Genomic DNA, 57,671 nt, shown 5'->3' with positions numbered 1-57,671 from the left:
CATTCGGGTCGGCGCCGATGCCGACCTGGTGCTGTGGGACCCGCACGGCACCAGGACCCTATCCGCCCAGACCCACCACCAACGGGTGGATTTCAACATCTTCGAAGGCCGCACCGTGCGGGGCGTGCCCAGCCACACCATCAGCCAGGGCAAGCTGCTCTGGGCCGACGGCGACCTGCGCGCCGAACCCGGCGGCGGTCGTTATGTGGAGCGCCCGGCCTACCCGTCGGTATACGAGGTTTTGGGCAAACGCGCAGAGCAGCGTCGCCCGACCCCGGTACAGCGCCAGGGCTAGCGGGGCTGCACGGCAGCGCGAAATCCGCCGCCAGCCAGCGACGTGCATACCTAGAAAAAAGAGAGGCTATCCACTGTGATCGATGCCCTGAATCATCTGCCGCGCCCGCGTGCCGGCAGCGCCCAGTTGGCCCAACAGTTCAGCGACCTGGCCCCGCCGCTCACCGCGCGCCAGGCCGCAGTCGAAAGCGCCCGCTGCCTGTATTGCTACGACGCCCCGTGCATCAACGCCTGCCCGAGCGAAATCGACATTCCATCGTTCATCCATCGCATCAGTGACGAGAACCTGCAAGGCGCCGCCGAGCGCATTCTGGCGGCCAATATCCTCGGCGGCAGCTGCGCCCGGGTGTGTCCCACGGAAATCCTCTGCCAACAGGCCTGCGTGCGCAACAACGCCCAGGAATGCGCGCCGGTGTTGATCGGGCAATTGCAGCGCTATGCGCTGGACAACGCCCAGTTCGACCAGCATCCCTTCCAGCGCTCACCCGCCACCGGCAAGCGCGTTGCCGTGGTCGGCGCAGGCCCGGCCGGGCTGTCGTGTGCCCATCGCCTGGCCATGCACGGACACGATGTGGTGGTGTTCGAGGCCGCCGAGAAACCCGGCGGACTCAACGAATACGGCATCGCCCGCTACAAGCTGGTCGATGACTATGCCCAGCGCGAGGTAGCGTTTCTGCTGGGTATTGGCGGTATCGAGATCCGTCACGGCCAGCGCCTGAGCAGCAATCTGAGCTTGAGTGAGTTGCGCGATCAGTTCGATGCGGTTTTTCTGGGGCTGGGCCTCGCTGCCGTGCGTCAGCTCGGCCTGGCCGACGAGCAGGCGCCCGGCCTGCTCGCCGCCACCGCTTATATCCGCGAACTGCGTCAGGCGGACGATCTGGCGCAGCTGCCGCTGGCCGACCGCTGCCTGGTGATCGGCGCCGGTAATACTGCCATCGACATGGCTGTGCAGATGAGTCGACTGGGCGCCCGCGACGTCAACCTGGTGTACCGCCGCGGCCATGCTGACATGGGCGCGACCGGGCATGAGCAGGATATCGCCAAGGCCAATCAGGTGCGCCTGCACACCTGGGCCCGGCCGGATCAGGTATTGCTCGACGGCAACGGCAAGGTGCGCGGCATGCGGTTCATGCGTACCACACTGGTCGAGGGTCGTCTGCGCGACACGGGCGACACCTTCGAGCTGGCCGCCGATGCCATCTTCACCGCCATCGGCCAGTGCTTCGACGAAGCGAGCCTGTACGACCCGCTGGCCGCGCAGCTGGCACGTGACGGCGAGCGCATCCGCGTCGATGCGCACATGCGCACCAGCCTGCCCGGCGTATATGCCGGCGGTGACTGCACCGCACTGGGCCAGGACCTGACGGTGCAGGCCGTGCAACATGGCAAGGTAGCGGCGCACGCCATCCATGCCCAACTCATGCTCAACGTGGAGGCAGCGTAATGGCCGACCTATCGATCGAATTCGCCGGCATCAAGGCGCCCAACCCCTTCTGGCTGGCCTCGGCCCCTCCTACCGACAAAGCCTACAACGTGGTGCGCGCCTTCGAAGCGGGTTGGGGCGGCGTGGTGTGGAAGACCCTCGGCGAGGACCCGGCCGCGGTCAACGTGTCATCGCGTTATTCTGCGCACTTCGGCCCCAACCGCCAGGTCCAGGGCATCAACAACATCGAGCTGATCACCGACCGCTCGCTGGAGCTCAACCTGCGGGAAATCACCCAGGTCAAGCGCGACTGGCCAGACCGCGCCCTGATCGTGTCGCTGATGGTGCCGTGCGAAGAGGCCTCCTGGAAATTCATCTTGCCCCTGGTGGAAGCTACCGGCGCCGATGGCATCGAGCTCAATTTCGGCTGCCCCCACGGCATGCCCGAGCGGGGCATGGGCGCGGCGGTGGGCCAGGTGCCTGAATATGTCGAGATGGTCACGCGCTGGTGCAAGCAGTACAGCGCGTTGCCGGTGATCGTCAAGCTCACCCCGAACATCACCGACATCCGCCAGTCGGCGCGCGCCGCGCATCGCGGCGGCGCCGATGCAGTGTCGCTGATCAACACCATCAACTCGATCACCAGCGTCGATCTGGAGCGGATGGTCGCCCACCCCATCGTCGGTGAGCAGAGCACCCACGGTGGCTACTGCGGCTCGGCGGTCAAGCCGATCGCCCTGAACATGGTTGCCGAGATTGCCCGCGACCCACAGACCCGAGGCTTGCCGATCTGCGGCATTGGCGGCATCGGCAACTGGCGCGATGCCGCCGAATTCATTGCGCTGGGCAGTGGCGCCGTGCAGGTCTGCACCGCGGCCATGCTGCATGGTTTTCGCATCGTCGAAGACATGAAAGACGGCCTGGCGCGCTGGATGGACCAGCACGGTCATCGTGACCTGCAGGCGTTTCGCGGCCAGGCGGTGGGACACACCACCGACTGGAAGTACCTGGACATCAACTACAAGTCGGTGGCGCAGATCGACCAGCAGGCCTGCATTGGCTGCGGACGCTGTCATATTGCCTGTGAGGACACCTCGCACCAGGCCATCGCCAGCACGTTGAAAGCCGATGGCACGCATCTGTACCGCGTGATCGAAGAGGAGTGCGTGGGCTGCAACCTGTGCCAGATCACCTGTCCGGTGGAAGCTTGCATCGAGATGGTCGCGCAGGATACCGGCAAGCCATACCTGAACTGGACGCAAGATCCCCGCAACCCCTACCGCGAAGCCAGCTGAAAAGCCGTGGGGCCACGCCGTGGCCCCTGCTGTCTTTCACGGTTCGAGTCCGATGCCACGCAGGATCACAGCGGTGACGGTTTGCACCGCCCGCTCGAACGCCCGCTCCGAGAGCGGCTCGCCCTCGTTCAACAACGTCACCTGGTAGCCGAAATCCGCATAGTGCTGGGTGGACGCCCAGATCATGTACAGCAGCGCCGAGGGCTCCACCGGCAGGATCCGCCCCTCGGCCACCCAACGGCGAATCTTCTCTTCCTTGAGCTTGGCCCACGGCACCAGGCTGTCGCTCAGGTTCACCCCCAGCACCGGCGCGCCATGCAACATTTCCTCGGCCCAGATCTTCGAGCCCAAGGGACGCGAGCGCGAGTGGCCCATCTTGGCGCGAATGTAACTGGTCAGCACCACCCGCGGGTCATCGAAGTTCTCGAAACACAGGGCGTCCTGCTTCCACTCCTCGAGCAGGTCTTGCAGCACGGCGCGAAACAGCTCGTCCTTGGTGCTGAAGTAATAGTGCAGGTTCGAGCGCGGCAGCTGCGCCTGCTCGGCGATATCGCCCATCGAGGTGGCGGCGTAGCCGTTCTCGGCGAACACTTTTTCAGCAGCGCGCAGGATCTTCTCGGTGTTGCGTCGGCGAATCTCGATTTTGTGAACACGACCGCTCATGCAGGCTCCCGCCGCCAATCCATCGCGCAAGTCTACCCCAAGGGCCGTCGGCCGCTTAGCCACAGCTGGCTCGATCCCGCGCCGGGCACTGCGCCCGGTGCAGATTCAACGCGGTGTTGATGATGCCGATGTGGCTGAATGCCTGAGGGAAGTTACCAAGCATGCGCTGGTCGGCAGGGTCGTACTGCTCGGCCAGCAAGCCGACATCGTTGCACAGACCAGCGAGTCGCTCGTACAGCGCCTGGGCCTGGGCCTGGCGACCGAGCAGCACATACACGTCGGCCAGCCAGAAGGTGCAGACCAGGAAGGTGCCCTCCCCAGCCGTCAGGCCGTCGCTGCAGCTGTCGCTGTCATAGCGCAGCAACAGGCCGTCTTTGAGCAGGCGCTGTTCGATCTGCTCCACGGTGCGCAAGACCCGCGGGTCGTCTGCCGGCAGAAAGCCGGTCAGGGCAATGTGCAAGAGGCTTGCGTCCATTTCGCTGGAGCCGTAGGCCTGGACGAAGAACTGGCCGCTCGGGTCCAGGCCGTGCTCACACACTTGCTCGCGAATCTGCTGGGCCACTTGCCGGTAGTGCTGGGCACGCTCCCGGTCCTGCTCGTTGCCATCGGCCAGCTCGGCTGCGCGGTCGAAGGCGACCCAGGCCATGACCTTGGAGTGGACGAAGTGCTGCCGTGCGCCGCGCACCTCCCAGATCCCTTCATCCGGTTCGCGCCAGATGCTTTCCAGGTACGGCAGGATCAACCGCGCGATCGCCGCGCTACGTGGGTGACGTGGCAGCCCGCCGCGGATCGCCTGGGCCATGGCGTCGGCCAGCTCGCCGTAGATATCCAGTTGGGTTTGCTGCGAAGCGGCGTTGCCCACGCGCACCGGCTGAGAATGTTCATAGCCGGCCAGCCAGGGCAAGGTGTACTCCTGCAGATCACGTTCACCGGCAAGCCCGTACATGATCTGCATCTGCTCCGGGTTACCGGCCACCGAGCGCAACAACCATTCGCGCCAGGCCTGGGCCTCGTCGAAATAACCCAGGTTCATGAAGGCCAGCAAGGTCATGGTGGCATCGCGCAGCCAGCAGAAGCGGTAATCCCAGTTGCGCTCATGGCCGAGGCTTTCCGGCAGCGACGTGGTGACCGCCGCGACGATGCCCCCGGTAGGCGCGTAGGTCATGGCCTTGAGGGTCAGCAACGAGCGCCGAACCTGCGGCGTGTAAGGGCCAACATCTGGGCAGCGGTCGGCAAACCCCTGCCAGTGCAAAAGAGTGTGCTGCAAGGCTTGATCGACGTCGCAGTCCGGCTGCACCGGCAGGTGCGAGGGCTGGTGACGCAGGCTGAAGACATGACGCTCGCCCGCCTGCACCCGCAAGCGCGCGGCGGTGTGGTGATCACGGGCGTGGGTAGCGACGCTGCTGCGCAGGATCAACCGATCGGGCCCGGCAACGGCGCTGAGGGTCAGTGGGTCGAGTTTTTCCACCCAGGGCACGCTGCGCCCATAGTCGAAGCGCATCACCAGGTCCATCTCGAAACGGGTTTCGCCGGTCAGGCCTTCGACGATGCGTACCACCGAATTGACCTCGTCCAGTGGCATGAAATCCAGCACCCGGGCGCGGCCGCTGGCTGTGACCCAGGTGGTTTCCAGTACCAGGGTATCGCCCAGGTACTGGCGGCTGACCTGCTCGACCGGGTCGCTGGGGGCCAGGCGCCAGCGGCCGTTCTCTTCGTTACCGAGCAGCGCGGCGAACACGGCTGGGGCGTCGAAGCGCGGCAGGCACAACCAGTCCAGCGAACCGTCACGGCTGACCAGGGCGGCGCTTCGGCAGTTGCCGAGCAGGGCGTAGTCTTCGATAAGGGCGGGCATTGCGACTCCTCTGGTGGGTTTGCCTGCACCGCTCGGCGAGCAAGCGGACCTGCGCGCCGAACGGCCGGTGCAGACAGCGAACAGCAGTTATCCCAGTGTGTGCCACTCGCGCTTGTCACGCGTCAGCAGTTCGTTGCCAGCCTCCGGGCCGTCCTCGCCGGCCGCGTATTCATGCACCTCGCCACCTTGCGCCCAGGCATCGAGAAATGGTTGCACCGCGCGCCAGCCGTTCTCGATGTTGTCGGCGCGCTGGAACAGGGTCTGGTCACCGGTCAGGCAGTCGTAGATCAGCGTCTCGTAGCCGGTGGCCGGGGTCATCTTGAAGAAATCCTTGTAGGCAAAGCCCAGCTCGACGTTCTCCATCACCAGCTCCGGACCTGGCCGCTTGGCCTGCAAGTCGAACCACATGCCCTCGTTGGGCTGAATCTGGATCTTCAGGTAGTTGGGTTTGGGCCGCTCCAGTTCCGACTCGCGAAACTGCGCGTAGGGGGCCGGTTTGAAGCAGATGGCGATCTCGGTGTCACGCACGCTCATGCGCTTGCCGGTGCGCAGGTAGAACGGCACACCGGCCCAGCGCCAGTTGTCGATCATCACCTTGAGCGCCACGTAGGTTTCAGTCTGGCTGTCCGGCGCGACGTTGCTCTCCTGGCGATAGCCGGCGAGGCGCTTGCGCCCCTGCTTGCCCGCCGCATACTGACCACGCGCCGAGTTCTTCAGGGCCATCTTGGTCGACCAAGGCCGAATGGCCCCGATCACCTTGGCCTTCTCGCCGCGCACGGCATCGGCGCCGAAGGCAGCGGGCGGTTCCATGGCAACCATGGCCAGCAGCTGGAACAGGTGGTTGGGGACCATGTCGCGCAAGGCACCGGTGCTGTCGTAGAACGCGCCGCGGGTTTCCACGCCCACGGTTTCGGCAGCGGTGATCTGCACGTGGTCGATGTAGTGGTTATTCCAGAACGATTCGAACAGGCCATTGGAGAACCGGCTGACGAGGATGTTCTGCACCGTTTCCTTACCCAGGTAGTGGTCGATGCGGTAGATCTGCCGCTCGTCCATCACCTTCAGCAGGCAGGCGTTGAGGGCCTGGGCACTGGCCAGGTCGGTGCCGAAGGGTTTTTCCACCACGACCCGGCGAAAGCCGCCGGCCGACTCGTCGAGCAGCCCGGCCTCACCCAGGCGCTTAGCCACCTCGGTGAAGAACCGTGGTGACGTCGCCAGGTAAAAAATGGCGTTGCCGTGGCTGGTCTTGTCGATGCGCCTGGCCAGCGCGGCGTAGGTAGCCGGATCGAGGAAATCCCCGGTCTGGTAATCCAGGCGTTTGGCCAGACGGTCCCAGATGGCTTCGTCCAGCGACGCCGGCGCACCCTCGCCGCCCTTGTCGCGACTCTCCAAGAAGTCGTGCAGGCGCCCGGCGAAGGCTTCGGCAGTGGCCTCGTTGTGGTCGACGCCGACGATGCGCAAGTTGGGGTCGAGCAGGCCGTCACGGCTGAGGTTGTAGAGCGCAGGCATCAGCAAGCGCTTGACCAGGTCACCGTTGGCGCCAAACAGAAACAGCGTGCACGGTGGGGCAGCGGGAATGGTCTGTTTGCTCATCAGTCTTTTTTCTCGACATGGCCGCCGAAGCCCAGGCGCATGGCCGAGAGGATCTTGTCGCCGTAGGTCCCGTGCTGCTGCCGCGAGCGGAAACGGGCGAACAGCGCGCTGGACAACACCGGCACCGGCACCGCCTGCTCCACCGCCGCGTCGATGGTCCAGCGACCTTCGCCACTGTCGGACACCGAGCCACTGAACTGCGCCAACTGCGGATCAGCGACCAGGGCATCGGCGGTCAGGTCGAGCAACCAGGAGGTCACCACGCTGCCGCGGCGCCAGACCTCGGCGATCTCGGCCACGTTAAGGTCGAAGCGCTGCTCGGGCGGCAGTTCTGCGCCGCCTTTGCTGCGCAGCAGGTCGAAGCCTTCGGCGTAGGCTTGCATCAGGCCGTACTCGATGCCGTTGTGCACCATCTTCACATAGTGCCCGGCACCCGGTGGGCCGGCATGGATGTAGCCGTGTTCGGCACGCTGGTGCTCGCCGCTGCGGCCGTGGGTGCGCGGGATGTCGCCGACGCCAGGCGCCAAGGCAGCGAACAGCGGCTCGAGGCGCTCGAACACGTCCTTTTCACCGCCGATCATCATGCAGTAACCGCGGTCCAGGCCCCATACGCCGCCAGATGTGCCGACATCCAGGTAATGCAGGCCGCGCTTGGCCAGCTCGGCCGCACGGCGCATGTCGTCCTTATAGAAGGTGTTGCCACCGTCGATGATGGCATCGCCCGGCTCCAGCAGATCAGCCAACTGGGCGATGGTCTGCTCGGTTGGCTCGCCCGCCGGCAGCATGACCCACACCGCGCGCGGCGCCTTGAGTTTCTGCACCAGAGCCCCCAGGTCGTGGGCACCTTGCGCGCCCTCGCCTTCCAGGCCCACCACCGCCTCACGGTTGCGGTCGTGTACCACGGTGCGATGGCCGGCACGCATCAGCCGCCTTGCGATATTGCCGCCCATGCGGCCCAGCCCGACGATTCCCAGTTGCATGAGCCCATGCTCCTTTTGAAAATTAATGACGTTACGTTCAGCGTTTCAGGTTAGTCCAGCGTACCGCTCGAGGGTTCAGCGACGAACGGCGTGACCACGGTAAACAAAAAAGTTCCCTTCGGCTTCGAAAGAATTCAGAATGCGCGCCGCGTGAAGCGTCTATGCTTTAACTGTCACCAGCCAAAACCGCGAGGTGTGCTCATGGGTACCTTGATGCCTGCGACTCCAACCCAGACCCTCTATGTCTCCGTGCGCCGCGACGAACTGCGCAAACTCAAAGACGAACGTGACCAACTGCGCTTGCAGGTGGCACAGCTACACACATTGCTGGAACAGGCACGAATCGACGGCAAGTCCGTCAGCATCTGATTTGACTCCCTCGGCGGGGGCGTTCTGCCCCCCCTACGCTGCTGCCATTATCGGCACATTTCCCACGCCAATGGATGAATGATTTCCCGTTCTGCGGGTTATTGGCGATAACGTTTCCCGGGTGCTCCCGACACGCTTCACGGCCAGCACGCCCACTTCGGGCTGCCACACCTTGGAGCGCCAAAATGACCCGCCTTCCACTGTACCTGGCCCTGCTGCTCAGCGGCCTGAACCAGTCCGCCATTGCCTCGACAGAGAGTTGCCAGCGCCTGAATGACGAAGAGGTATTGGCGTTGTTCGCCGAATGGAATGCACGCATCCAGGCCGCGGACCCTGCCCAGGTGGCCGCGCTCTATCAGCAGGACGCCCTGCTTTTGCCTACCGTATCGAGCCAGAGCCGCGACAACCGCCTGGGCCACATCGATTACTTCGACAGCTTTCTGCGCAAACGGCCGTCAGGCGCGCTGACCGACACGTACATCTACAGCGGCTGCGAGCAAGCCACGCTGGCCGGGTCGTACGTCTTCACGTTTGCCGCCACCGGCGAGCGGGTACCGGCCCGATTCACCTTCAATTACCGCTATGCCGATGGGCAATGGCTGATCGCTCATCACCACTCCTCGTTGCTGCCTGCGGACTGAAAAACCCCCGATCCATCATGACGCACTCAGCGCACCACATCGGTGCGGCCAGGTGCGTCATGGTAACGCTCAGGTCACCAATTCCCGCCGCTGAACGGCCCCTGCAACAAGACGTCACAAACGCCAACGTTTGCGTCTAGCACGCCTCATAACGAAAGTGACCAATGGGTCACCTTTTTATCTCTTGCTCTCCTACACTCAGGTTTCGGCCCGCCATTTGCTCAGGGAAAGAGCACAGAAAAAAAGTCGAACTTTCGTGAAAGGCGGCGGGTCAGCACTAAGTAGGCCAAAGCGTATGGGACATACCCGCCTCGGCCCGCCTACCCCACACAGTCCTATTGCCGTCGGCCGGAATGCCGACTGCGGTGCCTGCGCGCACGACTAGGGGCATGGATAGCGTTAGGCCCATACAGAATTAGAGAGAACCAGTACGAGATACCGCTGAGGGTGCCAGCACCCAGCAAACACTTAGGGACGGAGAGAAGTATGATCAGTGCCGCTGTCGAGCCTCATGTAGAGTCATTCAAGTCGGACAACCGCGAGCCGCTCACCCCGGAATTCGCCAAGGCAGTCAAGGCACCCGGCGCGCAGCGCCAGCAGAACCCCAACAAACGCAAAGTTCTCTTCGTTACGTCGGAAATTTCGGACCTGGTCAAGACCGGCGGCCTCGGCGACGTCTCGGCAGCACTGCCGCGGGCCATGGCCCATCTACACGATGTACGCGTGTTGATCCCCGGTTACCCGCAGGTCATGGAAAGCGATAACCCGATCCACATCGTCGGCGAGCTGGGTGGCCACGCCGCACTGCCGCCGTGCAAGATCGGCCGCATGGACCTGCCCGACGGCCTGGTGATCTACGTACTGATCTGTCCCGAGCTGTACCAGCGCGAAGGCACCCCTTATGGTGGCAACAACGGTCGCGACTGGCCTGACAACCACATCCGCTTCGCGCGTCTGGGCCTGGCTGCAGCCGAGATTGCCGCAGGCGAAGGCATGATCCACTGGAAGCCTGAGCTGGTGCACGCCCACGACTGGCCTGCTGGCCTGGCGCCGGCCTACATGCACTGGCGCGGGCTGAGCACGCCAACCTTGTTCACCATTCACAACCTGGCCTACCAGGGCGTCTACAGCCGGGCTTGCAGCCCTGAGCTGGCGATCCCTGAGCATGCCATGCAGCAGGAAGGCATGGAGTTCTACGGCAAGCTGTCGTTCCTCAAGGCCGGCCTTGCCTACTCCAGCCACATCACCACCGTGAGCGCCACCTACGCCCAGGAGATCACCACCCCCGAATTCGGTTGTGGCCTGGATGGCTTCCTTGCCAGCAAGGCTCAGCAAGGCCTGCTTGGCGGCATTCCCAATGGCATCGACGAAAGCTGGGACTCGGCCACTGACAAGCACTTGGAGCACAACTTCAGCATCAACGACTGGGATGGCAAGGCGCGCAACGCCGACGCCGTGCGCCAGCTGTTCGGCCTGGACGCCTCCGAGGGTCCGCTGTTTGCCGTGGTCTCGCGCCTGGTCTACCAAAAAGGTCTGGACCTGACCCTGGGCGTGGCCGACTTCATCGTCGAGCAAGGCGGTCAGATCGCCATCATCGGTCGCGGCGAACCAGAAGAAGAGCAAGCCATGCGCGAGCTGGCGCTGCGCCATCCAGGCCGCATCGGCGTACGCATCGGCTTCAACGAGACCGACGCGCGGCGCATGTTCGCGGGCAGTGACTTCCTGCTGATGCCATCGCGCTACGAGCCGTGTGGGCTGAGCCAGATGTACGCCCAGCGTTTCGGTTCGCTGCCCGTTGCGCGCAATACCGGAGGCCTGGCCGACACCATCGAGAATGGTGCCACTGGCTTCCTGTTCGATGAATCGACCGTGGAAAGCTACCGCGAAGCCTTGAGCCGCGCGTTCTACACCTACTCCAAAAAGGACCTGCTCAACGCCATGCGCTGCCTGTCCATGACCCAGCCTTTCAACTGGTGCCAGGCCGTGGAACCCTATGCGCGCCTCTATGAGGACCTGGTCAAGCAAGCCAACCTGGCCCATCACTGAGCGGAGGCTCGACGATGCACAGACATGGCGCACACATGTTGGACGCCACGTCTGCGCGCTTCGCCCTCTGGGCGCCCGATGCGCGCAGCGTGAGTGTGGAATTGGAGCAGCAACCAGCCATCGAGCTGCTGCCCGACGATGATGGCTGGTACACCGGCACTGTCCCGTGCCAGCCTGGGAACCGTTACTACTACCGCATCGATGACAAGCTGCAGGTGGCCGATCCTGCTTCGCGCTATCAACCTGACGGCGTGCACGGCCCGAGCGTAGTGGTTGATCTGAGCGAATTCGACTGGCAGCACAACTGGCAGGGCCGACCTTGGCACGAGGCGGTCATTCAGGAAGTCCACGTTGGGGCACTGGGCGGCTACACCGGGGTCAAGGCGCAGTTGGCGCACCTGGCCACCATCGGCATCAGCGCCATCGAGCTGATGCCGCTGGGGCAGTTTCCCGGCGAGCGCAACTGGGGCTATGACGGCGTGCTGCCGTTTGCCGCGCAGCACAGCTACGGCACCCCGCAGCAGCTTTGCGAGCTGATCGACCATGCCCACGGCCACGGGCTGATGGTGATGCTCGATGTGGTCTACAACCACTTCGGCCCTGATGGCAATTACCTGCACGAGTATGCCCAGTCGTTTTTCCGCGAAGACCGCCAGACGCCCTGGGGCGCGGCAATCGACTTCCGCCGGCCGCAGGTGCGCGAGTACTTCATCCAGAATGCCTTGATGTGGTTGTGCGATTACCGCTTCGACGGCCTGCGCCTCGATGCCGTGCATGCCATCGACCAACCAGATTTTCTCATCGAGCTGGCGCAACGGGTACGCGCGGCATTGGAGCCAGGCCGGCAGGTCTGGCTGGTGCTGGAGAATGAACACAACCAGGCCTTTTTGCTCGAGCAGGGTTTCGATGCGCAGTGGAACGACGACGGCCACAATGCCCTGCACGTGTTGCTGACCGGCGAAACCGAGGGCTACTACGAAGACTACAAAGCACAGCCCATCGACAAGCTGGCGCGCTGCCTCGGCGAGGGTTTCGTCTTTCAGGGCCAGCCCAATCGCCATGGTGAGCCACGCGGTGAACCCAGCGGGCACCTGCCCCCGAGTTCGTTCGTGCTGTTCTTGCAGAATCATGACCAGATCGGCAACCGCGCCTTGGGCGAACGTCTGACTCGCTTGTGCCCACCTGCTGCGCTGCGCGCGGCCACCGGCTTGTTGCTGCTGGCCCCGATGATCCCGCTGCTGTTCATGGGTGATGAAGAAGGCAGCTGCCGTCCGTTCTTGTTCTTCACCGACTTTCACGATGAACTGGCCGACGCGGTGCGTGAAGGCCGGCGCAGCGAGTTCGCCCACTTCGACGCTTTCGCCGACCCGCAAAAGCGCGCCAGCATCCCTGATCCGAATGCCGTCGAGACCTTCGAGCTGTCGCGGCCACAGCCCAGGGAAGTACTTGCCGGTTGGCACGGCTTGTACCAGCAACTGCTGGCGCTGCGTCGCCGTCATGTCGTCCCGCACCTGCCCGGCACCCAGGCGTTGGGCGCCCAGGTACTGGGCGACAAGGCGCTAAGTGCCAGCTGGCGCCTGGGTAACGGCAGTACGTTGCGCATCGACCTGAACCTGGGCGCAGACGCCCAGGCTGCGACACTGCCTGCGGCCAGCCAGCGGCTGTTCGATAGCGCAGACAGCGTCCACCCCGACACTGCCCTGGCGCCCTACAGCTGCGTGGTCAGCCTGGTACCTGCTAAGCCGGAGCATTCATGAACGCCAAGCCACTGCATCGACTGGCCGAACAGGCCGGTTTGTCCCGAGACTGGATCGACGCCAACGATCGCCCGCAGCAGGTCAGCGATAACGTGCTGACACGCGTGCTTGAGGCCCTCGGCCACCCAGCTTCCACCGGACAGGCCATTGCCCAGAGCCTGCGCGCCTTGGAAACCGCCGGTGACGGCGATCACCTGCCACCTTTGCTCACAGCGTTGCACGGCGAGCCCTTGCCGCTGCAGCGTTATTTCAAAGCCGCAGCCAAGGCCCACTGCAGCCTCGAGCAAGGGGGTCAGCTGATCGTCAGCCTCGATGGCCGCGCCCGCTTGCCCGGCGAGCTGCCAGTGGGTTATCACCAAATCGAGATCGACAGCCAGCGCTTCACCCTGGCAGTAGCGCCGCCCACCGCCTACCGCTTTGAGGACGCATGTGAGCTGGCATCGCCGCGCTGCTGGGGCCTCTCGGCCCAGCTCTATAGCCTGCGCCGGCCCGGTGACGGCGGCTACGGCGACTGCATGGCGCTTGAGCAATTGGCACGCAGCGCTGCTGAACGTGGCGCCGATGCGCTGGCGATCAGCCCTATGCACGCGTTGTCAGCGTTCGACCAGGAACATTACAGCCCTTACTCACCCTCGAGCCGGTTGCTGCTCAATACGTTATATGCCAGCCCTGCCGCCATTCTCGGCGAACGGGCGGTGCGCATGGCGATCGAGGCCTGCGATCTTGAGGCCACGCTTGAGGACCTCGAGCAACAGCCCTTGGTCGACTGGCCCCGCGCTGCCGATGCTCGGCTACGCCTGCTGCAGGCGCTCTATCAAGACTTCAGCCAGGGCGATCACCCCCAGCGCGGCGACTTCGAGAGCTTCCGGGCAGCTGCCGGCGAGGCCCTGGAGCACCACTGCCGCTTCGAAGTGTTACAGGCTGAAGCCGTCGACCGTGGCCTGGGCGCCGATTGGCGGCAGTGGCCGAAGGCTTGGCAAGACCCGCAGACCCCCGAAGTGCAGAGCTTTGCCGAGGGGTATCCGGCACGCATCGAGTTCCAGGCTTTTTGCCAATGGTTGACCGAACGCAGCCTGCAGCGGGCGCAGGATGCCGCGCGCAGCAACGGCATGGCGGTCGGCCTGATCGCCGACCTTGCCGTGGGCGCCGACGGTGCCGGCAGCCAGGCCTGGAGCCGCCAGGATGAACTGCTGGCAGACCTGACTGTTGGCGCGCCCCCGGACATTCTCAACCGTTCCGGGCAAGACTGGGGCATTTGCGGTTTCTCGCCCGAGGGGCTCAAGCGCAACGGCTATCGCGCCTTCATCGAAATGCTGCGGGCCAATCTGGCCCATGCCGGCGGCCTGCGCATCGACCACGTCATGGGCCTGCGCCGCTTGTGGGTGATCCCGCGCGGCAGCAAACCCAGCGAAGGCGCCTACCTCAACTACCCCTTCGAGGACCTGCTGCGCCTGCTCGCCCTGGAGTCGTCGCGGCATCGCGCGATCATCCTCGGCGAAGACCTCGGCACCGTGCCTGACGGCCTGCGCGAGGCGCTGGCGCAAAAGCACGTGCTCGGCATGCGTGTGTTGCCGTTCGAGCAAGCATCGCCAGGCGCCTTCACGCCCATTCTGAAATGGCCCGACAACGCGCTGGCGACCACCGGCACGCATGATCTCGCGCCACTGGCCGGCTGGCTGGAAAACAGAGATATCGACTGGAGCCGACGTCTGCAATTGATCGACGCCGACACTGAACAGCGTTGGCGTCAGGACCGGCAGAAAGAACAGGCCGGGCTGCGCCGCACCTTGCAATCCAACTATGGCCCTCTGAAGGACAACGATGCCGTGATCGACGCTGCCATCCGCTTTGTCGGACACACCCGCGCCCCGCTGGTGCTGATCCCGCTGGAAGATCTGCTCGGCTGCGACGAACAGCCCAACATGCCCGGCACCACTGAAGGCCACCCAAACTGGCGCCGGCGCTTCGCCCAACCGGTGCGCGAGCTGCTCGATGACGAGGATGCCGCACGCCGCCTCGAGATACTGGCGCAAGCCCGTGAACAGGCCTGGGAGCGCGACCGATGAAACCGCTCACCGCCACCGTTCGCCTGCAGTTTCACAGCGACTTTACCCTCGACCATGCCGTCCCCCTGGTGCCTTACTTTGCCCAGCTGGGCATCAGCCACCTCTACGCCTCCCCGATTCTCAAGGCCCGCGCCGGCTCGCGCCATGGTTACGATGTGGTCGACCCGACCTGCGTGAACCCGGAGCTGGGCGGCGAAGCGGCCCTTGAGCGCCTGGTGGCCGCATTGCGCCAGCACGGCATGGGGCTGATCCTCGACACCGTATCCAACCACATGGCCGTCGGCGGCGCCGACAACCCCTGGTGGCAGTGCTTGCTGGCCTGGGGCCGGCGCAGCCCTTATGCGGAGTTCTTTGATATTCAGTGGCATTCGGCCGATCCGTTGCTAGCCGGCCAGTTGTTGTTGCCGTTCCTGGGCAGCGACTACGGCGTAGCGTTGAAGAACGGCGAGCTGCCGCTTGAGTTCGATGCCGAGCACGGCGTGCTGCAAGTCGCCCACTACGAACATCGCTTCCCGATCTGCCCGCTGGATTATGGCTGGATCCTGGCCCAGAGCGCCGACCCCAAGGTAAAGGCCCTGGCCGAGCACTTCACCGCGCTGGGCGACGCCGCCGACCCGTTGAGCGCCGCCCTGCCGCTGCAAGCCGAGCTCGCAGGCCTGGTGCGTGAAGGCGCGGACCTGCCATCGGCCCTGGCCGCATTCGACAGCAGCAACGAAGACGGCTTCAAACGCCTGCACGTGCTGCTCGAGCGCCAGACCTATCGCCTGGCCAGCTGGCGCACCGCTGCCGACGACATCAACTGGCGGCGTTTCTTCGACATCAACGAGCTGGGCGGCCTTCGTGTGGAGCGCTCGGTGGTGTTCGAGGCCACCCATGCCAAGCTCTTCGAGTTGATCGAGCGCGGCCTGGTAGACGGCTTGCGTATCGATCACATCGATGGCCTGGCCGATCCGCGCGGCTACTGCCGCAAGCTGCGCCGCCGGGTCGCCAGCCTGCTTGCCGCTCGCCCGATCGGCGCTGCAGTGGAGCACTTCCCCATCTATGTCGAGAAGATCCTCGGCGCCGACGAGCACCTGCACCGTGACTGGCTCACCGACGGCACCACCGGCTATGAGTTCATGAACCAAGTGTCGCTGCTGCAACACGACCCGGCCGGCGAAGTGCCGCTGACGCAATTGTGGAGCCGCATCAGCGAGCGCCCCGCGTTCACCGAGGAAGTGCGCTTGGCGCGCCATCTGGTGCTCAATGCCAGCCTTGCCGGTGACTGCGAATCGGTGGCACAGGCGCTGCTGCAGGTTGCGCGCAACGACCTGATGACGCGCGACCTGACCCTCGGTGCGATCCGCCGGGCGCTGCAGGCCCTGGTCGCGCATTATCCGGTGTACCGCACCTACTTCAATGCCTGCGGGCGCCCCGCCGAGGATGAGCGGTTCTTCCAACAAGCCTTGGCCGATGCCCGTCAGGACCTCAGCGAAGCCGATTGGCCGCTGCTCGAACAGCTCGAGCAATGGCTGGGGGGTCAACCTTGGCGCGCACTACCGCCAGGCCGGCCGCGCAAACAGTTGCGCCACGCCTGCGTGCGCTTCCAGCAGCTGACCGCGCCCAGCGCCGCCAAGGCGGTCGAGGACACTGCGTTCTATCGCTCGGCGCGGCTGCTGTCGCGCAACGACGTAGGCTTCGAGGCCGAGCGTTTCAGCGCAGACCTGGAGCACTTCCACAATGAGGCGCAGCGGCGCCTGCGCGACTTCCCCGACAACCTGTTGGCAACCGCGACCCACGACCACAAACGCGGCGAAGACACCCGCGCACGCCTGGCGGTGCTGAGTGAACGCGCCGACTGGTTCGCCAGCCGCGTGGAACACTGGCGCGAGCTGGCGGCGCCGCTGCGGCAAAAGCTCGAGGATGGCGTAGCGCCAAGCCCGGGCGATGAGCTGTTGCTGTGGCAGGCCTTGCTCGGCAGTTGGCCGCTGGACCTTGACCTGGATGACGACAAGGCCTTGCGCGACTACGCCGAGCGTATCCGCCAATGGCAGCAGAAAGCCCTGCGTGAAGCCAAGCTGCGCAGCAGCTGGAGTGCGCCGAACGAGGCGTACGAGGCTGCCTGTGCGGCGTATGTCGATGCCGTGCTGCTCGACCACGGCAACCGCCAGTTGCTGCAGTCGCTGTCAGATGCGGCCCAGGCAATCGCCTGCCCCGGTGCGCTCAATGGCCTGGTGCAGACGTTCATGCGCATGACCGTGCCAGGCGTGCCGGACCTTTACCAAGGCAATGAGTACTGGGACTTCAGCTTGGTCGACCCGGACAACCGCCGACCGGTGGACTACGCTTGCAGACGGCAGACGCTGGATGCGCTCGCAGCGCCGGAGGAGCTGCTGGCGCACTGGCACGACGGGCGCATCAAGCAAGCGCTGATCGCCCAAGTGCTCGACTGCCGCCAAGCCAACAGCGAGCTGTTCCGCCGTGGCGCTTATCTGCCGCTGACGGTCAAGGGCAAGCATGCCGACAAGGTCGTGGCGTTCGCCCGCCTCGGCGAGGACGCCCGCGCCATCGTCATTGCCCCGCGCTTGGCCAGCAGTCTGCTGGGCGGTGCTACAACGCCGTTGATCCCGGCGCAGAACTGGGACGACACCCGGGTGATCTTGCCGTTTGACCTGTCACCTGCCAATTGGACTGGACTTTTTGCAGGCGGTGCTGTCAGCCCTACAAGGGAGCTGATGTTGAGCACAGCTCTGGCGCAATTCCCAGTCAACCTGTTGATCGAACATGCATAGCATTCAGGAGCGTCGTGATGAGTGTCGAAGAAAAACGAGTACGCGAATTCGCTTACCAGATTTGGGAATCTGAAGGTAAGCCTGAAGGCCAAGAGGAGCGGCATTGGGACATGGCGCGCAAGCTGGCCGAGGCCGAGGCACTGGCGCCCAAGGCTGAGCCGCGCAAACGTGCAGCGGCCAAGCCAAAGGCGGCCAGTGAACCCAAAGCCGCTGCCCAGCCCAAGGCCGCCGCTGCGTCCAAGGCGCCCACCGACGCGAAAGTGGCCGCACTGCCAGGGGTGAAGCCTAGCGCCGCGAAGAAACCACGCGCCGCCAAGAAGCCCAGCGCCGGCTGAGCCGTTGATTGAATCTGCACGGCCTTGACCGCCCCCGCAATGGGGGCGGTCAGCGTGCCAGGTGTTGCAAGCGTTACCCATACCTTCCGTTGTATTTGGCCATCGAGGATTGCCATGAGCCCGCGCACCCCAAAGAAAACTCGCTCCGTAGCCCCATCGCGCATCCGTGAAGGCATGCCTTTCCCTCTAGGCGCCACCTGGGACGGCCTGGGCGTCAACTTCGCACTGTTCTCGGCCAACGCCACCAAGGTCGAGCTGTGCCTGTTCGACTCGACCGGTGAAAACGAGCTCGAGCGTATCGAGCTGCCGGAATACACCGACGAGATCTATCACGGTTACCTGCCAGACGCCCATCCCGGGCTGGTCTACGGCTACCGCGTGTACGGCCCCTACGAGCCGGAGAACGGTCACCGCTTCAACCATAACAAGCTGCTGATCGACCCCTATGCCAAGCAACTGGTGGGTGAGCTCAAGTGGTCCGAGGCGCTGTTCGGCTACACCATCGGTCACCCTGACGACGATCTGTCATTCGATGAACGCGACAGCGCGCCCTTCGTACCCAAGTGCAAGGTCATCGACCCGGCCTTCACCTGGGGCCGTGACCAGCGGGTGCAGATCCCATGGGAGCAGACGGTCATCTACGAGGCGCACACCAAAGGCATCAGCATGCGCCACCCGGCCGTGCCGGAAAAGCTGCGCGGCACCTTCGCCGGGCTGGCCAATGACGAGTTGCTCAAGCACATCAAGGACCTGGGTGTGTCGAGCATCGAGCTGCTGCCGATCCATGCCTTCGTCAACGATCAGCACCTGCTGGACAAGGGCCTGAACAACTACTGGGGCTACAACACCATCGCTTTCTTCGCCCCGCACCCCAAGTACCTGGCCAGCGGCAAGATCGCCGAGTTCAAGGAGATGGTCGCGCACGTCCACGATGCGGGCCTCGAGGTGATTCTCGACGTGGTCTACAACCACACTGCCGAAGGCAACGAGCGCGGCCCTACCCTGTCGATGCGCGGTATCGACAATGCCTCCTACTACCGCCTGATGCCTGACGACAAACGCTACTACATCAACGACTCGGGGACCGGCAACACCCTGGACCTGAGCCACCCGTGCGTTTTGCAGCTGGTCACCGATTCGCTGCGCTACTGGGCCGGCGAGATGCACGTCGACGGTTTCCGTTTCGACCTGGCGACCATCCTTGGCCGTTACCACGATGGCTACAGCGAGCGCCACGGCTTCCTCGTGGCCTGCCGCCAGGACCCGATGCTCAGCCAGGTCAAGTTGATCGCCGAGCCGTGGGACTGCGGCCCAGGCGGCTACCAGGTGGGCAACTTCGCCCCCGGCTGGGCGGAATGGAACGACCGCTTCCGCGACACCACGCGAGCCTTCTGGAAAGGCGACGAAGGCCAGTTGGCCGACTTCGCCGCACGCATCACCGCCTCAGGCGACATGTTTAACAACCGCGGACGGCGGCCGTACTCGTCCGTGAACTTCATCACCGCGCACGATGGCTTCACCCTGCGCGACCTGGTGTCGTACAACGGCAAGCACAACGAGGACAACGACGAAAACAACCAGGACGGCACCGACAACAACCTGTCGTGGAACTGCGGCGCTGAAGGCCCGACCGAAGACCCGGAAATCAACAACCTGCGCATGCGCCAGATGCGCAACTTCTTCTCGACGCTGCTGTTGTCCCAGGGCACGCCGATGATCGTGGCGGGCGATGAGTTCAGCCGTACCCAGCACGGCAACAACAATGCCTACTGCCAGGACAGTGAAATCGGTTGGGTCAACTGGGACCTGGACGATGAAGGCAAGGAGCTGCTCAGCTTCGTCAAGCGCCTGACCCGCCTGCGCCTGAAATACCCGGTGCTGCGCCGTTCGCGCTTCCTGGTTGGCGATTACAACGAGGCCATCGGGGTCAAGGACGTGACCTGGCTGGCACCGGATGGCAACGAGATGGGCGTTGAGCAATGGGAGGATCCGAACGGCCGCTGCTTCGGCATGCTGATCGACGGTCGGGCGCAGGTCAGCAGTATCGGCCGGCCTGGGGCGGAAGCCACCATGCTGCTGATCTTCAACGCCCACCACGATGTAGTGCCGTTCCAGCTGCCAAGCGTGCCCGAGGGTAATCACTGGAACTGCCTGATCGACACCGATCAGCCCAAGCAGCGCAAGGGCCAGCCGTTGGCCTTCGACAGCAGCTTCGAGGTTCAAGGCCGCTCGCTGGTCCTGCTGGTGCTGGAGCACGAGGAAGACTGAACCCTACCTGGGGCTGCCGGTCCCACTCAGTACCTGTTCGCTGTACTGAGGAGCCACCGTGACCCTTGAAGCCGGCAGCCAAGGTTACGCCAGCACCCGTCAGGCCTCAGCCGTCAATCGGCTGCGAGTCCTGACGGTCAACACCCACAAGGGCTTTACCGCCTTCAACCGCCGCTTCATCCTGCCTGAATTGCGCGAGGCGGTGCGCAGCACCCAGGCCGATATCGTGTTTCTGCAAGAGGTGCTGGGTAGCCACGATCGCCACGCCGCCCGCTATCCCGGTTGGCCGCAAACCTCGCAGTATGAATTTCTCGCTGACAGCATGTGGAGCGACTATGCCTACGGTCGCAACGCCGTCTACCCGGACGGCCACCACGGCAACGCGCTGCTGTCGAAATACCCCATCCTCGAACACCGAAACCTCGACGTGTCGATCACAGGACCCGAGCGCCGAGGCTTGCTGCATTGCATCCTGGATGTACCTGGTCAACGACATGTGCACGCCATCTGCGTGCACTTGTCGCTGCTCGAAAGTCATCGGCAGAAGCAGCTGCTGCTACTGCGCCAATTGCTCGACGCCCTGCCCGTGGATGAGCCGGTGATCATCGCCGGCGATTTCAACGACTGGCAGCTGCACGGCAACCGCACCTTGCAGCTGCAGCGTGACCTGCATGAGGCATTCGAGCGCCATCACGGTCTACTGGCGCGAACTTATCCAGCGCGCCTGCCGTTGTTGCGTCTGGACCGCATCTATCTGCGTAACGCCCAGAGCCATGCGCCGCAGATTTTGCGGCACAGGCCCTGGACGCATCTGTCCGATCACCTACCACTGGCGGTGGAAGTCAGGCTCTAGCAATGATTTGGCATAGTGCTGCCTCGGCAAATAGCGAAGCTTGCTATAAAGGCGCTTTAAATCAATAAATTCAATGGCCTAACGCAGGTATCCGGCAGGCAACGCGCGTACTGCGATTTCTTGACGCAAGCGCCGGACTCTCCTTAGCTGAAAGTGATCAACCGCTGTAAAAACTCGCGCCAGGCTCTCTAGCGCGCGCCTTGCCGCGCGCATCTCGGAGCCGGCGTGCTGGTTTGAGTCGCCCGCTGTTTTTGTCGTAGAGCTCGTGACAACAGGCCAGATCCTTGGGCATTGGCACCGGTAATCCAAAGGAGCTCTGCCATGAACACACCTTCCAGAAATCTGCGTCTGGATCGGCTCATCCACGCTGTTTCCACTTCCATGTTGCTTGCCTCGCCCCTGGAGAGCCTGGCCTTCGAGCTGCCGGACGACCCGTTGTCGCCCAACTACCTGCAGCGCCCGAGTATGCCAACACTGACCCTCGAACCCACAGGTGCCAATGCGTTTACCCTGTCAACCCTGAGCGCCTTCGGTGAGGCTCAGACCGCGCGGCAAATCTTTAGCGCACTGGAGCTGGCCAGCGGTCCTTGGGCCACGTTCTTCCCCGGCGGCGCAGCGCAACCTGGCGCGCGGCCGCCTGAGCAACTGGAAGCGCCGAACCAGCAGATGGTCATAGGCCCGGACCTGTTGGTGCGCGAAACAGCGGCTGGCACTGTGCACCGGGCGGGCATGTTCGTCGGCCACAACAACCTGCAGAGCAGCTTCAGCGGTTCTCGGCCATTGCTGGGTGACAAACAGCGCAGTGCCGTGAACTTGAGTGGCGAAAGCCTGGGGGTCTACTGGAGCATGACCCATGAACAAGGCTGGCACCTGGACGCCGTCGCCATGGGGTCGCGTCTCGAGGTCATGGGCCGCAGCGAGTCTGGCCAACGCCTGGATGGCAACGGCCATGCCATGACCTTTTCGCTGCAAGGTGGTTACCCGATCCGCGTGGGCGGTGGCTGGACGATCGAGCCGCAGGCGCAGTTGATCAACCAGCGGTTCTATCCCGGCACCCGTGCCCAGGAAGAGACCTTGCGCGCCTTCGACAGCCAGCCCAGCTGGAGCGGCCGCGTGGGTGCCAAGCTGTCCGGCCGCTACGAGGTCAGGGGTATGCCGGTAGAGCCTTATGTGCGCACCAACGTCTGGTATGACTTCAGCGAAATGGGCGATGTGAAACTCGATCAGGTCGACAAGATCTCCAGCTCGCGGTATTCGACCACGGTGGAGCTGGGGCTGGGCCTGGTGGCGCGGGTGACGCCTTCGGTGGGCTTGTTCGTCAGCGCCGACTACAGCAGCGACGTCGACGGCAATGACCTGAACGGGCTGATCGGCAGCCTTGGGGTAAGAATGCGCTGGTGAGCGCGGCCGGGCCCTGGGTCAGCGCGCCTGCTAGGCGGCGCTGACCTGCCCAGGCCCGGTTTGCTCACTGCCTCACGCCGGCTTCATCACCAGCACGCCCAGCGGCGGCAGGTTCAGGGCCAGTGACAATGGCTGGCCATGACTGGCGATCTGCTCGCTGTGCACGCCGCCCAGGTTGCCGACATTGGAGCCGGCATACAGCTCGGCGTCGCTGTTGAGCACTTCTTGCCAGTGCTCACCGAACGGCACGCCAATGCGATAACCCTCGCGCGGCACCGGCGTGAAGTTGGCCACCACCAGCACGGGCTCGCCCTGGCTGCTCCAGCGCAACCAGGCGTACACGCTGTTCTGCGCATCGTCGCCGATCAGCCATTGGAAGCCCTGGGGCTGGCAGTCCTGCTCGTGCAACGCCGGCACATCACGGTACAAGCGGTTGAGGTCGCCGACCAACTGCTGCACGCCTTGGTGTTCGGGGTACTGCAGCAGGTACCAGTCCAGCTGGTGGTCATGGTTCCACTCGCGCCATTGGCCGAATTCGCAACCCATGAACAGCAGCTTCTTGCCTGGATGAGTCCACATGAAGGCGAGGTAGGCTCGCAGGTTGGCGAACTTCTGCCAGCGATCGCCCGGCATCTTGTCAATCAGCGAATGCTTGCCGTGGACCACTTCGTCATGGGAGATCGGCAGGATGAAGTGCTCGGAGTAGGCGTAGATCAGCCCGAAGCTCAGCTCGTTGTGATGGAACGGCCGGTGGATCGGGTCGTTCTGGATGTAATGCAAGGTGTCGTGCATCCAGCCCATATTCCACTTGTAGGCAAAGCCCAAACCGCCCTGCTGGGTAGGCTGGCTGACACCCGGCCAGGCCGTGGATTCCTCGGCGATGATCAACGCCCCTGGCGCTTCGACGGCTGCCACGCCGTTGAGGTGACGGATGAAATCGATGGCTTCGAGGTTTTCCCGGCCGCCATGGCGGTTAGGTATCCACTCGCCGGCTTTGCGCGAGTAGTCGCGGTAGAGCATCGAGGCCACCGCATCCACACGCAGGCCGTCGATATGGAAATGCTTGAGCCAGTGCAGCGCCGAGGCCATCATGAAGCCCCGCACTTCATTGCGCCCCAGGTTGTAGATCAGCGTGTTCCAATCCTGATGGAAGCCTTCCATGGGGTTATCGTATTCGTACAGCGCAGTGCCGTCGAAGCGGGCCAGGCCGTGTTCGTCGGTGGGGAAATGCGCCGGTACCCAATCGAGGATCACGCCAATGCTGGCCTGGTGGCAGGCATCGATGAACGCGGCAAAATCTTCAGGGCTGCCATAACGGGAAGTCGGTGCGAACATCGACAGCGGCTGGTAACCCCAGGAGCCGCCAAAGGGGTGCTCCATGATCGGCAACAGCTCGATGTGGGTAAACCCAAGCTTCTGTACATACGGCACCACTCGCTCGGCAAGTTCGCGCCAGTTGTAGAAGCGCGATACCTCGCCCAGGTCATCCAACTCACATTGCCACGAGCCTGCGTGCAGCTCGTAGATCGACAATGGCGCGTTGTAGGCATGGCGCTCGGCGCGCTGGGCCATCCACTGCTCGTCCTGCCAGGTATGAGCCAAGGCACCGGCGACCTTGGAGGCCGTGCTCGGCGGCAACTCGGTGGCTCGGGCCAGCGGATCGGCCTTGAGCGGCAGCACGCCGTCGTGGCCCAGCACTTCGAACTTGTAGGTCTCCCCTGCCGCCAGGCGCGGCACGAACAGCTCCCAGACTCCGGCACCATGGCGCAGGCGCATGGGGTGGCGGCGGCCATCCCAGTTGTTGAAGTCGCCTACCACAGAGACGCGCCGCGCATTCGGCGCCCACACCGAGAAGCACACCCCATCGACCCCATCGACCTGGACCGGCTGCGCGCCAAAGCGGCCGGCCAGGTCGCGGTGGTTGCCTTCGGCGAACAGATGCAGGTCGATGTCGCCCAATTGCGGCCCGAAGCTGTATGGGTCTTCGGTCACCTGCTCGCCGCCGGCCCAGGCGATCTGCAACAGGTAGCCCTGGGCGCGGTCGAGCTGGGCGCTGAACAGACCCGGCAGACTGCCCTGCTGCATCTCACCCAGTATCCGCTGGTCGTCGCGCGCCAGCACATGCACGCTCAAGGCGTTGGGCAGGAAAGCACGGATCACCTGCCCACCGGCGCCATCGTCATGGGGGCCGAGCACGGCAAAGGGATCGGCGTGCTCGGCACGCGCCAGGGCATCGAGATCCCGCTGCCGAAGGCCGCCGTTTTCACGCGTTGTAACGTTCATGCTCACTCTCCCCAGGTACTGATCAGTCCATGCAGGCCGTGCAAGGGCACGGCCAACCAGCTTGGACGGTTCTCGGCTTCATATGTAATTTCGTAGGCGGCTTTTTCCAGGCAGAACAGCTCAAGCGCCGCCCGCTCGCCCTCGGCCTGCTGCCAGGCATGCGGCATGCCCGCAGTGGCCAGGCCATAGGCTTCGACAAACGCATGCCGCGATTGGTGCAGATACTGCCGGGCGACCCGTTGCCGGGCTTGCCGCGCTTCGTCTGAAAGGTCCACCGCAGACGCGCTGCGCAAGATCATCGCAGCAGCATAGTCGAAGGAGCGCAACACGCCGCTGACATCTTTATACGGGCTGTGCTTGGCCCGGCGTTCTTCGAGCGGACGCGCAGGTTCACCCTCGAAGTCGATCAGGTAGGCATCGCCCTGCACTACCAGCACCTGCCCCAGGTGCAGGTCGCCGTGCACGCGCATGAGCAAGCCACCCTGGGCCTGCTCGGCCAGCTGGGCAACATGCAGGGCAAGGCCCTCGCGCTGTTGCAGCAGGTCATCGACCAAGGCCTGGCTGTCGCTGTCCAGGTGCTCGCGGTGTTGCCCCAGCAGGTCCAGGGCTTGGCTCAGCTCGGCGCTGATTTGCGCCGCCCAGCGGCGGCTGTCGTCGGCATCGCTTGGGCGCGGCGCGAACGCTTGATCGTCGGTGGGCGCCGCCAGCAATACATGCATTTCGCCCAGGCGCTGACCGAACAGCCCAGCGAAGGCGGACAATTCGGCCAGGGCATCGGTATGCGTCTCGCCGTCAGCGCGAATTGGCTCCATCTGATCGCGAATGGCTCGTTCCAAGGTGTTCTGCGACCAGGCCCAAGCGTCACCCTGATTGCTTAGATAGCCCTGGGCGATCATCAACAGGTGCGGCGCTCGCTGGGCGTCAACGCGGCTGACCCAGGCCAGCAGCGGCGAGATATTGGCAAAGCCTGCAGCGGTCAGGTAGGCGCTCATCTCCAGCTCGGGGTGGATACCGGGGTTGACCCGGCGGATCAGCTTGAGCACCACGCGATCGCCAATGACCACCGAACTGTTGGACTGCTCGGCGCTCAGGTAGCGCACCTCGCTGTCGTCATCCAGGCCGAGGCTGGCCAGTGCGTCGGTATGCTCGAACTGCAGTTCGCCATGGGGCTCGCCGCAGGGCAGCCGCACGCCTTGCTGGCAGGCCTTGAGCACAGCACGGATGAACGGCTCGAGCACGAACGCATCGGTGATCAGGCCAACCTGGTGGGCGCGGCGCACCCGCGACAGCGCCAGCTGCTGCGGTAACGCACTGTTGATCTGCTCTTCAGGCAGCAGGCCAAAGGGCAGCTGGTACTGGGTGGCGACGCCGTCGCTGAGCACTTCGAATTCGCTCAACAGCACCGGCGTGCTGGCCGTGCTCAAGCGTACGCCGTAGCTCAGGCGCACCTGGTCGATGGGGCCTTCCTTGCCGGCGAACCAGCGCCGTTTGGGCAGGTACTGAGGCAGGATGGCGCTTTGCAGAGTGTCGCGGGAGGGCGCGTCGAGCAGCTCCTCCATGCGTTGGCGCAGCACGAGTGTGGTCAATTCGGGTAACCCCTCGGTAGGCTGGACATGCCAGCTGGGCATGCGGTCGTGGGAGGCCAGCAGGAACCAGTAGAAGCCATAAGGCGGCAGCGTGAGCAGAAACGGCAGTTGGCCGATCGGCGGGAACGCGCTACCCCCGAGCATTTCTACCGGGACCTTGCCGGCGTATTGGGACAATTCGAGTTCGGCCGCCTGAGCCGCGCGCGACACATTGGCCACGCAGAGGATCACCTCGGTGTTGCCCTGAGCATCGGTGTATTCGCGCAGATAGGCGAGGATGCGCCGGTTGCGTGGCGTCAACGCGCGCAACGTGCCGCGGCCGAACGCTTTCTGCTGCTTGCGCACTGCCAGCATGCGACGCGTCCAGTTGAGCAGCGAGTGGGCATCGTGGCTCTGCGCCTCGACGTTGACGGTCTGGTAGCCGTACAGCGGGTCCATGATCGGCGGCAGAACCAAGCGCTGCGGATCGGCGCGGGAGAAGCCGCCGTTACGATCGGGCGACCACTGCATGGGCGTGCGCACGCCATCGCGGTCACCCAGGTAGATATTGTCGCCCATGCCCAGCTCGTCGCCGTAGTACAGGGTAGGCGTCCCCGGCATCGACAGCAGCAGGCTGGTCAGCAGTTCGATGCGCCGGCGATCGCGTTGCAGCAGCGGCGCCAGGCGCCTGCGAATGCCCAGGTTGATGCGCGCGCGGCGATCTTCGGCGTAGTAGTTCCACAGGTAGTCGCGCTCACGGTCGGTGACCATCTCCAGGGTCAACTCGTCGTGGTTGCGCAAGAAGATCGCCCATTGGCAGTTGGCCGGGATCTCAGGCGTCTGGCGCAAGATATCGGTGATCGGAAAACGGTCCTCCATGGCCAAGGCCATGTACATGCGTGGCATCAACGGAAAGTGGAAGGCCATGTGACATTCGTCACCGTCGCCTTCGCCGAAATACGGTCGCGTGTCTTCTGGCCACTGGTTGGCTTCCGCCAGGAGCATGCGGTCAGGGTAGTTGGCGTCGATCTCGGCGCGAATCGCCTTGAGCACCCCGTGGGTCTCGGCCAGGTTCTCATTGTTGGTACCGTCGCGCTCGATCAGGTACGGGATGGCATCCAGGCGCAGGCCATCGACCCCGAGGTCGAGCCAGAAGCGCATTACCCCGATCACCGCCTTGAGCACCTGCGGGTTGTCGAAGTTGAGGTCTGGCTGATGCGAGTAGAAACGGTGCCAGAAGTACTGGCCGGCGACCGGGTCCCAGGTCCAGTTGGACTTCTCGGTGTCGAGGAAGATGATGCGGGTGCCGTCGTACTTCTGGTCATCGTCCGACCACACGTAGAAATCACGCGCCTTGCTGCCGCGCTTGGCATGCCGCGCACGCTGGAACCAGGGGTGCTGGTCGGAAGTGTGGTTGATGACCAGCTCGGTAATCACCCGCAGCCCCCGCCGATGCGCTTCGTTGATGAAGCGCCGGGCATCGGCGAGGCTGCCGTAATCGAGGTGCACCGCCTTGTACTCGGCAATGTCGTAACCGTCATCGCGCCGCGGCGAGGGGTAGAACGGCAGCAGCCACAGGGTGTTGACGCCTAGCTCGGCAATGTAGTCGAGCTTGCTGATCAAGCCGGCGAAATCACCGATGCCGTCGTTGTTCGAATCGAAGAACGATTTGATGTGCAACTGGTAGATGACCGCATCCTTGTACCACAGCGGGTCGTCGATGAAAGCTGCCGGGCGAGAACGCTTGGCCATGGGGTGACTCCTGTATGTCCTCGATACCGCGCAATCGCTTCAGGACCGGCTGGCCCTTCCAGGCGGCCAGTCCGCTCCTCTCCACAGTCGGCGCTTATTAGTCGGCCTTGCGGATGCGCCAGATGCCGAACGGCTGGTGCCACGGTTCGATGCGCATCCATTGGGTCTTGCCGTGCCACGTCCAACGATGGCCATTCATCAGGTCTTCGCCCAAGGTATCGGCATGGTCGTCCAGCCCCAGTTCCCACAGCGGCAACTCGAACGTGGCCTCCTGGGCATTGTGCGGATCGAGGCTGATGGCCACGAGGATGTAGTTGTCACGCTCGGGCGTGCGCTTGGCGAAGTACAGGATGTTGTCGTTCCAGCAGTTGAAGAACGCCACGCCCAAGTGCGTTTGCAATGCCGGGTTCTGCCGGCGGATGCGGTTGAGCTGGGCGATCTCGGCGATGATGTTGCCCGGCTGGGTGAAGTCACGCGGACGGATCTCGTATTTCTCCGAGTCCAGGTACTCTTCCTTGCCCGGTAACCCTGCAGCCTCGCACAGCTCGAAGCCCGAATACATGCCCCACAAACCCGAGCCCATGGTCGCCAGCGCCGCGCGAATCAGAAAGCCCGCGCGCCCCGAGTGCTGCAGGAAGAACGGGTTGATGTCCGGCGTATTGACGAAGAAATTGGGGCGGTAGCACTGGCTCCATGGCGGTTGATTGAGCTCCTCGAAGTACTCGCGCAGCTCGTCCTTGGTGTTGCGCCAGGTGAAGTAGGTGTAGCTCTGGGCATAACCGACTTTGCCCAAGCGGGCCATCATTGCCGGCTTGGTGAACGCCTCGGCAAGGAACAGCACGTCGGGGTACTGGCTGCGTACATTGGCGATCAACCACTGCCAGAACGGCAACGGCTTGGTGTGCGGGTTGTCCACGCGGAAGGTTTTCACGCCCTCCTCGACCCAGCCGATGATCACGTCGCGCAGCGCCAGCCACAGCCCCGGCACCGCGTCGGGGGCGTAGAAATCGACGTTGACGATGTCCTGGTATTTCTTCGGCGGGTTCTCGGCGTAACGGATGGTGCCGTCGGGCCGCCAGCTGAACCAGCCGGGGTGTTCGGTCAGCCACGGGTGGTCCTGGGAGCACTGGATGGCAAAGTCCAGGGCGATCTCCAGGCCATGTTGGGCAGCGGCCGACACCAAACGCCTGAAGTCTTCGCGCGTGCCCAGTTGCGGGTGGATGGCATCATGACCGCCCTCGGCGCTGCCGATGGCGTATGGGCTACCTGGATCGCCCGGCTGGGCCTGCAGGGCATTGTTGCGGCCTTTGCGGTGCGCCGTGCCAATGGGGTGAATGGGTGGGAAATACAACACGTCGAAGCCCATGTCGCGGATCATCGGCAGGCGCTGGTGCACGTCGTTGAAGGTGCCATGGCGCTCTGGGCTGTCGGTGATCGAGCGCGGAAACAACTCGTACCAGCTGGCGAACTGCGCAGCCGGACGATCGACGTCCAGCGGGAACTCGATGCTGCGGGTAAGGTAGCTGCGATGCTCGGCTTCACCCATCAGGCGCGTGGCCTCAGGGCTCAGCAGCAGCGCGACCTGCTCGGCCGGCTCCAGGCTATGCAAACGTTCAGACAGCGCCTGCAGTTGCTCGCGCAGAGCCGCGCCGCTGAGCTCGATACCTTTGCCCAGCAGCAGTCGGCCTTCTTCAAGCTCGAGCTTGATATCCACACCCGCCTGGAATTTCTTCTCCAGGTCGTAGCAATAGGTGGCGTAAGGGTCGATCCAGGCTTCGATGCTGAACAGGTGCGGGCCAATCTCCGAAGGCGTGAATTCAGCCAACCACAAGTCGTTGCCAGGTGAGGTCATGGGTACGCAATGCACCCGGCGGCTGCCCGCCTGGCGCCAATTGAGCACCACGGCCATGCGGTCGTGGCCGTCGGTGAATACCTTGCTGCTGACCGACACCGGCTGGTTGCTGATGGCCTTGGCCGCGAAAGTGCCGCCATCGAGTACGGGCTGGGTAGCCTCGATGGCGATGCGCGGCGCCAGCAAGGCCTGGGACAGGCTGATGGCTTGATCCGGGTGATCGTTGGCCATGGGCACGCTTTCGAAGGGCTCGTTCAGTGACATCAGGCCTTGCTCCCTTGGGCTGGTGGCGGTAAGGGTTCAGAGCCACGCGCAGGCATGGGGGTTCAAAAAAAACTGAGCCACGCGCAAGCGATGGCGGTCGAACCAGGCAGCAGCGGTTCATTCACCACGCGAGGCCTGGCCATGAACATCCCGACACCCCCGGAAACGCCTGATCCAAACATCGACGACCCCAGCCTGCCACCGCCTGTGCCGGAGCAGGATCCGGACGAGCTGCCGATCAAACCAACCGTGCCGCCGACGGTTGGCGATCCGCCCAGTCAGGAGCCGCCTGTCAAAGCCTGATGCCAAGTGGCATCGAGCGTTGGCTCACGTCGGGTCGGCAGGTTCATCATGCTGGCCCCTCTGTTCAGTCACCCATGCTGATTCTCGGCATGCGGATCCCTTCATTCAATCATTCATCCATTTAGGTAAACGCTCTGGAGCAATTGACAGTTCGAAAGCCCAGGTTTACGTTTACGTAAAGGTTATGAAACGTTCAGCAAAAGGCCTTTGCTCACGCTTTTCGCCACGGATGTGTGAGCTACGGTACGACCTCTATCAAGAACAATAAGGTGCCTCGCATGCATTACCCCTCCCTGAACTTCGCCCTGGGCGAGACCCTCGACATGCTGCGCGATCAAGTGCGTACGTTCGTCGCCGCCGAACTGGCGCCGCGCGCCGCACAGATCGACCAGGACAACCTGTTCCCCGCCGACATGTGGCGCAAATTCGGCGATATGGGCCTGCTGGGTATCACCGTGAGCGAAGCTTTCGGTGGCGCCGGCTTGGGCTACCTGGCTCACGTCGTGGCGATGGAGGAGATCAGCCGAGGCTCGGCGTCGGTGGCACTTTCCTACGGCGCGCATTCGAACCTGTGCGTCAACCAGATCAATCGCAACGGCACACCTGAGCAGAAACACCGGTACCTGCCGAAGTTGATCAGCGGCGAGCACATCGGCGCGCTGGCCATGAGCGAGCCGAACGCCGGCTCGGATGTGGTTTCGATGAAACTGCGCGCCGAGAAACGTGGCGAGCGCTATGTGCTCAACGGCAGCAAGACCTGGATCACCAACGGCCCGGATGCCAACACCTATGTGATCTATGCCAAGACTGACCTGGACAAGGGCGCCCATGGCATCACCGCATTCATCGTCGAGCGGGACTGGAAAGGCTTCAGCCGCAGCAACAAGTTCGACAAGCTGGGCATGCGCGGCTCCAACACCTGCGAGCTGTTCTTCGACGACGTCGAGGTGCCGGAGGAAAACATCCTTGGTCAGCTCAACGGCGGCGTGCGCGTATTGATGAGCGGACTGGACTACGAGCGCGTGGTACTCGCCGCTGGCCCCACCGGCATCATGCAAAGCTGCATGGACCTGGTGGTGCCGTATATCCACGAGCGCAGGCAATTCGGCCAGAGCATCGGCGAATTCCAGCTGATCCAGGGCAAGATCGCCGACATGTACACCCAGCTCAATGCCAGCCGCGCCTACCTGTACGCGGTGGCCCAGGCCTGCGACCGGGGTGAAACCACACGCAAGGATGCGGCCGGGGTGATCCTTTACAGCGCCGAGCGCGCCACGCAAATGGCCCTGGAGGCGATTCAGATTCTCGGCGGCAACGGTTACATCAATGAATTTCCGGCGGGCCGTCTGCTGCGTGATGCCAAGCTCTATGAGATCGGTGCCGGCACCAGCGAAATTCGCCGCATGCTGATCGGCCGTGAACTGTTCAACGAAACCCGCTGAGCACGAGGAGCGACTGCCATGGCTACATTGCACACTCAGCTCAATCCTCGCTCGCCCGAGTTCGCCGGCAACCATGCGGCGATGCTCGAGCACGTCCAGGCTCTGCGCAGCCTGCTGGCGCAGATCGCCCAAGGCGGCGGCGCCAATGCCCAGCAGCGGCACACGGCGCGGGGCAAGCTACTGCCGCGCGAGCGCATCGACCGCCTGCTCGATGCCGGCTCGCCCTTTCTGGAGATCGGTCAGCTGGCCGCTCATGAAGTGTACGGTGAAGACGTGCCGGCGGCGGGCCTGATCGCCGGTATCGGCCGCGTTGAAGGCGTTGAATGCATGATCGTGGCCAACGACGCCACGGTCAAAGGCGGCTCTTATTACCCGCTGACGGTAAAAAAGCACTTGCGTGCGCAAGCGATCGCCGAGCAAAACCGCCTGCCCTGCATCTACCTGGTCGACTCAGGCGGCGCCAACCTGCCGCGCCAGGACGAGGTATTCCCCGACCGTGAACATTTCGGGCGGATCTTCTTCAATCAAGCCAACATGAGCGCCCTGGGCATTGCGCAAATCGCCGTGGTGATGGGCTCCTGCACAGCTGGTGGCGCGTACGTGCCGGCCATGGCCGACGAGGCGATCATGGTGCGCCAGCAGGCGACCATCTTCCTTGCCGGGCCGCCCCTGGTGAAGGCGGCCACCGGTGAAGTGGTCAGCGCCGAAGAGCTGGGCGGCGCCGACGTGCATTGCCGCACCAGCGGTGTCGCCGATCACTACGCCGACGATGATGAGCACGCCCTGGCCATTGCCCGGCGCTGCGTGGCCAACCTCAACTGGCACAAGCTCGGCAGGTTGCAACAGCTGCCTGCCGTGCCACCGCTGTACGCCGCCGAGGAGCTATATGGCGTGGTGCCCGCCGATGCCAAGCAGCCGTTCGACGTGCGCGAAGTGATCGCCCGCCTTGTCGATGGCTCACAGTTCGATGAATTCAAGGCCTTGTTCGGCACTACCCTGGTGTGCGGTTTTGCCCGCTTGCACGGCTACCCGATCGCGATCCTCGGCAACAACGGCATCCTCTTCGCCGAGGCTGCGCAGAAAGGCGCGCACTTCATCGAACTGGCCTGCCAGCGCGGCATCCCGCTGCTGTTCCTGCAGAACATCACCGGCTTCATGGTCGGCAAGAAATACGAGGAAGGCGGTATCGCCAAGCATGGAGCCAAACTGGTCACTGCCGTGGCCTGTGCCAAGGTGCCGAAATTCACCGTGATCATCGGCGGCAGCTTCGGCGCCGGCAATTACGGCATGTGCGGCCGCGCCTACGATCCACGGTTTCTGTGGATGTGGCCGAATGCCCGGATTGGCGTGATGGGCGCCGAGCAGGCTGCCGGGGTACTGGCCCAGGTCAAGCGCGAGCAAAGCGAGCGCGGCGGCCAGCCGTTCAGCGCCGAGGATGAAGCCAGGCTCAAGCAGCCGATCCTCGATCAGTACGAGCATCAAGGCCACCCTTACTACTCCAGCGCGCGGCTGTGGGACGACGGCGTCATCGACCCGGCGCAAACCCGTGAGGTATTGGGCCTGGCGTTGTCGGCCGCACTCAACGCGGCGATCGAACCAAGCCGTTTCGGCCTCTTCCGGATGTGAACCATGAGCGATTACAGCACCCTCGAAGTGATCCACGACCCACGCGGCTTCGCCACCTTATGGCTCAGCCGCGAGGACAAGCACAACGCCTTCAACGCGCTGATGATTCGCGAACTGATCATCGCCCTGGACCGTCTTGCCGAAGATCCGCACCTGCGCTTCGTGTTGCTGCGCGGCCGCGGCCGGCATTTCAGCGCCGGTGCCGACCTGGCCTGGATGCAGCAAGCGGCGCAGATGGATTTCAACACCAATCTCGACGACGCCCGCGAGCTGGGTGAGCTGATGTACGCCCTGCACCGCTTGAAAGCGCCGACCCTGGCCGTGGTCCACGGTGCGGCCTTTGGCGGCGCGCTGGGCCTGATCAGTTGTTGCGACATGGCCATCGGCGCCGAGGACGCCCAGCTGTGCCTGTCCGAGGTGCGCATCGGTCTGGCCCCGGCAGTGATCAGCCCCTTCGTGGTCAAGGCCATTGGTGAACGCGCTGCCCGTCGCTATGCCTTGACTGCCGAGCGCTTCAGCGGCGTGCAGGCGCATGCGCTGGGCCTGCTCGCCGAAGTGTACCCAGCTGCGCAGCTCGAGGCGCAGGTCCAGACCTGGATCGCCAACTTGCTGCAAAACAGCCCCCAGGCCCTGCGCGCGACCAAGGACCTGCTGCGCGAAGTCGATCATGGCGAGCTCAGCCCGGCGCTGCGCCGATACTGCGAAAACACCATCGCCCGCATCCGCGTCAGCGCCGAAGGCCAGGAGGGCCTGCGCGCGTTTCTGGAAAAGCGCCGTCCGGCCTGGCAAGCCATCGACAACACGGAGCCGCGCCCATGAGCCAGCCTGCTTTGACTACCCTGCTGGTGGCCAACCGCGGTGAAATTGCCTGCCGGGTGATGCGCACTGCCAAGGCCATGGGCCTGACCACCGTCGCCGTGCACAGCGCAGTCGACCGCGAGGCCCGGCACAGCCGCGAGGCGGACATTCGTGTCGACCTGGGCGGCAGCAAAGCCTGCGATAGCTATCTGGACGTGGACAAGCTGATTGCTGCTGCCAAGGCCAGCGGTGCCCAGGCTATTCATCCAGGCTATGGCTTTCTCTCTGAAAACCCTGGGTTTGCCCGCGCCGTCGAACAGGCCGGGTTGATCTATCTCGGGCCACCGCCTAGCGCCATCGAAGCGATGGGCAGCAAATCAGCGGCCAAGGCCCTTATGCAGGAGGCCGGCGTGCCCTTGGTGCCCGGTTATCACGGCGACGCACAGGACCTGGATACGTTCCGTGAGGCGGCCCGACAGATTGGCTATCCGGTGCTGCTCAAGGCCAGCGCAGGCGGTGGCGGCAAGGGCATGAAGGTGGTCGAGGATTCGAGTCAACTGGCCGAGGCCCTGGCATCGGCCCAGCGCGAGGCGCATTCCGCGTTCGGCGATGCGCGCATGCTGGTCGAAAAGTATGTGCTCAAGCCACGGCATGTAGAGATCCAGGTATTTGCCGACCAGCATGGCCACTGCCTGTACCTGAATGAACGTGACTGCTCGATCCAGCGCCGCCACCAAAAAGTCGTCGAGGAGGCACCCGCGCCAGGACTCTCGGCCAGCCTGCGTCAGGCGATGGGCGAAGCGGCGGTGCGCGCCGCCCAGGCCATCGGCTACGTAGGCGCCGGCACGGTGGAGTTTCTGCTCGACGAAGGGGGCGAGTTCTTCTTCATGGAGATGAACACACGCTTGCAGGTCGAGCACCCGGTGACCGAAGCCATTACCGGCCTGGACCTGGTGGCCTGGCAGATTCGCGTCGCCTGCGGCGAAGCGCTGCCGCTGACCCAGGCGCAGGTGCCATTGCACGGTCATGCCATCGAGGTGCGCCTGTATGCCGAAGATCCGGCCAACGATTTTCTGCCGGCCACTGGCCGTCTCACCGTGTACCGCGAGTCGTCGCCTGGCCAGGGCCGGCGCGTGGACAGCGGGGTCAGCGAGGGCGATGAGGTGTCGCCATTCTATGACCCCATGCTGGGCAAACTGATCGCCTGGGGCGCGACCCGTGAGCAGGCACGTCTGCGCCTGCTGGCGATGCTCGATGAATTCGTCATCGGTGGCGTGAAGACCAACATCGGCTTTGTGCGCCGCATCCTGGCACACCCGGCCTTCGCCGCGGCGGCGCTGGACACCGGCTTCATCCTGCGCCATCAGGCAGCGTTGCTGCCTGCGCCGCAACCGCTGCCGGCCCGCTTCTGGGAGGCAGCGGCTGAAGCCTGGCTGCAGAGCCAACCGCCCTGCCAACGCCCTGACGACGTGCATTCACCCTGGGCTGAACGCAGCGGCTTGCGCCTCGGGCTGCCGGCACGCAGCAGCCTGCACCTGCAAAGTGGCGCCGAACGCCAGGCCATCGCGCTGGAGCGCAGCGCTGCAGTACTCTGGCAGTGGCAAGACGAGCACTTGACGGTGGATGACAACGGCGTGCGCTGGCGCCACTTGGCGCTTCGCCGTGGCAACACCTTGTTCCTGGGCTGGGACGGGGAAGTACACGCCGTTCAGGCATTCGACCCGATCGCCCAAGGTGAGACGCGCCATGTTCAGCAAGGTGCACTGACTGCGCCCATGAACGGCAGCATCGTGCGGGTGCTGGTCGAGCCTGGGCAAGCGGTGCAGGCCGGCACCGTGCTGGTGGTGCTCGAAGCGATGAAGATGGAGCACAGCGTGCGCGCCCCACACGATGCCACGGTCAAGGCGCTGTTGTGCCAGGAAGGTGACATGGTTGGTGAAGGCGCGCTGCTGGTCGAACTCGCTGACTGACGCCGCAGGGGCTGCCAGCCAGCCCCTGATTACACCACGCCGTGCACGCGCACGACGACGCCGAGAAACTCGCAACCGGCCTCGCACACCAAGGTCGGGTAGCTGCCGTTGAGGGCTTTGAGGTACTGCTGCCCGCCCTCCTCGGCCAGTTCTCGCAGAATCGCCGTCTTGCCCGGTTGACGGGCAATGACCAGACGCCCGGATTCAGCCTCAAGCCCCGGATCGACCAGGATGCGCATACCCTGAGGCACGCTGCGACCGCTGCTGGCGCTCATGGCATCGTTTTCAACGGTGAGCCAATAGCCCTTGCCCCGAGCCAGGTAATCGGTCTGCTCGAATACACCCGGGTCTGCTTCGACCGCGCCGTCCAGCGCATCCCATGCCAGCACCGGGTAACGAAAGCACACGATGTACTGCATGAGGTCCAGGTCCTGGTCCTCTTCGTCCACCAGGTAAGTGCCCCGCGCCTCGCCCACCTGCCCTTGAATGCGCAGCTGCAGGCTGACGCTGTAGTGAGGCATGCCGATCTCTACGAAGGTGCGATTCATCGACTCGATCTTCGGCTGACGCCGTTTGTTCACCCAATGCCCGACGCTACCCTGGGACACACCCACGCGCTCGGCGAGCTGTTCCTGGGTCAGTTTGAGTTCCTCCATCCGGTCGCGGACGAGGGCAATCCATTTATCCATATTCATCGCTGGCAAGATACGGACTGCCTTAAGCGGCTCAATAAACATTCTGTAGTATTTATTAAAGCACACAAAAATACTGCAGGTATTAGTATCATCCTGAACCCTTTCCCCATTGGCCCTAGCAGGTATCAGGATGAAACCATCGAAAGACGACGAAACAGATTTGGACAGCGAAGCCGCCCGCCGCGCGCTGGATTACTACCTCAATCCCAAGCCCACGCGCCCAAGCCCACACAACCAGATCTGGACGCTCCACCCGGGTGTCACCTCCGAGCAGGCGCAGGACCACGCCATCGAGCTACTGCGCTGCGCGGCGGCCACTGCCCACGAAAACGCCACGCACCAAGAGGGCAGCACGCGCGAACTGACCTTCGCATTGATGCACATGATCGATATGGCAAGGGCGCTGCTGGAACATCGGCGGGCCCTGCAGACGGGCGAATAGATAACCGCAAGGGAGGCACATTGTGATAGCCGCGTAACGGCAAACGGCCCCATTTGCCGGAGCAAAGAGGTGCACCAGCAAAAATTTTCCGCGAAAACCGGAAAATTCATTTGACTGGCAAATGATAACGATTATTATTGCACTCAGCTGATCGCGAGATCTGCTGGATAACCTGGAGCTTAGGTCGCTCTCAGATTATCTCCTCATCAGGCTAATCACGGTTTTTGACCCGGCTTTTTGCCGGGTCTTTTTTTTGGCTCTTCAGGCTAATGAAGATCGTTCGATGGGCGGCATGATAGCAAAAGTGTTTCAGGGCGTGAACGCTTATTACAATTCTTTGCGGAATCAGCACTTGAGAATCAATCTCGTTTCGCCTAGGCTGCTACACGCGTCATGGATGATGCCCCACCCCATCGCCAAGCAAGGAGCTGACCCATGAGCCGTTTGCTGCTGCCACTCGAACAGCCGACACCGTCGTCGCATGCCCAGGTCGATCATTCGTTGCTGCATCGGCTCAAGCGTCTGCCCCGTCGCGTCCAGCAAGTGTTCCTGCTCAACCGCCTCGACCAGCTCGACTACGCCAGCATCGCGCAACGGCTCGACCTGCCCGTGCGCAGTATCGAGCGCCACATGAATCAAGCGCTGCAATCAAGCCGTGCAGGCGCTGACGCGGTAACCCGCGTCGCGGAACGATGGTACGTGCGCCTGCAAAGCCCGCAGGCCACCGCGTGCGAGCGCATCGATTTTCGCCGCTGGCTGGACGCAGACCCTGCGCACCTGCAAGCCTTTCACGACACCGAACTACGCTGGCGTAGCCTGCTCGACCCAGCGCAGGCGCTGGGGCGGGATGGCTGGTATCGGCAAGGGCGTGCAGCTTTGTCAGTAGCTGGCTGCGCGGTGGCGGTCGGGTTGGGCCTGCTGACGCTGCTACTGGCAGGCGCCTGGGCCTGAGCGCCGTGCCCCTTGGGCACAGATCAAGCACGGGGGCATTTGGAGGGTGTAGAGTACCTTCACAATAACGCCTGAGGAGCCTGGCAATGACCGTGACGCTGTCCCCCCTGCATATCGACTGCGACTTCGATTCCGGAAACATCCAGGTATTGGATGCCAGCAACCCCGCCCAGGTCCAGCTGGCCATCCGTCCAGACACGCACAGCGGGCACTACCAGTGGTTCCACTTCAAAGCCAGCGGGTTGACGCCGGGTCAAGTGCACCGCTTCAGCCTGGTCAACGCCGGCGAGTCGTCCTACAAGCAGGCCTGGAGCGGTTACCACGCGGTGGCCTCGTACGATCAGCAGCGCTGGTTCCGGGTGCCCAGCGAATTCGACGGCAAGGCCCTGTCGTTCGCCCTCGCGGCCGAGCAGGAGCAAGTCTGGTTCGCCTATTTCGAGCCCTATCCACGCGCCCGTCACAATCAGCTGATCGAACGCGCGCAGCAAATTCCCGGCGTGGTGTTGCTGGCCCATGGGCGCAGTGTGCAAGGCCGGGACATCCCACTGCTGCGCGCGGGGGACGGCGCAGTGGGCAAGCGCAAGCTGTGGCTGATCGCGCAGCAACACCCCGGCGAGCACATGGCCGAGTGGTTCATCGAAGGGCTGATCGATCGCCTGCAAGCGCAGGACGTGACCGTGCAGCAGTTGCTGAGCAAAGCGGATCTATACCTGATTCCCAACATGAACCCTGACGGCGCGTTCCTCGGGCACCTGCGCACCAACTTCCAGGGCAAGGACCTGAACCGCGCTTGGCAGGATGCCAGCATCGAATTCAGCCCAGAGGTGTTCTTCGCCCAGGCGCAGATGAAGCAGTATGGCGTGGATGCTTTCATCGACGTGCATGGCGATGAAGAGATCCCCCACGTATTCACTGCGGCGTGCGAAGGCAACCCAGGCTACACACCGCGGCTGGCCGAGCTGGAAGAACAGTTCCGCACCACGCTGTGCACGCACACGCGTGACTTCCAGACCGTGCATGGCTATACCCGCGATGAGCCAGGCCAGGCCAATACCACACTGGCCTGTAACGCGGTGGGGATGGCCTATGACTGCCTGTCATTGACCCTGGAGATGCCGTTCAAAGACCACGATGACGCCCCGAACCCACACACAGGATGGTCGGGAGCACGCTCCAAGGCACTGGCCGGCGCGGTGCTGGAGACCCTGGCGGCAATGGTCGACGATCTGCGCTGAATCACGGCTGCCGGGCCTTTGGGTTCGGCACTGGCTTTCAGAACTGCACATCCAGCACCACATTGTCGAGGTAGCTGGCTGCCGGTGGCGTCGCCTGGTCGGTGTAGACCCTGGCGTTATAGTTGAACACTTGGCTGCCGGTGCCGGTGCCCGCCCCCGGGTTGACATCGGCATCGCTGCTGGAGCGCCGCGCCGTGTTCAGCGCACCCCAGCGCACGCTGCCGGCGCCTTTGAAAATGTCGTAGGCGAGGAAGTTGCCCGCCGCCGATTTCATGCGCCGTCGTCCGCCTGCGACGTTCTCGCCATCGCTCAGCCCCACGGTGTAACTGCTGCCTTTGGTGCATGACAGGCTCAGGCTCTGGTTGACCGCAGCGAACCCGGCAACCACCGGAGCGCTGCCGAAACTGATGTTGGGCGTAGTGATCTGACAGTCATTGCTGACAGTGAGCGTTACCAGCATCGTCTGGCTCCCCGAGCCAATGTCGCGTCCCAGGCAGATGTTGCCCAGCCCTACGCCTGAGCAGTAGTTCCAGCTCCAGGCCACAGTCAAGGTTTCCTGATAGACACCTGCCGCAACATTGCTGCCGATCTGCGTTCTCAGGTACAGCGGCACCGCCTTGGGCGAGGTGCCATTCAACAACCCCAGCAAGTCGAGAATGCCGGTGCGAGCGAAGTCGAAGGCGACCCCGCGGGTAATCGGATAACTGGTACTGTTATCGGCGTACAAGGTGTAGGGGATCACATCGCCCGTTGGCCCGACCAGGCCGCTGGTGGTCGCGGTGATGGTGGCCAGGAAGCGGTCGTTGGCGGTCAACAGACTCAGCAACGAGCCGGTGCACTGCAGCCCGGAATTGATGCTCGAAGCGCTCTGCACGGCGGTGCGGACCTGGGTCGAATTGAGCGTACCGAATGCCGCAGGAGCAGTCGCCACCGATGCGCACAATGCCCAAGCCGAGCCTGCCGGCATCAGTAACAGGCCACACAGCAACCTCCTCATCGGCACTCCAAGGGGCCGATCAAGGGGATCGAGCCATGCGTTTCGGGCAGGTCGAATGCCACCTGGCACTGCCCGCCTTCGGGCAGCGTCACCTGCAGGCGGTTGTGCGGCGCCAGGTTTTCCAGATACACCAGGCCGTCCCAGCCGACCACCGCCTGGCCGCCGCCAGGCTGATGCACGACGCTGCTGCCCAGCTTGAGCGGTTGCCGATTGCTATCGACCAGCTCGATGCTCGCCGCCAGCACCCGCTTCAAGGGGAATTCCAACAAGTAGCCGCTGCCGCGGCGCACCGCCAGGCGCTGTTCGACCTGATCGGCGAGCACGTCGGGCGGCAAGTCCATCGGATCGATCTCATATTTGCCGCGGTAGTAGCCGCTGCTGTATGGCACCAGCAGGTGACCGTCACGATTGGTGCGGCCAATCTCCTGGTTCTCGTAGCGCACCGGCACATCGGCGTAGCCGCTGGTGCTGACGACCACGAAGGCGTCGTCTATGCGATTGGCCGCGAACACCCCGGCATCCATCCAGACCAGCGAGCCGCTGGCGTCGGCCCAGCGGGTCATCTGACCGCTGCTGCCGTACACGCCGGCTTGCAGCTGCACCGATTGCAGGCGCCAGGTGACATCGGCCTGGCGATAGGCGTCGCGGTCGCCGCCGCTGGCGTAACCCAGGTTGTAGCCAACCCCGCCAGCGGCAGGCACAGCGCGGCTGTAGTTGACCCGCTGCAGGTCCTCGCCGTCCTTGCCGCGCTCCATGCTCACCGCCAGGGTGCCGCCGAAATCAAACGGCATCACCAGCTGCGCCTGCACCGCCCACTGGCTATCGCCGATCTCGCGGTTGGCGGACAGATAGACACTGCTGTTGCCCCAGAGCGGTTTGCTCCAGCTGAGGTTGAGCAGCCGGGTGCGGGTGCCATCAGCGGCGCGCACATCGAAGTAACCGGCGCCCAGGCTGCCGTACCGCTCAAGATTCAGGCTCAAGGTCGCCTGTTCGCTGCGCCGGCTCAGCTGCATCTCAGGGCGGTCGACGCGGCTCAAGTCGGCATATTGGCCGTGGCGTTGCAGGCGCTGATAGCTCAAACCGATGCGTTGGCTGTTGTACTGATAACCCAGTGCGATCTGCTGGCCCTGCTCACCCGCGAAGCGGCTCTGGGCGAGCGCAGCGTTCACTACACCGAAGGTGCCCAGGCGCATGTTGCCGCCCAGGCCACCGAGTACCAGCGATTGGGCGGTTTCAAGGTGGCTTTCCAGGGTGAAGCTATCGCTGACGCCGTGACGCACGCTGGCCGATGCCACACCTGCTCCGTAGCCAAAATCCTCAACGGCATAGTTGCGGCGCAGGCTCCCGGCTGCCACCGAAAAGTCCGTCAGGCCCTGCTGCAGCAAGCTGCTGGTGACATAGAACGGCAATGTCGTGGACACCTGCCGGCCCAGGGCATCGGTGGTCACCACCACCGCCTCGCCGGCACCGTTGATGAACGGCACGTTGGTCAAGGTATAGGGGCCTGGCTGCAACGCAGTGGTGCTCGACTTGTAGCCGTTGATGAACAGGTCGAGCGAGGTCGGCACCGCCGCTTCGCCGGCAAAGGCGGGCAAGGGGTAGGTGACCAGGTCCGGACGTGCACCGAAGTCGCGCGATAGCTGCAGGCCGCCCACGCGCACCGAGCTGGTCCAGGGCAAGGCACCGGTGACCAAGTCGCCGGCTTCGTAGGTCAGCAGGCGCTGCTCGTCGGTAAAGCGCCATGTGGTGTCGTAACGCAGAAAGCCTTGGCGATTGTCGTTGCTCGGCGCGCCATCGAAGGCATGACGCCATTGCCCGGTGCTGGAAAGCGTGCCCCAGCTGTCGAACACACGCAGTTCGTTCCAGGCGGCCAGGTAGGTACCGCCATCGTCGTTATCATTGAGGTACAGGTCATAATTGAACAACGCGCCGAAACTGCTGCGCGCATCGCTGGCCGGGTACAGGCTGCGTTCGCCGACCTGCTGCTGTGGCAACCAGGCCGCCGGCACTTGCAGCGACAGGCGCTGGTTCTGGCTGTCGTAATCGCTGTGCAATCCCGCCACCGTGTCCAGGGCGACCTCGCCCTGCGGCGCGCCCGGCAGCTGCACGCCAGCGCTGCGCAGCACTTCGCTGTCCAGGTAGAGCCGCCCGGCGCGCTGCTGTACCGCCACCACTTCAGCCTTGGGCATCTGGTTCACCACCAGGTCGAGGTATAGCGTGGCTTCGGCCACTGCAGCGCTCTCGCCAGGCGGCGGCGGCAGATCGTCGGCCAGCACCAGCCACGGGCCGAGCACACTCAACCCGACGTACCAGCGCGGCCAGCCGCGCACAAGCCACCTCACACACCGATTCCAACCATTGCCGGGTCCTCCTTGGCCCCTGCCGTTCATTCAGCGCCGAGCTCACTGCCCTTGGCGAATGGCCTCGGGCGCTTGCTGCCCGTTCACCCTGCCCTTGAGCACACTGCCAGGATTCGCCGCCACCGGTGCAGGCCAGCGCATGCTGGCACCTGGCAAGACATACCCCAGCAAGCCCTCGGCCAGCGGTTTGGCCTGGGCGTCTTGCTGCACCACGACATCGGTCAGGCGGGCATGCACGGGGCCGCTGTTACGCATTTCAACATAGGGTTTGCCCTGCACCGTGACGGGCCGCCAGCTCAGCTGCGGCTTGCCGATACCGTCGACATTGCGTCGCCCCTGTGGGTCAGCCTTGCCCCATAGGCCCTCACCGTAGACGAACAGCGGCACCGAATAGCGCATCTGCAGGCGGATGGCCGCAGACGTGCCTTGGCTGTCGGAGGCATCCGGCACGGGCGAAGGAATCTCATCGATGATGATGCGGTAGGCCTGTTCCTGACCCACGGGTGAGCTGCCAGTGCGGGTCAAGCGAATCAGTTGCTTCTGGCCCGGCGCGATAGTCGCCACCGGCGGGCTGCCGATGATTTCGCGCTGCGCCTGGTACTGCTCCTGGTAGTCACCCTGGCGCCAGGCGAATACCCGGACTTGCAGACTGGCAGGCGCCGTGCCGCGATTTTCCAGCCACAGGGCGCCGGCTTTCTGATCGGCCTCGAGCACCGGATCGATCGGCCAGATGAGCACCGAAGTGGCCGCCTGCGCCGGCACGCTCGCCAACAGCAACAGCCCGATCAGTGCGTGTGCCCACGTTGCCCGTACCGCCATGCCACCCTCCTTGGTTCGATGTTGATTGGCCACCAGGCCGCCTACCAGGTCACCGTGACCTGCACGACGTCGGTGTAAGTGCCCGCCGGCAGGTTGCCGGGTAATTGAGTGCGACCGTACACCGGCAGCTTGATCGTCGCTGCATCGCTGTAGCTGACTGCCACGCTCTGGCCGATGCCCAGCGCCTGGCTGTAGGCCGCATCCCGGTAGAGCTGGTAGGCGAGCACCTGGCTAGCGCCGCTGCGCCTGAGATTACGGGTACCGCTGGCGCTGTTCTGGCCACCGTCCAGGCTCATGCTCAAGGCCACCCCAGGGGTGCACTGGAAAGTCACTGTGGAGCCTCCCAGAGCGGTGCTGAGGATGCCGGTGGACAACGCCGACTGCGTGCCGTAATTGAGCACGCCGTATTGGCTCGCGGCCCCGACCACCAGGCAGCCGGCGACGACCTGCGCGCTGACCTGAAAGGTGCTGGTGGTCGCGGCGTCCAGCGGCGCTACGAACAATACGCCGGCACTGACCAGACAGCTGCGCACTGCGCTGCGCATGGCTCAGAACGTCAGCTCGACCGCGACCGTGTCGGTGTACACCCCGGCCGGCAGCCCCGCCTTGCCGCGTGCCTGGCCGTACAGGTTGACGGTCTGCGCCACGCCCGTGCTGGTTGGCAAGGTGATGGTACCGTCGATGGCCAGCAGCTGGGTGCGTCCGGCGTCGGTATAGAAGTCGTACGGCACGAAATTGCCCGCACCATCGGCCAGCGCCCGGGTACCACCGGTCGATTGACCATCATGGGCACCCGCTCGCACGCGGATCGCGGGCACTGTTCCGGCCGAGCAGAGAATGCTCATGGCGCCACCGCCGCCGCCCAGCACCTGGGCGTTGGCGGTACTGAACAGTGCCTCCTGGGTGCCGAAATTCAAGGTCCCGAAATTGAGCCCAGAGGTACCGGCGCTGCCATTGACCTGGCAAGCCGACGTCAGGGTCAGGGTCGAGGTGATGGTCCCGGTCACCGTAGCGGCCTGGGCGTGCGTGGTCAGGGCCAGTCCGAGGCCGGCGAGCATGCAGCGGGTGAAAGTCGTTCGCATCGGGGGTCTCCTTGCGTCATTTACCAGTCCAGGGTCACTCTCAGGGTGTCGCGGTACAGCCCGGCCGGCAGCGCACGTGGTTGCGCCACCACCACGCCGTAGATCGGGATGGGAATCTGCGCGGTGCTATTGATGGTGAAGGCGCGCGCCTGGCCAATGCCGTAACGGCTGTTACCCGCCGGATCGACGGCCAGCTGGTAGGGAATCATCACCCGGCCGTTACTCAACCGGCGTACGCCATCGTCGCCATTGAGGCCACCATTGATCCGCACGTTGAACGCCCTGACCTCAGGCGTGCAGCTGATCTGCAGGCTGCCTTCACCGCCGGCCTCGTCGACCCGGGTGCGCAACGGCGTATCCCAGTTCGGGCCGCGCTCGCCGAAATCCATCAAGCCAGGGTTGCCCAAGGTGGCCGGGGGTTGGTCGCCGCTTTCAATCTGGCACGCCGCGCTGATGACCAGGCGCGCTTGAATGAAGCCGCTGGTGCTGCCGTGCACGGTGCTGCTGGGCACCAGCAAGGGGCCAAGGCTGAGCAGCAGGATCGAGGTGCGGTTCATGGTCTGACGTCCTTGTGCATGGCGGCGGGCTACCAGGTGACGGTGACTTTGAGCACGTCGGCGTATTGCCCGGCGCGCGGCACCCAGGCTAGTTTGTCGATGCGCGCGTACAACGGCAGCTCGACCGAGCCGCTGTCTGGCACCCGTGCGGCATGTGCCTGACCGACCCTCACCGGCTCGCGCCAGGCGGCATCGCGAAACAGCCGATAGGGAATGGGCCGCGCCCTGGCGTCGGCACTGGCCAGAAAACGCACTTCACCCACGCCGCCATGCAAGCCGCCGTCGACCCGCACCTGGTACGGGGTATCAGGGTTGCACTCCAGGCGCGGTGGCCGCTGATTGACCAGCATGCCGCTGAGCGGCGCAGCGCTGCCGTCCAGCCGCGCCGCGCTACCCAGGTCGATTCGACCCAAGTCCTGTGCACCGGCGTCTCTGGGCTGGTCGACCAGCATGCAACCACGCTGCACCAGCACCCGCACTTCCACGAGAAAATCCGCCGCCACGACCTTGGCGCTCAACGTCAGGCCCAACAGCGCGGCCACCCAGCATTGCGTCACTGAACATTCCTTGTAGGCGTACTGTGTGTTTTCAGGGTAGCAGCCCCTCACCCGTACGGGCGCGACGCGGCGCCGTTCTTTGGCGTTAACGACAAAGCAGTAACGGCGAGGAAATTCTTGCTGCAAGCGAACCCGGGCAGCTGCTGCACCTCCGATGCATAAGCCGGCAAAACGGCCGATATTCTGTTAGTGTGCAGAGCAACCGATCTCTCGGTGCCCTACGCATGCGTCAAGCATGGAAGAAGATCACAGGAGCATTCCATCGATGACTGCAGACAACGCGCTCGCCGCGGCCATGGAGCGCTGTGCCCAGGAACCTATCCAGGTTCCCGGCAGCATCCAGCCTCAGGGCTTTCTTCTGGTACTCGATGAACAGGACTTGCGCATTCTCCAGGCCAGCGAAAACGTCGAGCGCTGGCTAGGGGTGCCTGCGCAGGAGCTGCTAGGCGCCACGTTCGGCGAGGTGGTCAGCGAGAGCTTCGACCTGCGCAGTCAGCTTCAGCGGCTGCCTGTTGACGAGGTGTTCCCCTTTCATATTGGCGACGTTCAATTGCGCCAGGGCGCGCGTTGGAGCGAGCCGCTGCGCTTGCTGACTCACCGCCATGACCACGTGCTGATCGCCGAATTCGAGCCGTTTCGCGTGAGTGCCGACCTGCCCGATCAAGGCGACTACTATCCGCTGGTGCGCGGTTTCGTCAGCAGCGTGCACAATGCCGACAGCCTGGAAGCGCTGTTGCAGGAATGCGTGGTGCAGGTCAAGCGCATCACTGGCTTTGGTCGGGTCAAAGCCTACCGCTTCGACACCGAGGGCAACGGTCAGGTCCTGGCTGAGGCCGCTGATGACGGCTACCCGCGCTACATGGGCTTGTGCTTTCCGGCTTCCGACATACCGCGCCAGGCCCGCGAGCTGTACCGCACCAGCCGCATCCGCGTGATCGAAGACGCCAGCTACCAGCCTTCGCCCTTGCTGCCGGCACTCAATCCACGCACCGGCAAGGCGCTGGACATGAGCTTTGCGGCGCTGCGCAGCGTGTCGCCGGTGCATCTGCAGTACATGCGCAACATGGGCACCTTGGCCTCGATGTCGCTGTCGATCGTGGTCGATGGCCAGCTCTGGGGTTTGATTTCCTGCCACCATGCGCAACCGCGTGCCGTGGAATTTCGCACCCGCACCGCCTGCGAGCTGCTGGCCAGCGTACTGTCGCTGCAGATCGAAGCGCGCGAGTCGCACGCCAGGACGCGGCAACTGCTCGAGCTGCGCCAGCACATCGTGCGCATGATCTCCTCCATGGCCGACCACGACAGCGTCAGCGACGGCCTCTGCGACTTGCCTGAAGTGCTGCTGGCGTTCGCCGGGGCCAGCGGCGCCGCGGTGATTTCCGCTGAACGTTGCGACCTGATCGGGCATACCCCGCCCGCTGCGCAAGTGACCGCGCTGGTGCACTGGCTGGCCCGACGCGGTGAGGAGGTGGTGTTCCATACCGATAACGTCAGTCGTGACATCACTGAACTGCCGGAGCTCGCCGCGCATGTCGGGGGCGTACTGGCAGTGGCCATCTCGCAGATCCATTCGCACTACCTGGTGTGGTTCCGCCGCGAGCAGCTGCGCACGGTCGATTGGGCGGGCCGTCCGGACAAGGCGATCGGCCCGCTGGGCGCGCTCAATCCGCGCCACAGCTTCGAGCGTTGGCAAGAACGGGTTTCAGGGTACTGCGAACCTTGGGATCCGCTGGTCATCGAAGGCGTTGTCGAATTACGCACCGCGGTCTTGGGTATCGTGCTGCGCAAGGCTGAAGAGCTGGCGCAACTGGCCAACGAACTGCGCCGCTCGAACAAGGAACTCGAGGCGTTTTCCTACAGCGTGTCCCACGACCTGCGTGCGCCTTTGCGGCATATCGCCGGCTACACCGAGCTGCTTGGCGAAATCGAAGGCCAGGGCATGAGCGAACGTGGCAAACGTTTCCTGAAACACATTGAGGAAGCGGCACATTTCGCCGGTAGCCTGGTGGACAACCTGCTGAATTTCTCGCAGATGGGGCGCTCGGCACTGCGCCTGTCGGACGTCGACCTCAATGCACTGGTCGATACCATCCGCCAGGAACTGGCGCCCGACTACCAAGGCCGTGAAATCATCTGGGAGGTCGAACCGCTGCCCAAGCTGATCGCCGACCCCGCGTTCATCAACCTGGCCTTGCACAACCTGATTTCTAACGCCATCAAATACACCCGCGGTCGGGAACCTGCGCGTATTACCATTGGCGCGCGGCAACATCCGACCGAGACCGAGGTCTATATTCGCGACAATGGCGTAGGCTTCGACATGGCCTATGCCAACAAGCTGTTCGGAGTCTTCCAGCGTTTGCACCGCATGGAGGATTTCGAAGGCACAGGGATCGGCCTTGCCAGCGTGCGACGGATCATCGAGCGCCATGATGGCCGGGTCTGGGCCGAAGGTCAGGTCGACCAGGGCGCCAGCTTTCACTTCACCCTCCCTCGCTATCAAGCAACTACCTGAGGCACCTGTATACAAATGCTCAAACCAATCCTGCTGGTCGAAGACAACCCCCGGGACCTGGAGCTGACGCTCCTGGCCCTGGAGCGCAGCCAGCTGGCCAATGAGGTCATCGTGCTGCGCGACGGCGCCGATGCCCTGGACTATCTGCTGCGCCGCAAGGCTTACGTCGATCGCGACGATGGCAATCCTGCGGTGCTGCTACTGGACCTCAAGTTGCCGAAAGTGGACGGGCTGGAAGTGCTCAAGGCGGTGCGCTCCACACCCGAGCTGCGCAGCATTCCGACGGTGATGCTGACCTCCTCGCGTGAAGAACCCGATCTGCTGCGCGCTTACGAGCTAGGGGTCAACGCCTATGTGGTCAAACCGGTGGAGTTCAAGGAGTTCGTCGCCGCGATTTCCGACCTGGGGGTGTTCTGGGCGGTGCTCAACGAACCGCCACCCGGCTCGCTGCGCCTCACCCGTCGTGGCGGTAACTGAGGCCTGCGCGAAGAATGTTGCCGACACCGCTGAAACTGCTGATGGTCGAAGACAGCTCGATGGACGCCGAGCTGACCTTGATGCGCCTGGAGCGCAGCGGGCTGCAGGTGCAGTCTCGTCTGGTGTTCGACCATACCGGGGTCGAGCGTGCCCTGCACGAGGGGACGTTCGACCTGATTCTGTGCGACTGCGTGCTGCCAGGCTCATCAGGTACCGATGTGCTGGCCATCGCGCAGCGCCTGGCGCCTGATACGCCGTTCATCTTCCTTTCCGGCATCTATGGCGAAGAGCACGCGGTGGAGATGATCCGCCTCGGCGCTACCGATTATGTGCTGAAGAAAAACCTGCCGCTGCTGCCCAAAGCGGTGCGCCGGGCGCTGACCGAGGTGCAGGAGCGTCAGCGTCGGCGCCGCGCCGAGGAAGCCCTGGCCGATGTAGAGGCGCGCGCACGCATCGCCATCGATGCCGCAGGCATGGGCACTTGGGACTACCGCCCCGAGCAGGACCTGCTGGTCTGGGACGACCGCTGCAAGACCTTGTTCGGCCTGCCACTCGACGCTCAGATCAGCTTGCAGGTGTTCTACCAAGGTATCTACGCCGAAGATCGCGAAAAGGTACGCGAAGCGGTCGACCATGCGATGCATTCGGACAACGACGGCGTCTACCGCGTCGAATTCCGCACTGCCGAAGGCGATGGTCGCGAGCCGCGCTGGCTGCTCAGTAGCGGCCAGTCGCAGTTCGTCGAAGGTCGGTGCATTCGCTTTTCCGGGGTGCTGCAGGACATACATACCCAGCGTCAGGCCACCCAGGCGCTGCGTCAGCTCAACGAAATGCTCGGTGAACGGGTGGAGCGGCGCACCCGCGAGCGCGATCGGGCCTGGGAACTCTCCCAGGATTTGCTCGCGGTGCTCAACAAGGACCTGACCCCGGTGGCCCTCAATCCGGCCTGGGAAGCGAGCCTGGGGTTTTCCCGCGAGCGCCTGAGCCAGGCGTCGTTGTTGCACCTGCTGCCGGAGGCCGATCAGGACGCCCTGCTCACCGAACTGGCCGCCTTGGCCCACGGCCGCACCAGTGCTCGCTTCGTCGGCCGCATTCAACATGCCGGTGGTCAATTGCGCTGGCTATCCTGGGTAGTGGTGCCGGAAGACACCCTGCTGTACGTGGTGGCCCGCGACATCACCAGCGAGCGGGAAACCGCGCTGGGCCTGGCCGAGGCCAACAGCCGGCTGCGCGAGCAGATCACTGAACGCGAGCGCATCGAGGCTGCGCTGCAACAAATGCAGCGACTCGAGGCCGTGGGTCAGCTCACCGCAGGCGTCGCTCACGATTTCAACAACCTGCTCACCGTCATTCTCACCGGCGCCAGCTTCCTTGAACGCGACCTGAGCAAGGCTGACCTGGACAAGGCCCGCAGCCGCCTGACGCACATTCGCGAGGCCGGCGAGCGCGGCGCCAAGCTCACTTCCCAACTGCTGGCCTTCTCGCGTCGTCAGCGCCTGGAACCGGTGGCCCTGAACCTCAACCGCACGCTGGCGGGCCTCGAGGAACTGTTGAGCCGTACCTTGGGCGGTAACATCTCGGTGCGTCTGGATCTGGATCACAGCCTGTGGCAGGCGCTGACCGACCCGACCCAAACCGAGATGATCATCCTCAATCTTGCGATCAACGCCCGCGATGCCATGCCCGACGGCGGACAGCTGACCCTGTCGACGCGCAACACGCGCATCAAGGCTCGCGCCCAGCGCCCGGAAGATCCAGAGCCCGGTGAATACGTGATGCTGAGCATTCGCGACACCGGCTGCGGTATGAGCGACGACGTGCTGGCCAAGGTCTTCGAGCCGTTCTTCACTACCAAGGATATCGGCAAGGGTTCGGGCCTTGGCCTGGCTCAGGTGTTCGGCTTCGCCAAACAGTCCGGCGGTGGCGTGCGCATCGACACCGAGCCTGGGCACGGCACCCAGGTGGCGGTTTACCTTCCAGCGGTCAAGCAGGAGGTGGCGGTCGACCCGGTGGCAGCGCCGGCCCTGCAGGCCATCAGTGACAGCGGCCGTGACCGCACGGTGCTGCTGGTCGATGACGATCACCTGGTACGCGACATGCTCGGGGATGTGCTGCGCCAATATGGCTACCAAGTGCGTCAGGCCCATAGCGGCGAGCAGGCCCTGGCGCTGCTCGATGCAGGCATCGACCTGCTGCTGACCGACTTTGCCATGCCCGAATTCAACGGTGGCCAACTGGCCTTGGCGGCGCGCGAGCGGCATCCGCAGTTACCGATCGTTTTTCTCACCGGCTACGCCGAACTTGAAGGGTTGGATGTGCCAGGCAGCCTGGTGGTGCAGAAACCCGTGCAGGCTGACGAGCTGGCCAGGGTATTGAGCGAGGTGCTGCGCGCGGCAGGTTGATTGCTGTGCGCGCTACTACGCACGGGCGAGCCGACACCCTGCCCGGCTTGCCCATGCAGCCCCGGCTGAAGATTTTTCAGCAGACGAAAACGAAAAATCCAGCGCCGACAAGTCTGCACTGAATAGAGATGATCTTGAGGAAAATGGCAGGGGCGGCTGGATTCGAACCAACGCATGGCAGGATCAAAACCTGCTGCCTTACCGCTTGGCGACGCCCCTGTATCGGATGCAGCTGATGCTGCTCTGACAATTCCAAATGAGTGACAACTGGGTTGTTGTCTTGGAATGCGCGGCACTTTAACAACAAAGCGCCGACCTGTGAAGCCCTTTTGCAAAAAAAATGCTTTAAAACAGCAAGTTAGTATCAGAGCGCCGGTTTCCGCGGCTTGGGAACTACCATCCGTCGCTTTTCCACCGCTTCGCTTCAACACAATGGCTTTCCTTCCTTCCAATCAGGTAAGCAAATTGTCCTGACCAAGGAGGCCACCATGCCCGTCTCACACGACCTGTACCAAGACCTGCAATACCCACGGGAAATCGTTCAACAACGCCGGCAACAGGACAAGACCCTCGACCGCCTGCTCGATGAATACGTAGACATCGATAATCAGGTCCTGGCGGCCGAATCCATCTCTGCGGGCAATTTCGAGGATGAGGACCTGCGTCAACTCAAGGCGCGTCGGCTGGCAGTCAAGTACATGATCGAGAGCCAGTTGGAGCGCAAGGCCTGAGCTAGCGCGCGAGAATGGCGCAGGTGAGCCGATCCGGCTCACCGTCATAAAACTGCATGAGCGCCAGCTGGAACAGCGGATCTTCTGGCGCCACCTGGCCGAACAGGGTCAGGCAAGAACGCAATTTCAGATCGTCCGGGCTACCTAGGATCTGCTTCGCCGTCTTGCCGCTGTGCTCGAGCAACGCGCCCACGCAGGTTCTCAAGCGCGGCCCCAGCACGGGGTGGTCGAGATAGGCCCGGGCCTCCTCGGCCCCTTCCAGCCCATAGCGTACGGCCATGGCGCTGTGCCCCAGGCCCTTGAGCTGCGGAAATACGTACCACATCCAGTGGCTGCGCTTGCGACCTGCCTGCAGCTCTTGCAGCACGTGGTCATAAACCGGATTCTGCGCATCGACGAAGCGCTGCAGGGGGTGAACGGAGGTCATGGCGTTGCTCCTGTATCGAGGGTCTATGGCAGACTGCGCCAAGCCCAGGAAGTATCAACGCAGCCGATCGATGCCCGGTATTTTATCCATTGGTCAAAATGCCCGACCTGGGGCAAGCTGCACGCTGCCCCGTCTTCTGCTCAAGGAGCTAAGCGTGTCCGCCTGGATCCCCTCCCCTCTGCGCCAGCTTGGTCAACGCCTGCGCGGTGCTGCAGCCGAACCCTGTGAACTGCTCGACTGGTTCGAAGATAAAGCACGCAGCCGTGGCTACCAGCTCAGCGACAGCCAACGCCGGGTGATACAGCGCATGGCTGCGCAACTGGCGCACCTGCACGCAGGCCAGGCGCGCAGCCTTTACCTCCATGGCCCGGTGGGCCGCGGCAAGAGCTGGCTGCTCGATGGTTTCTTTCAGGCGCTGCCAGTGCAAGCCAAGCGCCGCTTGCACTTTCATGACTTTTTCGCTCGCCTGCACCAAGGCATGCACTTGCACCGACAGCTGGACGATGCCCTGGGCGCAACGCTCGATGCCTTGCTCGGCGATTGCCAAGTCCTGTGCTTCGATGAATTCCATGTGCATGACATAGGCGATGCCATGCTACTCAAGCGCCTGTTCGACGCCCTGTTCGAGCGCGGCATCTTCCTGTTGGTGACCTCCAACTACGCGCCCGAAGGTCTGCTGCCCAACCCGCTGTATCACGAGCGCTTCGCGCCGGTAATCCGCCTGATCAACGCGCGCATGGAGGTGCTCGAAGTCGGCGGCGACACCGATTTTCGCAGCCTGCCAGCCAATCGCGACGCACAGCGGTTCACCCAAGGGCATTACGTCTGGCCCGGCGATGCGGCGCAGCGTCAGGCGCTGAACCTGCCGGCAGTCGCGCCGCTCATGCTGGAGGTCAACAAACGCCCGTTGCGCGCGCTGGCGGTCGAGGGCCGGCGCATCCTGCTGAGCTTCGACGACCTGTGCGAAAAAGCGACGGCGGTGATCGATTACCTCGCGCTGGCCAGTCAGTACGATGAGTGGATCATCGACGGCCTCGACGATCTGTCCGAATGCTCGCTGGCCGCGCAGCAACGCTTCGTCAACGTGGTCGATGTGCTGTATGACCAGGACCGACACGTCACGCTGCTCGCCAAGCGGGCCTTGGCGGACAGCCTGGGCGGCCCCTTGGCCGACTTGATGCGCACCCGCAGCCGGCTGGGGCAGCTACGGCAGATCGGGCCTGGCGTCGCCATCGGCTGAAGGCGACGCCAGGCCTGCCTGCCCAAGGGTCAACCTGCCCTGGGCAGGTCAGCCAGCATCGCCTCGATCTCGGCCAGTACCGCCGGATCGTCCAGCGTCGAGGGCGGCACGTAGGCCTGCCCGTCGGCTATCTTGCGCAAGACGGCGCGCAGGATCTTACCCGAGCGCGTCTTGGGCAATCGCTTGACCAAGCGCACCCGGTTGAAGCAAGCCAATGGGCCTATGGCTTCGCGCACGCGGCCGACCAGATCGACCAGCAACTGCGCCTCGGCAATCTGCTCGCCGTCCTTGAGCACCACCAGGGCCAGCGGCACCTGGCCCTTGATTTCATCGTGTACGCCGATTACTGCACATTCGGCCACCGCCGGGTGGCAAGCCACCAGGTCTTCCATTTCCCCGGTGGACAGACGGTGTCCGGAGACGTTGATCACGTCATCGGTGCGGCCCATGATGTAGACGAAACCCTCGTCATCCAGATAACCGCCATCACCGGTGTGGTAGTAGCCTGGGTAGGTCTGCAGGTAGGCCTGCAGATAACGTGGATGGTCGCCCCACAAGGTCTGGCTACAGCCCGGCGGCAGCGGCAAGGCGATGACGATCGCGCCCTGTTGGTTCGGGCCGAGCAGTTGCCCTTGCTCATCCACGACCTGCACGTGGTAGCCAGGCACGGCGCGGTTGCTCGACCCCGGCCGTGCTGCGCTACCGGGAAGGCCCACGCATGGGGCGGTGACCGGCCAGCCGGTTTCGGTCTGCCACCAATGGTCATGCACCGCCTTGCCGGTGACAGTTTGCAGCCACGCATGGGTGCTGGAGTCGAGCTTTTCCCCCGCCAGAAAGAGCTGGCGCAGTGAACTCAGGTCATGCGCACTCACCCCCGCGCCGTCCGGGTCTTCCTTGCGAATCGCGCGCATTGCGGTCGGCGCACAGAACAACGCGTTGACCCGGTACTGCTCGATCACCCGCCAATAGGCCGCAGCGTCCGGGGTGCGAATCGGCTTGCCCTCGTAGAACACCGTGGTGCAGCCGCTCATCAGCGGGCCGTAGACGATCAGCGAATGGCCCACCACCCAGCCAACGTCAGAAATGCCCCACCACACGTCACCAGCCTGCATGCCGTAGACATGGCGCATGGCGTAGCACAGGGCAACTGCGTTGCCGCCGTTCTCGCGTACGATGCCCTTGGGTTTGCCGGTGGTGCCTGAGGTATACATGATGTACAGCGGATCAGCCGCACCCAGCGCCACTGGGGCTACCGCCTCGGCGGCGCTTAGCGCGGCCTGCCAGTCCAGGTCGCGACCTGCCTGCAACTGCGCCAGCTTCTGCGGCCGCTGCAGCACCAGCACCTTGCGCGGCTGGTGCCGGGCCAGTTGCAAGGCGCGATCGACCAGGGGCTTGTACTCGATCACGCGGTCGAACTCCAACCCGCACGAGGCGGTGAGCAACAACGTTGGCCGGGCGTCGTCGATACGCAGCGCCAGCTCGTTGGCGGCAAAGCCGCCGAACACCACCGAATGCACGGCGCCGATACGCGCGCAGGCCAGCATCGCCATGGCTGCCTGCGGCACCATCGGCATGTAGATGATCACGCCATCGCCCTTGCCCACACCGAGTTGACGCAACAACCCCGCCAGCCGTGCGACCTCCTCGCACAACTGGCTGTAGGTGAAGACCTGCTGCACACCAGTGACGGGCGAATCATAGATCAGTGCCGGCTGCTCGCCGCGCCCCAGCTCGATCTGCCGGTCCAGTGCCAGGTAGCAGCTGTTGAGGCTGCCGTCGGCGAACCAGCGATGGGTACCGTCGGCATTTTGTTCGAGGGTTTGCGTGGGCTTGCGGTACCAGGCCACGGCTTGGGCCTGTTCAGCCCAGAAAGCAGCAGGGTCGGTAATGGACTGGGCATAGCTGTGCTGGTAGGTCATGGCAGAAGAACCCGGTACTTGTTGTTATTGAAGGGCGAACAACGAGTATGGATCGCTACGCCAAGGCTGCCACGGGACTAAAGTCCTATCGGACCTGCAAATTTGCAGCGTGGACAAACTCGCCCCCTAACAGTGCGAAGTCTCTAGAATAGGCCACCCTTTCGCCACCGAGCAGCCCATGGACATCGAGCAGGCCCGCACCTTTCTGGAAATTGTCCGTTGCGGCAGCCTGGTCGCCGCCGCCGAGCGCCTGTTCGTCTCGCAGACGGCGATCACCGCGCGGGTGCAGCGCTTGGAGCAGCAATTGGGCTGCCAGTTGTTCGTGCGTAGCCGCAGCGGGGCCAGCCTGACGAGCGACGGCGAAGCGTTCGTCAGCTATGCCAACCAACTGGTGCAGACCTGGGAAGCCGCGCGCCGTGACCTGCCATTGCCCGAGGGCTGCCAGCAGGTACTGCACGTGGCCGCTGAAGTCAGCCTGGGCAACCCGTTGCTGCTCGACTGGGTCAGCGCACTGCACCGCGAGTTGCCAAGCCACGCCATTCGCAGCGAAGTCAGCGACGGCGAATCATTGCTGCGCAAGGTGGAGATGGGCTTGCTCGACGCCGCCCTGGTGTATCAACCGGTGTACGGACCGGGCTTGCAGGTCGAACAACTGATGGAAGAGAAGCTGATCAGAGTGCGCCGTGTTGAGCAGCCAGAGCCCTACATCTACATCGATTGGGGCGATGCATTCCGCCGCCAGCACGACGCCGCCCTGCCCGACTGTGCACGCCCGGCCTTGAGCTTCAACCTGGGGCCGCTGGCGCTGCAGTTCATTCTCGACCAGGGCGGTAGCGGCTACTTTCGCACGCGTGTGGTCCAGGCCTATCTGCAAAGCGGCGTCTTCGAGCGAGTACCGCAGGCGCCGGAATTCACTTACCCGACGTACCTGGTGTACCCGCGCAAGCGGGACAGTGAAACGCTGCAACACGCTTTCAGCGTGCTGCGCAGGCTGATCGCCGCTGATCGGAGCGACTGGTCACAGCGCTGGGACCCGCGCTTGTGAAGCGCCGCTGGTGGTACTGAGCAGCTGGCGCTTGAGCCCGGCGATCAGGTCGGTTTGGGTCACGACGCCTACCAGTCGCTCGCCGTCGAGTACCGGCAGGCAGTGCAGGCCTTGCTCGCACAGCAGTGGCAACAAACGCTCCAGCGGGTGCCCGCGGGTCACGCTGACCACTCGCCGGCTCATCACTTGGTGCATACGCACCGGCTTGCGGCCAAACAGCCCACGCCAACTGAACTGCCCACGCTGCATCGCCGGGCCTACCAGGTCGCTCAGGCTGACGATCCCCACCAACTGGCCCTTATCCAACACCGGCAGGGTCTTCAGGTGGTGGCTGGCGAGCATCTTCCAGGCTTGGTCGAGGGTGGTTTCGGGGGTTGCGAACTGCACATCGCGTGACATCACCGCCGCTGCGGTGATGCCGCCCAGGCTGCGCTGCAAGGCGTGCTGCTCGGTAGCCAGAATGATCCGCTCCAGCTCGTCGCGGCCAACGTCGACGAATTCGCCCAGCTCTTGCAGGGCTTGGTCCAGATCATCGCCGCGAATGCCAACCCGCTCGCTCGGCAACGGGTCGCGGGTGTGGTGCAGGTCCTTGCGCGGGCTCGCGCCATGGGGATAACGCACCCCGGTCAGACGGTTATAGACGACCGCCACGGCGATCAGGATCACAGCGTTGAGCAGTACCGGCTCCAGCAGGTGATCGCCCAGGGCGGTCAGTCCCGCGTCGGCCAGCACCGCACTGACCGCCACGCCGCCGCCCG

The 57,671-nt window shown here is 63.9% G+C and carries 45 protein-coding genes and 1 tRNA gene (2 of these 46 running past the window's edge); 27 read left to right on the top strand and 19 right to left on the bottom strand.

All coding sequences use genetic code 11. The features are described from left to right. The 3 genes from hydA to preA all read left to right on the top strand — a co-directional run. Positions 1-295, top strand: the 3' end of a protein-coding gene (gene hydA / locus FS665_RS01440) for a dihydropyrimidinase (RefSeq protein ID WP_145182250.1). Its footprint begins 1,151 nt before the window's first position; only the last 295 of its 1,446 coding nucleotides appear in the window; its start codon lies off the left edge, out of view; it ends in the stop codon at positions 293-295. Positions 296-370: 75 nt separating this feature from the next. Beyond that, complete coding sequence (locus FS665_RS01435) at positions 371-1,738, top strand: NAD(P)-dependent oxidoreductase (protein ID WP_145182247.1); 1,368 nt, start codon at positions 371-373, stop codon at positions 1,736-1,738. Next, positions 1,738-3,012, top strand: coding sequence for an NAD-dependent dihydropyrimidine dehydrogenase subunit PreA (gene preA / locus FS665_RS01430; protein WP_145182244.1), 1,275 nt, complete (start codon positions 1,738-1,740; stop codon positions 3,010-3,012). The genes FS665_RS01435 and preA overlap by 1 nt, the downstream gene beginning before the upstream one ends. A 36-nt stretch (positions 3,013-3,048) precedes the next feature. Here preA and FS665_RS01425 read toward each other — a convergent pair whose 3' ends face one another. The 4 genes from FS665_RS01425 to gnd all read right to left on the bottom strand — a co-directional run bounded on the left by FS665_RS01425 (position 3,049) and on the right by gnd (position 8,100). Beyond that, positions 3,049-3,675: a TetR/AcrR family transcriptional regulator gene (locus FS665_RS01425; protein WP_145182241.1), complete on the bottom strand. Its 627-nt coding sequence runs from the start codon at positions 3,673-3,675 to the stop codon at positions 3,049-3,051. 55 nt (positions 3,676-3,730) lie between these two features. Then, positions 3,731-5,527, bottom strand: a complete 1,797-nt coding sequence (locus FS665_RS01420; protein ID WP_145182239.1) for a glycoside hydrolase family 15 protein — start codon at positions 5,525-5,527, stop codon at positions 3,731-3,733. A gap of 87 nt (positions 5,528-5,614) precedes the next feature. Then, positions 5,615-7,120, bottom strand: coding sequence for a glucose-6-phosphate dehydrogenase (zwf, locus tag FS665_RS01415; RefSeq protein ID WP_145182236.1), 1,506 nt, complete (start codon positions 7,118-7,120; stop codon positions 5,615-5,617). Further along, positions 7,120-8,100 carry a phosphogluconate dehydrogenase (NAD(+)-dependent, decarboxylating) gene (gnd, locus tag FS665_RS01410; RefSeq protein ID WP_145182233.1) on the bottom strand — a complete coding sequence of 327 codons (981 nt, stop codon included), beginning with the start codon at positions 8,098-8,100 and terminating at the stop codon, positions 7,120-7,122. Before gnd ends, zwf begins: the two co-directional genes overlap by 1 nt. Positions 8,101-8,301: 201 nt before the next feature. Between gnd and FS665_RS23325 the strand changes: the two genes are divergently transcribed. From FS665_RS23325 to FS665_RS01365, 10 genes are all read left to right on the top strand, one after another. Beyond that, positions 8,302-8,469 carry a DUF6026 family protein gene (locus tag FS665_RS23325; RefSeq protein ID WP_178108271.1) on the top strand — a complete coding sequence of 56 codons (168 nt, stop codon included), beginning with the start codon at positions 8,302-8,304 and terminating at the stop codon, positions 8,467-8,469. A 185-nt stretch (positions 8,470-8,654) separates the two neighbouring features. Next, entirely contained in the window at positions 8,655-9,110 is a 456-nt protein-coding gene (locus FS665_RS01405; protein WP_145182230.1) for an SgcJ/EcaC family oxidoreductase, read from the top strand. Between the two features lie 486 nt (positions 9,111-9,596). Continuing rightward, positions 9,597-11,156: a glycogen synthase GlgA gene (gene glgA / locus FS665_RS01400; RefSeq protein ID WP_145182227.1), complete on the top strand. Its 1,560-nt coding sequence runs from the start codon at positions 9,597-9,599 to the stop codon at positions 11,154-11,156. Positions 11,157-11,170: 14 nt separating this feature from the next. Next, positions 11,171-12,913: a malto-oligosyltrehalose trehalohydrolase gene (gene treZ / locus FS665_RS01395; protein WP_145182224.1), complete on the top strand. Its 1,743-nt coding sequence runs from the start codon at positions 11,171-11,173 to the stop codon at positions 12,911-12,913. Next, positions 12,910-14,979, top strand: a complete 2,070-nt coding sequence (malQ, locus tag FS665_RS01390; RefSeq protein ID WP_145182221.1) for a 4-alpha-glucanotransferase — start codon at positions 12,910-12,912, stop codon at positions 14,977-14,979. The genes treZ and malQ overlap by 4 nt, the downstream gene beginning before the upstream one ends. Further along, on the top strand, positions 14,976-17,750 hold the full coding sequence (locus FS665_RS01385) for a malto-oligosyltrehalose synthase (protein WP_145182218.1): 2,775 nt from the start codon (positions 14,976-14,978) through the stop codon (positions 17,748-17,750). The genes malQ and FS665_RS01385 overlap by 4 nt, the downstream gene beginning before the upstream one ends. A gap of 14 nt (positions 17,751-17,764) precedes the next feature. Then, positions 17,765-18,085, top strand: coding sequence for a DUF2934 domain-containing protein (locus FS665_RS01380; RefSeq protein ID WP_145182215.1), 321 nt, complete (start codon positions 17,765-17,767; stop codon positions 18,083-18,085). 114 nt (positions 18,086-18,199) lie between these two features. After that, positions 18,200-20,353: a glycogen debranching protein GlgX gene (glgX, locus tag FS665_RS01375; protein WP_145182212.1), complete on the top strand. Its 2,154-nt coding sequence runs from the start codon at positions 18,200-18,202 to the stop codon at positions 20,351-20,353. Between the two features lie 58 nt (positions 20,354-20,411). Beyond that, complete coding sequence (locus tag FS665_RS01370) at positions 20,412-21,206, top strand: endonuclease/exonuclease/phosphatase family protein (RefSeq protein ID WP_145182209.1); 795 nt, start codon at positions 20,412-20,414, stop codon at positions 21,204-21,206. Between the two features lie 321 nt (positions 21,207-21,527). Further along, a complete protein-coding gene (locus FS665_RS01365; protein WP_145182206.1) occupies positions 21,528-22,607 on the top strand; it encodes an autotransporter outer membrane beta-barrel domain-containing protein in 1,080 nt (359 codons plus the stop codon). Positions 22,608-22,679: 72 nt separating this feature from the next. Here FS665_RS01365 and glgB read toward each other — a convergent pair whose 3' ends face one another. The 3 genes from glgB to FS665_RS01350 all read right to left on the bottom strand — a co-directional run bounded on the left by glgB (position 22,680) and on the right by FS665_RS01350 (position 30,323). Continuing rightward, positions 22,680-24,890: a 1,4-alpha-glucan branching protein GlgB gene (gene glgB / locus FS665_RS01360; protein WP_145182203.1), complete on the bottom strand. Its 2,211-nt coding sequence runs from the start codon at positions 24,888-24,890 to the stop codon at positions 22,680-22,682. Positions 24,891-24,892: 2 nt separating this feature from the next. After that, on the bottom strand, positions 24,893-28,207 hold the full coding sequence (gene treS / locus FS665_RS01355; protein WP_145182200.1) for a maltose alpha-D-glucosyltransferase: 3,315 nt from the start codon (positions 28,205-28,207) through the stop codon (positions 24,893-24,895). A gap of 97 nt (positions 28,208-28,304) precedes the next feature. Then, positions 28,305-30,323, bottom strand: coding sequence for an alpha-1,4-glucan--maltose-1-phosphate maltosyltransferase (locus FS665_RS01350; protein WP_145182197.1), 2,019 nt, complete (start codon positions 30,321-30,323; stop codon positions 28,305-28,307). A gap of 90 nt (positions 30,324-30,413) precedes the next feature. Here FS665_RS01350 and FS665_RS01345 point away from each other — a divergent pair, with 90 nt between their 5' ends. From FS665_RS01345 to FS665_RS01325, 5 genes are all read left to right on the top strand, one after another. Continuing rightward, positions 30,414-30,626 carry a hypothetical protein gene (locus FS665_RS01345; protein WP_145182195.1) on the top strand — a complete coding sequence of 71 codons (213 nt, stop codon included), beginning with the start codon at positions 30,414-30,416 and terminating at the stop codon, positions 30,624-30,626. A 278-nt stretch (positions 30,627-30,904) separates the two neighbouring features. Further along, positions 30,905-32,068 (top strand): isovaleryl-CoA dehydrogenase, encoded by a 1,164-nt coding sequence (locus FS665_RS01340; protein WP_145182192.1) that lies wholly within the window; start codon positions 30,905-30,907, stop codon positions 32,066-32,068. A gap of 18 nt (positions 32,069-32,086) precedes the next feature. Continuing rightward, positions 32,087-33,694: a carboxyl transferase domain-containing protein gene (locus tag FS665_RS01335; RefSeq protein ID WP_145182188.1), complete on the top strand. Its 1,608-nt coding sequence runs from the start codon at positions 32,087-32,089 to the stop codon at positions 33,692-33,694. 3 nt (positions 33,695-33,697) lie between these two features. Next, on the top strand, positions 33,698-34,513 hold the full coding sequence (locus FS665_RS01330; RefSeq protein ID WP_145182185.1) for a gamma-carboxygeranoyl-CoA hydratase: 816 nt from the start codon (positions 33,698-33,700) through the stop codon (positions 34,511-34,513). After that, positions 34,510-36,462 (top strand): acetyl/propionyl/methylcrotonyl-CoA carboxylase subunit alpha, encoded by a 1,953-nt coding sequence (locus FS665_RS01325; RefSeq protein ID WP_145182182.1) that lies wholly within the window; start codon positions 34,510-34,512, stop codon positions 36,460-36,462. The genes FS665_RS01330 and FS665_RS01325 overlap by 4 nt, the downstream gene beginning before the upstream one ends. Before the next feature lie 29 nt (positions 36,463-36,491). On the opposite strand, the gene FS665_RS01320 is transcribed toward FS665_RS01325, so the two are convergent. Further along, positions 36,492-37,199 (bottom strand): LexA family transcriptional regulator, encoded by a 708-nt coding sequence (locus FS665_RS01320; protein ID WP_145182179.1) that lies wholly within the window; start codon positions 37,197-37,199, stop codon positions 36,492-36,494. Positions 37,200-37,287: 88 nt separating this feature from the next. On the opposite strand from FS665_RS01320, the gene FS665_RS01315 reads away from it, so the two are divergent. From FS665_RS01315 to FS665_RS01305, 3 genes are all read left to right on the top strand, one after another. Continuing rightward, positions 37,288-37,599, top strand: coding sequence for a DUF6124 family protein (locus tag FS665_RS01315; protein ID WP_145182177.1), 312 nt, complete (start codon positions 37,288-37,290; stop codon positions 37,597-37,599). A 435-nt stretch (positions 37,600-38,034) separates the two neighbouring features. Then, positions 38,035-38,550 carry a DUF4880 domain-containing protein gene (locus FS665_RS01310; protein ID WP_145182175.1) on the top strand — a complete coding sequence of 172 codons (516 nt, stop codon included), beginning with the start codon at positions 38,035-38,037 and terminating at the stop codon, positions 38,548-38,550. Between the two features lie 86 nt (positions 38,551-38,636). Next, positions 38,637-39,785 (top strand): carboxypeptidase family protein, encoded by a 1,149-nt coding sequence (locus tag FS665_RS01305; protein ID WP_145182172.1) that lies wholly within the window; start codon positions 38,637-38,639, stop codon positions 39,783-39,785. Between the two features lie 37 nt (positions 39,786-39,822). Here the strand turns inward: FS665_RS01305 and FS665_RS01300 are convergent, their stop codons facing one another. From FS665_RS01300 to FS665_RS01270, 7 genes are read right to left on the bottom strand one after another with little or no spacing between them, the layout of a single operon-like run. Beyond that, on the bottom strand, positions 39,823-40,782 hold the full coding sequence (locus FS665_RS01300; RefSeq protein WP_145182169.1) for a spore coat U domain-containing protein: 960 nt from the start codon (positions 40,780-40,782) through the stop codon (positions 39,823-39,825). Continuing rightward, positions 40,779-43,172 carry a fimbria/pilus outer membrane usher protein gene (locus FS665_RS01295; protein WP_145182166.1) on the bottom strand — a complete coding sequence of 798 codons (2,394 nt, stop codon included), beginning with the start codon at positions 43,170-43,172 and terminating at the stop codon, positions 40,779-40,781. Before FS665_RS01295 ends, FS665_RS01300 begins: the two co-directional genes overlap by 4 nt. A gap of 12 nt (positions 43,173-43,184) precedes the next feature. Next, on the bottom strand, positions 43,185-43,961 hold the full coding sequence (locus tag FS665_RS01290) for a molecular chaperone (protein WP_145182163.1): 777 nt from the start codon (positions 43,959-43,961) through the stop codon (positions 43,185-43,187). Positions 43,962-44,002: 41 nt separating this feature from the next. After that, positions 44,003-44,506: a spore coat U domain-containing protein gene (locus tag FS665_RS01285; protein WP_145182160.1), complete on the bottom strand. Its 504-nt coding sequence runs from the start codon at positions 44,504-44,506 to the stop codon at positions 44,003-44,005. Positions 44,507-44,509: 3 nt separating this feature from the next. Beyond that, a complete protein-coding gene (locus FS665_RS01280) occupies positions 44,510-45,043 on the bottom strand; it encodes a spore coat protein U domain-containing protein (RefSeq protein WP_145182157.1) in 534 nt (177 codons plus the stop codon). Between the two features lie 20 nt (positions 45,044-45,063). Then, positions 45,064-45,600, bottom strand: a complete 537-nt coding sequence (locus tag FS665_RS01275) for a spore coat U domain-containing protein (protein ID WP_145182154.1) — start codon at positions 45,598-45,600, stop codon at positions 45,064-45,066. A gap of 29 nt (positions 45,601-45,629) precedes the next feature. Further along, a complete protein-coding gene (locus FS665_RS01270) occupies positions 45,630-46,157 on the bottom strand; it encodes a spore coat U domain-containing protein (RefSeq protein ID WP_145182151.1) in 528 nt (175 codons plus the stop codon). Positions 46,158-46,422: 265 nt separating this feature from the next. On the opposite strand from FS665_RS01270, the gene FS665_RS01265 reads away from it, so the two are divergent. Genes FS665_RS01265 through FS665_RS01255 form a run of 3 tightly spaced genes read left to right on the top strand, consistent with a single transcriptional unit; the run spans position 46,423 to position 51,551 of the window. Beyond that, the gene (locus tag FS665_RS01265) at positions 46,423-48,672 is read left to right on the top strand and encodes an ATP-binding protein (RefSeq protein ID WP_145182149.1); all 2,250 of its coding nucleotides are present in this window, start codon (positions 46,423-46,425) and stop codon (positions 48,670-48,672) included. 15 nt (positions 48,673-48,687) lie between these two features. Then, positions 48,688-49,149 (top strand): response regulator, encoded by a 462-nt coding sequence (locus FS665_RS01260; protein WP_145182146.1) that lies wholly within the window; start codon positions 48,688-48,690, stop codon positions 49,147-49,149. A gap of 14 nt (positions 49,150-49,163) precedes the next feature. Beyond that, complete coding sequence (locus tag FS665_RS01255) at positions 49,164-51,551, top strand: hybrid sensor histidine kinase/response regulator (RefSeq protein ID WP_145182143.1); 2,388 nt, start codon at positions 49,164-49,166, stop codon at positions 51,549-51,551. Positions 51,552-51,695: 144 nt separating this feature from the next. On the opposite strand, the gene FS665_RS01250 is transcribed toward FS665_RS01255, so the two are convergent. Beyond that, positions 51,696-51,770, bottom strand: a tRNA-Gln gene (locus FS665_RS01250). A 269-nt stretch (positions 51,771-52,039) separates the two neighbouring features. Between FS665_RS01250 and FS665_RS01245 the strand changes: the two genes are divergently transcribed. Beyond that, positions 52,040-52,282: a DUF465 domain-containing protein gene (locus FS665_RS01245; RefSeq protein ID WP_145182140.1), complete on the top strand. Its 243-nt coding sequence runs from the start codon at positions 52,040-52,042 to the stop codon at positions 52,280-52,282. Between the two features lies 1 nt (position 52,283). On the opposite strand, the gene FS665_RS01240 is transcribed toward FS665_RS01245, so the two are convergent. After that, on the bottom strand, positions 52,284-52,709 hold the full coding sequence (locus FS665_RS01240; RefSeq protein WP_145182137.1) for a DUF1810 domain-containing protein: 426 nt from the start codon (positions 52,707-52,709) through the stop codon (positions 52,284-52,286). 154 nt (positions 52,710-52,863) lie between these two features. On the opposite strand from FS665_RS01240, the gene zapE reads away from it, so the two are divergent. After that, on the top strand, positions 52,864-53,949 hold the full coding sequence (zapE, locus tag FS665_RS01235; protein ID WP_145182134.1) for a cell division protein ZapE: 1,086 nt from the start codon (positions 52,864-52,866) through the stop codon (positions 53,947-53,949). Positions 53,950-53,978: 29 nt separating this feature from the next. Here the strand turns inward: zapE and FS665_RS01230 are convergent, their stop codons facing one another. Then, positions 53,979-55,868, bottom strand: a complete 1,890-nt coding sequence (locus FS665_RS01230; RefSeq protein ID WP_145182131.1) for a propionyl-CoA synthetase — start codon at positions 55,866-55,868, stop codon at positions 53,979-53,981. A 178-nt stretch (positions 55,869-56,046) separates the two neighbouring features. Between FS665_RS01230 and FS665_RS01225 the strand changes: the two genes are divergently transcribed. After that, on the top strand, positions 56,047-56,913 hold the full coding sequence (locus FS665_RS01225; RefSeq protein WP_145182128.1) for a LysR family transcriptional regulator: 867 nt from the start codon (positions 56,047-56,049) through the stop codon (positions 56,911-56,913). On the opposite strand, the gene FS665_RS01220 is transcribed toward FS665_RS01225, so the two are convergent. Continuing rightward, positions 56,887-57,671, bottom strand: partial view of an HPP family protein gene (locus tag FS665_RS01220; RefSeq protein WP_145182125.1) — the 3' portion only. The gene runs 373 nt beyond the window's last position; the window shows 785 of its 1,158 coding nt (coding positions 374-1,158); its start codon lies beyond the right edge, outside the window; the stop codon is at positions 56,887-56,889. The two genes, FS665_RS01225 and FS665_RS01220, sit on opposite strands and share 27 nt — an antisense overlap.

The sequence above is a fragment of the Pseudomonas sp. URMO17WK12:I11 genome, assembly GCF_007677725.1.
GTDB lineage: Bacteria > Pseudomonadota > Gammaproteobacteria > Pseudomonadales > Pseudomonadaceae > Aquipseudomonas.
The sequence above is the reverse complement of the archived record's forward strand: the minus strand, read 5'-3'. Positions and strand labels throughout refer to the sequence as shown.

Coding starts and splice junctions, on each gene's coding strand:
- preA (WP_145182244.1), top strand. CDS start 1,738: ATGGCCGACCTATCGATCGAATTCGCCGGCATCAAGGCGCCCAACCCC.
- FS665_RS01425 (WP_145182241.1), bottom strand. CDS start 3,675: ATGAGCGGTCGTGTTCACAAAATCGAGATTCGCCGACGCAACACCGAG.
- FS665_RS01420 (WP_145182239.1), bottom strand. CDS start 5,527: ATGCCCGCCCTTATCGAAGACTACGCCCTGCTCGGCAACTGCCGAAGC.
- zwf (WP_145182236.1), bottom strand. CDS start 7,120: ATGAGCAAACAGACCATTCCCGCTGCCCCACCGTGCACGCTGTTTCTG.
- gnd (WP_145182233.1), bottom strand. CDS start 8,100: ATGCAACTGGGAATCGTCGGGCTGGGCCGCATGGGCGGCAATATCGCA.
- FS665_RS23325 (WP_178108271.1), top strand. CDS start 8,302: ATGGGTACCTTGATGCCTGCGACTCCAACCCAGACCCTCTATGTCTCC.
- FS665_RS01405 (WP_145182230.1), top strand. CDS start 8,655: ATGACCCGCCTTCCACTGTACCTGGCCCTGCTGCTCAGCGGCCTGAAC.
- glgA (WP_145182227.1), top strand. CDS start 9,597: ATGATCAGTGCCGCTGTCGAGCCTCATGTAGAGTCATTCAAGTCGGAC.
- treZ (WP_145182224.1), top strand. CDS start 11,171: ATGCACAGACATGGCGCACACATGTTGGACGCCACGTCTGCGCGCTTC.
- malQ (WP_145182221.1), top strand. CDS start 12,910: ATGAACGCCAAGCCACTGCATCGACTGGCCGAACAGGCCGGTTTGTCC.
- FS665_RS01385 (WP_145182218.1), top strand. CDS start 14,976: ATGAAACCGCTCACCGCCACCGTTCGCCTGCAGTTTCACAGCGACTTT.
- glgX (WP_145182212.1), top strand. CDS start 18,200: ATGAGCCCGCGCACCCCAAAGAAAACTCGCTCCGTAGCCCCATCGCGC.
- FS665_RS01365 (WP_145182206.1), top strand. CDS start 21,528: ATGAACACACCTTCCAGAAATCTGCGTCTGGATCGGCTCATCCACGCT.
- glgB (WP_145182203.1), bottom strand. CDS start 24,890: ATGAACGTTACAACGCGTGAAAACGGCGGCCTTCGGCAGCGGGATCTC.
- treS (WP_145182200.1), bottom strand. CDS start 28,207: ATGGCCAAGCGTTCTCGCCCGGCAGCTTTCATCGACGACCCGCTGTGG.
- FS665_RS01350 (WP_145182197.1), bottom strand. CDS start 30,323: ATGTCACTGAACGAGCCCTTCGAAAGCGTGCCCATGGCCAACGATCAC.
- FS665_RS01345 (WP_145182195.1), top strand. CDS start 30,414: ATGGCGGTCGAACCAGGCAGCAGCGGTTCATTCACCACGCGAGGCCTG.
- FS665_RS01340 (WP_145182192.1), top strand. CDS start 30,905: ATGCATTACCCCTCCCTGAACTTCGCCCTGGGCGAGACCCTCGACATG.
- FS665_RS01335 (WP_145182188.1), top strand. CDS start 32,087: ATGGCTACATTGCACACTCAGCTCAATCCTCGCTCGCCCGAGTTCGCC.
- FS665_RS01330 (WP_145182185.1), top strand. CDS start 33,698: ATGAGCGATTACAGCACCCTCGAAGTGATCCACGACCCACGCGGCTTC.
- FS665_RS01325 (WP_145182182.1), top strand. CDS start 34,510: ATGAGCCAGCCTGCTTTGACTACCCTGCTGGTGGCCAACCGCGGTGAA.
- FS665_RS01320 (WP_145182179.1), bottom strand. CDS start 37,199: ATGTTTATTGAGCCGCTTAAGGCAGTCCGTATCTTGCCAGCGATGAAT.
- FS665_RS01315 (WP_145182177.1), top strand. CDS start 37,288: ATGAAACCATCGAAAGACGACGAAACAGATTTGGACAGCGAAGCCGCC.
- FS665_RS01310 (WP_145182175.1), top strand. CDS start 38,035: ATGAGCCGTTTGCTGCTGCCACTCGAACAGCCGACACCGTCGTCGCAT.
- FS665_RS01305 (WP_145182172.1), top strand. CDS start 38,637: ATGACCGTGACGCTGTCCCCCCTGCATATCGACTGCGACTTCGATTCC.
- FS665_RS01300 (WP_145182169.1), bottom strand. CDS start 40,782: ATGAGGAGGTTGCTGTGTGGCCTGTTACTGATGCCGGCAGGCTCGGCT.
- FS665_RS01295 (WP_145182166.1), bottom strand. CDS start 43,172: ATGAACGGCAGGGGCCAAGGAGGACCCGGCAATGGTTGGAATCGGTGT.
- FS665_RS01290 (WP_145182163.1), bottom strand. CDS start 43,961: ATGGCGGTACGGGCAACGTGGGCACACGCACTGATCGGGCTGTTGCTG.
- FS665_RS01285 (WP_145182160.1), bottom strand. CDS start 44,506: ATGCGCAGCGCAGTGCGCAGCTGTCTGGTCAGTGCCGGCGTATTGTTC.
- FS665_RS01280 (WP_145182157.1), bottom strand. CDS start 45,043: ATGCGAACGACTTTCACCCGCTGCATGCTCGCCGGCCTCGGACTGGCC.
- FS665_RS01275 (WP_145182154.1), bottom strand. CDS start 45,600: ATGAACCGCACCTCGATCCTGCTGCTCAGCCTTGGCCCCTTGCTGGTG.
- FS665_RS01265 (WP_145182149.1), top strand. CDS start 46,423: ATGACTGCAGACAACGCGCTCGCCGCGGCCATGGAGCGCTGTGCCCAG.
- FS665_RS01260 (WP_145182146.1), top strand. CDS start 48,688: ATGCTCAAACCAATCCTGCTGGTCGAAGACAACCCCCGGGACCTGGAG.
- FS665_RS01255 (WP_145182143.1), top strand. CDS start 49,164: ATGTTGCCGACACCGCTGAAACTGCTGATGGTCGAAGACAGCTCGATG.
- FS665_RS01245 (WP_145182140.1), top strand. CDS start 52,040: ATGCCCGTCTCACACGACCTGTACCAAGACCTGCAATACCCACGGGAA.
- FS665_RS01240 (WP_145182137.1), bottom strand. CDS start 52,709: ATGACCTCCGTTCACCCCCTGCAGCGCTTCGTCGATGCGCAGAATCCG.
- FS665_RS01230 (WP_145182131.1), bottom strand. CDS start 55,868: ATGACCTACCAGCACAGCTATGCCCAGTCCATTACCGACCCTGCTGCT.
- FS665_RS01225 (WP_145182128.1), top strand. CDS start 56,047: ATGGACATCGAGCAGGCCCGCACCTTTCTGGAAATTGTCCGTTGCGGC.